Source organism: Mesorhizobium onobrychidis (assembly GCF_024707545.1).
In the GTDB taxonomy this organism is placed as follows: domain Bacteria; phylum Pseudomonadota; class Alphaproteobacteria; order Rhizobiales; family Rhizobiaceae; genus Mesorhizobium; species Mesorhizobium onobrychidis.
Genome location: NZ_CP062229.1, coordinates 3,993,928 through 4,050,853 on the forward strand (window position 1 = coordinate 3,993,928; position 56,926 = coordinate 4,050,853).

A 56,926-nucleotide genomic window follows, 5' to 3' on the forward strand; every position below is an offset into this window, starting at 1 on the left:
GCGGCGATTGCGCCGGCTCTGCCTTTCACTTCCACCGTCACCGTGTCGAAGCGGCTTGCGCCAAGCACCGAAATTCCTGACGCGGTGAGACCGGTTGCCAGCCGGTTGGCCAATGAATGGATTCGGCCGGCAATCGCCTGCAGCCCGACAGGGCCGTGCCAGATCGCATAGGCCGTCGCCATGTTTGCGAGCAGCGCCTGCGCGGTGCAGATGTTGGAGGTCGCCTTGTCGCGGCGGATATGCTGTTCGCGCGTCTGCAGCGCAAGACGATAGCCGGCGCGGCCCTTGCTGTCGGTCGACTGGCCGACAAGGCGGCCGGGCATCAGCCGCGTCAGCCTGTCGGAAACGGCGCAATAGGCGGCATGCGGCCCGCCAAAGCCCATCGGCACACCGAAGCGCTGCATCGGGCCGACGGCGATGTCGGCGCCAAGCCTTGCCGGCGCGTCGGTCAGCGTCAGCCCGAGCGGATCGGCAATGAAGACGACCAGCGCGCCGGTGGCGCGGGCTTTGTCGATTGCCGCCTTGTGGTCGCCATAGACGCCAAACGTGTCGGGCCAGGAGACCAGCAGTGCTGCAGTGTTGTCGTCGATGGTGTCGCCGTCGACCTCGATGCCGAGCGGTTCGGCGCGGGTGCGCACGACGTCGAGCGTCTGCGGATGCGGCGTGCCGGCCAGCGCTACCTTCGTCCGCTTGTCGCGATGATGGCGTAACGCAATACCGACCGCCTCGGCCACCGCCGTCGCTTCATCGAGAAGCGAGGCCGACGCAACCGGCAGGCCGGTCAGCTCAGTGACCAGCGTCTGGAAATTGAACAGCATTTCGAGCCGGCCCTGGCTGATCTCGGCCTGGTAGGGCGTGTAAGCCGTATACCAGGCCGGATTCTCGAACAGGTTGCGCTGGATGACCGGCGGCACCTGGACGCCGTGGTAGCCGGCGCCGATGAAGCTTTTCAGAACTGTATTTTTCGCCATTGTCGCTGAAAGCTCGGCCAGCGCCTCCGCTTCGCTCGCCGGGGCCGGCAAGGCCAGTGGCCGGTCGAGTCGGATCGATTTCGGCACAGCCTGGCTGATCAGCGTCTCGACCGAGGGAACGCCGATCGTCGCCAGCATGGCTCTGACGTCATTGAGGCCGGGGCCGATATGGCGGGCCGAGAAGGAGTAGGGTGCTGCAGTCATCTTTCCTGGTCCTTCTATCAACCAATATGGGCTTTGTAGGCGGCCTCATCCAGGAGACCTTCGAGTTGGCTTTCATCGGCCAGCCTCATCTTCCACAGCCAGCCGTCGCTGGTCGCTGCCGAATTGACCAAAGACGGGTCCGACGAGAGCGAGGTGTTGGCCTCGGTGACCTCGCCGTCGACCGGTGCATAGACGTCCGATGCCGCCTTGACGGATTCGACCACCACGGCCGTATCGCCCTTGACCAGCTTTTTCCCAAGCTCCGGCAATTCGACGAAGACGAGATCGCCGAGCTGCTCCTGTGCGTAGTCGGTGATGCCGACGGTGGCGACACCGCCTTCGACGCGGAGCCATTCGTGATCTTCGGTGAAATAGGTTTTTGCCATGAGAAGGTTCATCCTTTGCGGTAGCGATGCGGCGTGAAGGGCAGGGGATTGATATCGACCGGGATTTTGGTCCCGCGAACGTCGGCGAAGAGTTTTGCGCCAGGTTTGGCCAGCGACGTCTGGACATAACCCATGGCGACCGGATGGGCGGCCGAGGGGCCGAAGCCGCCGGAGGTGACGTGGCCGGCGGGATTGCCGTCGGCGTCGAAAAGGGCTGCACCCGCGCGCACCGGCTGGCGGCCTTCCGGCTTCAGGCCGACGCGTTTCTGCGCCGGGCCGCGCTCCAGGATTGAACGCAATGCGTCGGCGCCCATGAAAGCGCCCGAGGCGCGAACCTCCTTTGGGATCGCCCACATCAGCCCGGCGCTGGCCGGGTCGATCTCAGGCGTGATGTCCAGCCCGTGCAGGCACAGCCCTGCTTCGAGCCGCAGGCTGTCGCGGGCGGCCAACCCAACCCACATCACGCGCTCGTCCTCGACCAGTTTGGCGACGAGATTTCGCGCGTCCGTTTCCGGCAGGCCGATCTCGAATCCGTCTTCACCGGTATAGCCCGACCGGCTCATGAACCAGTTTTCGCGGGGCTCAAAGCCGTGCATGAACAGCAGCGATCCGGTTTCAATGCCGGCGCGGGACAAGGCGGCCCAGGCTTCCGGGCCCTGGATCGCCAGGAAGACGCGGTCGAGTGCGTCGACCTTTGCCTCAAAATCCATGGCAAGGGCGCGCAACTGCTTTTCGTCGGCTTCGGCATTGCCGGCATTGGCGACGACCATGAAGCGTTGCTGGCCAAGCCTGGTGACGATCAGATCGTCGATAATGCCGGCGGCTTCATTGAGAAAGAACGTGTATTTGGACTGGGAAATCTCAAGCGCGCCGGCGTCTAACGGGCAGGCTCGGTTCAGAAGCGCGACGCTGCCCGAGCCACTGATCTCGAACAGCTTCATGTGCGAGATGTCGAACAGCCCTGCATGTTCGCGGGTATGAAGGTGCTCCTTCATCACGCCGGCCGGATAGGTCAGCGGCATCGACCAGCCGGCGAAGGCGCCAAAGCGCGCACCGGCGGCCACGTGCAGGTCTTCGAGGGGAAGGTGTTTGGTGTCGTCGCCCGTCATGTCATCTCCAGAGTCGCACGCAATCGGCCGCGAATGGCGACCAGTCCGTGCCCCTCTGTCTGAAGCCTGAGAGACTCGCGCCCCGTAACTCTGTCGGCAGCGCTTACACCTTCGGCGCGGGGGCAAGCCCCGACTTTCCAGAGTGTCTTTCCCGTCTACGGTTCTTTTGCCTGAGAGATTTCGGGCGATTTCCCCTTCGGCGGCAGCTCTCGCTGCTCTCTCCCGCAAACAGGTAGGACTCAATTTGAGCCCTCGACTCTTCATCCATAGCCTGTGGGCGACACCTTGTCACCTGCCAGCGACACCTTACCGACAAGTCTTCGCTAACCACGCGGTTTGCCGGTTTCTCAAGACACTGCCGATATATCGGGTCCAAACGACGTTTGGACGGGGAACGAAAATGGGCGGATTGATCATGACCTCGAAGGACCGCATCACGGCCGAGGATGTCGTCATGCTGCGTCGCGAAGTGTTCTGCGATGGTGTGGTGACGCGCGGCGAGGCCGAGGCGCTGTTTGCGCTCGACGCAACGGCCAAGCACAAATGCGCGGAATGGCCGGACTTTTTCATCGAAGCCGTCACCGACTTCATCGTTCATCAGGAAAAGCCGGCGGGCTATATCTCGCAGGACAATGCCGACTGGCTGGTCCGAGCGATTTCGCGCGACGGCATGGTCGACAGCCGGACCGAACTCGAATTGCTGGTGCATGTGCTGGAAAAGGCGAAATCCTCGCCGGACGGGCTTTGCGCCTATGCGCTGGAGCAGGTCGCCCATGCCGTCATCGACGGCAAGGGGCCGCTGATGCACGGCAGCAAGCTGGTTCCCGGCCTGATCGCCAAAGCCGAGGTCGAGCTTCTGCGCCGCATTCTCTACGCCCATGGCGGCGACGGCAACATTGCTATCACCCGCGCCGAGGCCGAGATGCTGTTCAAGATCAACGAGCGGACCGCGGCAGCCAACAACGATCCGTCGTGGAATGATCTGCTCGTCAAGGCGATCGCCAATTTCGTCATGTGCTCGGCCGGCTATGAAGCGCCGATGCCTGCCGTGGCGCTGCGCCGGGGTTCTTTCCTGGATCAGGCCGATCCGGAGATCGGCGGCTTCTTCGGCCGCATGGTATCGGGCGGTCTCGCCGGCATCATGGAAGCCTATCGCGCGCCGGGCGATATCGAATCCGAATGGGAATCGAAGAACAAGGCAGCCGAGGCGCTGGCCCGCCGCGCCGAAACCATCGACGCCAGCGAGGCGAAGTGGCTGGCTGAGCGCATCGGCAGCGACCGGCCGCTGCATGAGAACGAGCGCGCGCTGCTGACACTGATCAAGCATGCCTCGCCGGAAATCCATCCGGTGCTCAAGCCGCTGATCGACAAGGTCGCTTGAGCAAAAAGCGCTAAAACACTGATCGGAAATGGCGGAGCTATGGCCTCAGATGCCGCCGTACCAGTCGTAGCCATTGTCCTCCCAGTAGCCGCCCTTGCCGCCGCCGATATTAGCGAAACCGTCGACCAGCTCGATCTTGCGGAGATATTTCGGCATTTTGTAGCCGATCTGGCGCTCGACGCGGACACGCAGCGGCGCGCCGTTCTCGACCGGCAGCGGCTTGCCGTTCAAGCCATAGGCAAGGATCGTCTGCGGGTGACGGGCATCGATCAGGTCGATCGACCCGTAGTATTTGATGTCGCCGGACAGGCTGCGGTCGATCGTGTCGAGGCAATGGAACATCACGTAGCGCGCCTGCGGCTTGACCACCGCCTGATCCAGCACCAGCGACAGCGGCGTGCCGGTCCATTTGGCGATGCAACTCCAGCCTTCGACGCAGTCGTGGCGGGTGATCTGGGTGCGGCTTGGCATGTTCATCAGCTGCTCGCGGGTCAGCGTCAGCGGCTTTTCGACAAGGCCGGAAACCTCGAGCCGCCAGTCGGCGAAATTGTTGGCGAGCAGGCCCTTGTAGACATCGTCGTCCGGCGCGGTGACACCGTTCGGCCGCTGCGGCTGGCGAATGTCGGCTTCGGTGAATTCCGGCGCCAGCGAATCGCCGGCAAGCAGGCGTTGCGCGCGCCAGGTCAGCCCGTTGGCGCCTTCAAGGAAACTGCGCAGGCCGTCGCCGACGCCAAGCTGGCTGTCGAAGACATCGCAACCCGACAGCATGATGCCGGAGACGCCGAGGCTGGCCGAGGTCAGGAATTTTCTGCGGCTGATCACAAACTTCGCCATCTCACGCGCTCCTCTCGGGCGTCTTGCTGCCAGGCGCCGGCGGGTCGGTTCGGTACCAGCCGGTGATGATGGAACGCAACTCGTTGATCGGGCCGGCGGCGAAGATCATCAGCATATGGATGATGAAGAAGGCGACGAGCAGCAGCATCACGATGAAATGAATTGTCCGCGCCGTCTGCCGGCCGCCAAGCAGATCGTTGAGGAACGGCAGCACCGCGTTCATGCTCGGTGACATGGCAAGGCCGGTGATTATCATCAGCGGCAGCAGCACGAACATGACGCCGCCATAGGCCATCTTCTGCAGCGTGTTGTACTCCCGCGCATGGTGGAACTTGAGCCTGGCATGATCGACGATGTCTCGCGGCAAGCGCCTGAGATCGTCGATGCGCGGGACAAGATCGCGGCGCAGATGACCGTTGATCAGGCTGGCGACCAGCCAGACGACCAGTGTCGTGGTCAGTATCCAGGCGAAGAAGAAATGGACGACGCGGGCGGTGCCGAGGTCATAATAGGAGGGGATCGTCGCCCAGGACGGGAAGGCGCGCGACGTCTCCCGACCCGCCGGCCCCGACCAGCCCAGCACACCGGTGGTGTCGAAGCGTTTGCCGAAGATTTCGGTGTAGCCGCGCGGGCCGTTTGCGGTGTTCTCGGCGCCAATGGCGAAGACGGTATTGTTGTACGCAAATCCCGACTCCTTGCCGATATAGAGCTGGGGGCGGGCGTTGAAGATCTGCAGGCCGGAAAGCAGCATGAAGAACAGCGAGATGGCCCAGAGCCAATGCGTCAGCCGCGTCCAGCGCGACTGCCGGTAGATCAGCGTCGCATCTTTCGGGAGGGCAGTATCTGGCCCGACGGTGGATTGGCTCCTGGCAACCGATTCCATTCTTTCGCGTCCTCCCGACCGTTCAGTAGGCCTTTTCGATCGTTCTCCTCCCTATACGTTGCCAGCCAAAGCGATGTTTCATCCGATCACGGAAATATTACGGGCCGCCCGATACTACTGGCTTCCGAAACTGACGGCGAGGTTGACCGCGGCGGCGACTATCACTGTATTGAAAAAGAACGACAGGATCGAATGCAAAAGCACGATATGGCGCATTTGCGTGGTCGAGACCGCGGTATCGGAGGTCTGCGAGGTCATGCCGACGGTGGTCGAGAAGTAGAGGAAATCCCAGCCCTCCGGCCGCTCCTTACCGGCAAATACGAGGCCGCCGACGGGCTTTTTCTGCTTCGCTTTGCTGCCGGGGTCGGTCTCTTCATCGTTGACCCAGTAAACATGCGCGTAGTGCAGCGCTGTCATGGCGTGGATGGTGAACCAGCCGAGCGGGATCGACAGCAGCGCGAAGGTGAGTTCGACAGGGTGCGCGCTGCCCTCCCGATTGATCAATTGGAACAGCGAGATGATGGCAACGGTGACGACAATCAGCGTCACCGCAAAGATGACCAGCACCGGCTGGTCGGTGGCCCGCGCGTTCTTGCTCAGATAGCGGCCGGTGAGCAGCGGCATCTGGGCGACGACAATGACGGTGTAGGCGGCGAAAAACGCATTGGCGCCGATCGAAAAGGCGAGCGGAGTGCGCAAGACCAGCGCGATCGCCAGTGCCACTACACCGATACAGGCCGACACCGCGAACTGCATGTGGCGGTGCAGTGGTTTCTTCAGGGGCATCTCGGTCGTCATGGCCCGGTTTGTCTTAGGACGCGCAAACGACATAGTAGCACTTTTGAAGTCTGCGCATGCCTGCGCCACTCTCCAACGGGGAAACAGAACCGTTTCAATCATGAAACGCTCTAGAAAACGCCGCCGATCCCAATGCCGCCGCTGATGTCAGGCGGAGGTGCAGCCGGGCGCGACGATTGCTGCTGCGACCTTGCGGCTTTTCGGTTGCCCGCCCCCTTGCGCGCCGGAGCCGCCTCTGTTGCCACCTTCGCCGGCTTGATCTTCCGCACGACCACCGGATCCTTGCAAACCCGCCCGGAGTGCAGGAACAGGTCACTCAGGAGTTCAACCGTAGGCTCGGTCGCGGATGCGGTTCTCGCGGTGTTTTTGTAGTAGTTGGTGAGCGCGCGCACGGAGCCCTTGCCCCAACTTCCGTCCACTGTCATCCGATAGCAGCCCAAACGTCGCAATTCGGTCTGGATACTGCGCGCGAGATCGGTCGCTTTTTGGGAATCCGTTTCAGTCGCTGAAGTACCGACGATCAGCGCTTCAAGTCCGGAGACGATGCTCTGCTTGGCCCCCTCAAGGCTGGCGACCTGCGTGCCGGCGGGCTTCGCCGCAGCGTCGGGTAAGGGCGAAACCTCGACCGAACGCAATGTCTGGCCAACGATCAGCACGGCCGTCTGCAGGTCGTTGGAAGCGAGCTCGACCTTCAACCTCTCCTTGGCGGCAGGATCGGCCAGGATGCGCGACAGGCTGGCGCTGAGCTGGGCCGGGTCGAGCACTTGCTGCTCGGTGAAGTAAAACTGCTCGCGAAGGTTCGACTGATCCCACGGAACCTGACGCCCGATGGTGATTGCCTCGGTCTCGTTGCGCACCCGGATCATCATATCCGAAATGCTGAGCCCGGGAATCTCGACGTTCTTCAACAATGCCGTGGTGAAGGGGCTGTTGTCGCCCGAGCCGTCGACAGCAACGTTGCCAGGCTGTGTTGCAAAGGCAATGAACGTGTTTTCACCGACTTCGATCTGCGCGAGGCCGTCCATGGCGCTGGGGCCTTTGCCCATCGGGTTGTTACGACAGGCATCAAGAAACACGAAGGTCTGCCTTTCACGGCTGGCAAATCTCGAAATCACATCGTTGAGCTTGACCGCGCCCGCGATCAACTCCTGCAGGTTCTCAGCGTTGGGCGTATCGACCGGCAGAAGATAGTTCTCGCCCCCGAGTTGCACGCCGTGGCCAGCGTAGAAGATGAGGACAGCGCTGGCGTCTGCCAACTTGCCCTCGGCTTGTTTGAAAAGCTCGGTGAACCCGTCGGACGACAGGTTGGTTGCCGTTAGCACATCGAATTTCAGCCTCTTCAGGCTTTCAGAAAATCTGGTCGCGTCGTTTGCAGCATTGGCCAGATGCGGGAGGCGGGGGCTCCGGTGGTCGGAGTTGCCGATGACGATCGCGAGCCGCTTGCCTGGCTGTGGCGACTGGCCTTCCTCGACCGCGGCTCGAACGCCGAGGGATCCGAAAAGGGAAACCAGCAGGACCACAGCAATGCGCAGGAGGAGACGGTAGCTCATGGCAAGGGCTCGTTTCGGCGCGTGAAATCTTCAGGTCGCCGAAGTGTCCGCCCGACTGACGCCGTTCCGCTCATGCGCCGGAAATCGTTTCTCCGAAGACCGCCGCAATTTTTACACCAGAACCCATATCAAAGAAAGCGTAAGGCGCGACCCGCCTTCGATCTGGCCGAGCTCGGTTTCCCTGGAGATGCCGTGGGGTCCAGCCGGACGATTGCCGCCGCAACCATTTCGGTCCGCCGGAAGCCAGCGGTTCCATACGAAATCATATCCACGCCAGAGATAATTTGTTACGCTCCAACCAACGCTGGCGTAGTGTGCACTCGCATCTACTCCAGTCAGTGATGTTTTTCATAGTTCAACTGCGCATTGCATGTCCTGATATTTAAGCCAGACGACACAAGTAGCAGGGGAAGGGGACAATGAAAGGCAAGAGTTGGCGTTTGCGCCTGTGCGCGAGCTCAATTTCGATTGGCGCTGCATTGGTTTTCCTGCCTTCGAAGGCAAACGCCTGTATTGACGACGATAGTGAAGAGCCTCTGCAGACGGACTGCTACGTCGGCGTGACCGTCAATAGCGCGATTGTCGACACGTCCCTGGATGCGCTTCTCAAATTGTCTGACGACATCATCCAGGCGGATGTCGGCCCCGCAGCCGCAGCTCCGCCGGCCCAGTCTTCACCGTTCGGCGTGTTCGCTTCCGGCCAGTTGGCCCACACGGAGCATGACGGCTTCACCGTTTCGGACGATTTCGACGTCTTTGACGGACCGAGCTTCGACGTCGATGAATTCTCCGCTGCCGCCAGTGTCGACTTCAACGCGGCAAAGCATTTCGGATTCGACAGCGAGCACGGATTGAACCTGGGGCTGTTCGGCGGCTATGCCTCGGCTGACGTCAATGTCGACGTTTTTGGTGTCGGTGACGCGACCAACAAAAGCGGCATGTTCGGCGGCTATGGGCTTTATCGTAAAGGCACCAGCTATGCTCTTGTGGCCGCCTCGGCGTTCCTGGGCAACACCGACGTCAAGGGAAATGACGGCAGCTACGACACGCAAGGCTACGCGATAACAGGGTCGATCGGCCGCATCTTCAACTTGACCGATCGCGTGCGTTTCGATCTTCGTGGCGGGCTGTTGGGCGTTACCTTTACCGGCGACGCATACACGGACGACACCGGCACTGAATTTGGAAAGAGCCGTTTATCGTTTGGCGCGATCAAGTTCGACCCTGGGGTTTACGCGGATTACCAGCTCGGAAACGGCATGGTCATCAGCCCCTATGCGCGCGCGGATCTGCAGCAGCGTTTCGGCTATTCGAACACGGCAAGCGTTTCTGGTCTGAAGAGCAATTTCGAGGATGCGGATTTCTCGGTGGCGCTGTCCTCCGGCTTCAATCTGAAGATGTCTTCATCGACAACCGTCAGCACTGAAATTCGCGGCAAATGGTCCGAGGACAGTTCAACCGTCAGCGGCAAGCTGGGCCTCAAGATCGCGTTCTAATCCGGTGCGGCGGATTTCAGCGCACGCCGCAGGATGCGGTCGAGCTCGCCGAGAAACCGCGAGCGGTCCTGCGGCGCGAAACTGGCATTGTAGCCCTTGCTTTCGCCGGTCTCGCGCAGATGCTGCTTGAGGTCGCGCATCGCCATCGCCATGCCGATCGTTTCCGGCGTGAACGGGCGCCCGGTCGGCCCAAGCACATGGACGCCGAGCGCCACCGTGCGGGCGGCAAGCGGGATGTCGGCCGTGACGACGATGTCGTTGGGTTTGGCATTGTCGACGATCCAGTCGTCCGCCGCGTCGGCGCCCTTGGACACGACGACGTTGCGGATCATCGGATCGCGCGACGGGCGCAGGCCGCCATTGGAGACGAAGGTGACGACGACGCCATGGCGCTCGGCGACTTTCTCGACCTCGGCCTTCACCGGACAGGCATCGGCATCGACGTAAATCTGTATTTGGTTGATGCTAGTCGTCATGCCGAGTCGATATCGATGACCGCTTCATTTTCCATGAGGTTCGCTTTTAACAAGCGATGCACTTCGGTCAGGCTCCTCTGCAAAAACGTATCACGTACGAGAAAGTTGATTTCATCTGTCGCACGATCGATCTCTCCCAAATCGATCTGAACGCGATTGTTTGCCCTATAGCTACACCATAAGTCCTCGCCAAAATTCTGTATTCGATGGATCGTCGACTTTTCGTAGTCGATGAAGCGAATACGAACACGAATTTGAACCTCCTTCACCTAGTAAACCACCACGCTCCTGATGCTCTTGCCCTCGTGCATCAGGTCAAAACCCTTGTTGATGTCCTTCAGCTTCAGTGTGTGGGTGATCATCGGGTCGATCTCGATATTGCCGTCCATGTACCAGTCGACGATCTTCGGCACGTCGGTGCGACCGCGCGCGCCGCCGAAGGCGGTGCCCATCCAGGTGCGGCCGGTGACCAGCTGGAACGGCCGCGTCGAGATCTCCTGGCCGGCGCCGGCAACGCCGATGACGACCGACTTGCCCCAGCCGCGGTGCGATGCTTCCAGGGCCTGCCGCATCACTTTGGTGCTGCCGGTGCAGTCGAACGTGTAGTCGGCGCCGCCGATCTGGTCGGCGCCGCGTTTGGTCATGTTGACGAGATAGGGCACAATATCGCCGTCGATCTCCTTCGGGTTGACGAAATGCGTCATGCCGAATTTCTCGCCCCATTCCTTCTTGTCGTTGTTCAGGTCGACGCCGATGATCATGTCGGCGCCGGCAAGGCGCAGCCCCTGGATGACGTTGAGGCCGATGCCGCCGAGGCCGAAGACGGCGGCCGTGGCGCCGATCTCGACCTTGGCGGTGTTGATCACCGCGCCGATGCCGGTGGTGACGCCGCAGCCGATGTAGCAGATCTTGTCGAAGGGCGCGTCGGGATTGACCTTGGCCACCGCGATCTCGGGCAGCACGGTGAAGTTGGAGAAGGTCGAGCAGCCCATATAGTGGAAGATCTTGTCATTGCCGATCGAGAAGCGCGACGAGCCGTCCGGCATCAGACCTTGCCCCTGCGTGGCGCGGATCGCGGTGCACAGATTGGTTTTTCTGGACAGGCAGGACGGGCATTGCCGGCATTCCGGCGTGTAGAGCGGGATGACGTGGTCGCCCTTCTTGACCGAGGTGACGCCCTTGCCGACATCGACGACGATGCCTGCACCCTCATGGCCGAGGATCGCCGGAAAGATGCCTTCGGGATCGGCGCCCGACAGCGTGAATTCGTCGGTGTGGCAGATGCCGGTCGCCTTGATCTCGACCAGCACCTCGCCGTCGCGCGGGCCGTCGAGGTCGACCTCCAGGATTTCCAGCGGCTTTCCGGCGGCGACTGCGACAGCGGCGCGGGTTTTCATCAGCATCTCCTCTCAGGGCAAATCTGCAATCGGGGCCGAGCCTTAGCGTATATGCAGGTTCTGGACTATGGGACGAATTGACAGTTCGTGGCCGGGTTTGGTCGGCGCCAGCCGACTTGCGCCCGGGGATATGCGCCAACTTGCCTTGACCGGCCGGGCGAAGCCCATAAAAGAAAGGCAGCCGAGGGAACGCAACCCGCATGTTCACAAAAATCCTGATCGCCAATCGTGGCGAGATCGCCTGCCGCGTCATCAAGACGGCGCGCAAGATGGGCATCGCCACCGTGGCGATCTATTCGGATGCCGATCGTGACGCCGTGCATGTCGAGATGGCCGACGAGGCTGTCCATATCGGGCCTTCGCCGGCCGCTGAGAGCTATCTGGTGCCGGAGAGGATCATCGCTGCCTGCAAGGCGACAGGTGCTGAAGCCGTGCATCCCGGCTACGGGTTTTTGTCCGAACGCGCATCCTTCTGTGAAGTGCTGGAGAAAGAAGGCATCGTCTTCATCGGCCCGAAACCCAGAGCGATCAGGGCGATGGGCGACAAGATCGAGTCGAAGAAATTCGCCAATGCAGCCAAGGTCAGCACGGTGCCAGGCTGGCTCGGCGTCATCGAGAATGCCGTCCATGCGGAAAAGATCGCCGGCGAGATCGGCTATCCCGTGATGATCAAGGCCTCGGCCGGCGGCGGCGGCAAGGGCATGCGCATCGCCTGGAGCAAGGCCGAGGTGCGCGACGGGTTCGACCGGGCGCGGTCGGAGGCCAAAAGCTCGTTCGGCGACGACCGCGTCTTCATCGAGAAGTTCGTGGTCAATCCGCGCCACATCGAGATCCAGGTGCTGGCCGACGCGCACGGCAACGCGCTTTATCTCGGCGAGCGCGAATGCTCGATCCAGCGCCGCAACCAGAAGATCGTCGAAGAGGCGCCTTCGCCCTTCCTCGACGCCAAGACCCGGAAAGCCATGGGCGAGCAGTCGGTGGCGCTGGCCAGGGCGGTCGACTATCAGAGCGCCGGCACGGTTGAGTTCATCGTCGACAGCGAAAAGAACTTCTATTTCCTTGAAATGAATACGCGATTGCAGGTCGAGCACCCGGTAACCGAGCTCGTCACCGGCATCGATCTGGTCGAGCAGATGATCCGCATAGCTGCCGGCGAAAAGCTCGCTATCAAGCAAAGCGATGTCAAGCTGAACGGCTGGGCGGTGGAAAGCCGGCTCTACGCCGAGGATCCGTATCGCAATTTCCTGCCGTCGATCGGCCGGCTGACGAGATACCGGCCACCGGAAGAGGGACAGGTCGGCGAAATTGTCATCCGAAACGATACCGGCGTCACCGAGGGTTCGGAAATCTCGATGTTCTATGATCCGATGGTCGCCAAGCTGTGCACCTGGGCGCCGACCCGGCTCGCGGCAATAGACGCCATGTCCGTGGCGCTCGACAGCTTCGTCGTCGACGGCATCGAGCACAACATGCCGTTCCTGGCAGCACTTATGCAGCATCCGCGCTGGCGGGAAGGGCTGATATCGACCGCCTTCATATCAGAGGAATATCCCGATGGCTTCGCGCCGATCGTGCCTGATAGCGAGGAGAAGGCGGTGCTCGCATCGATTGCCACCGCGGTCGAACTGCTGCGCCGCGACCGGCTCGACCGGCTGGGCGGGCGGCTGGCGCCGCATTCGGGTGTCCTGAAACGCGACTGGGTGGTCAAGATCGGCAAGGATTACCTTTCGGCCTCGGTGCTCGAAGGCATGATCTCCATTCCGATGGCGATCGATCTGTCGATCGACGGCGGCAAGGCGCTGACGGTCACGTCCGACTGGCGGCCGGGCGATCTCATCTGGCACGGCACGGTCGGCGACCGAAGAATCGCCGCGCAGATCAGGCCGGTACCGAACGGGCTTCGCATCGCCTGGAAAGGTATGTCGGTGACCGCACGCGCCATGCTGCCGCGCACCGCCGAACTCGAAAGGCTGATGCCGGAAAAATTGGCGCCCGACACCTCGAAGATGCTGCTCTGCCCGATGCCCGGCCTTGTCGTGTCGATCGCCGTTGCCGAAGGGCAGGAGGTCAAGGCCGGCGAGACGCTGGCCGTGGTCGAGGCGATGAAGATGGAAAACGTGCTGCGCGCCGAGCGCGACCTCACCGTGTCGAAACTCAAGGCAAAGCCGGGCGACAGTCTCGCCGTCGATGCGGTGATCATGGAGTTTGCGTAAGGCTGAAAACAAAAACCCGCCTAGCGGCGGGCCGTTGGCGCAAATCAGCACCATGCATATATTCCTAGCATAAATGCCGTCACAAAGCAACGGATCGCGAGCTTGCAAGGCTCGAGTCGCAATTGCTGGACTCGCATCGTCCGGTGCCGGACAATACATCTTCATCGACTGAGTCCTTTCAAACGGCGCTAAAAACCATGGCGAATGAGACACTTCCACGCGACCCCTTGCGGCGCGAGGCCCTTGTGAGGGCATCGCGGCCGGAAGTGCCTGCGCGCCCGTTCATTCATCTGCGCGTCCATTCGGCCTATTCGTTGCTCGAAGGCGCATTGCAGCTCGGCACGGTTGTCGGCCATGCGGTCAAGGATGAGGCTCCAGCCATCGCCGTCACCGACACCAACAATCTGTTCGGCGCGCTCGAATTTGCGCAAAAAGCGGTGAAGGAGGGCATCCAGCCGATCATCGGCTGCCAGACCACTCTCGCCTTTTCCGGCGAAGCCAGCGACAGCCAGCGCGACCGCAGGCGGCAAGGCCCGGATATGCGGCCCGTGGTTTTGATCGCGGCGACCGAGGCCGGCTACAGCAATCTGGTCAGGCTGGTCAGCCGGGTCTATCTCGAAACGCCGCCCGGCGAGGCCGTGCATCTGACGACCGAGATGCTGCAAGGCCATTGCGACGGCCTGATCTGTCTCAGCGGCGGGCCGCGCGGCCCAATCGGCAACGCCTTGAAGGAGGATCGCCGCGATCTCGCCGAGACGCGGCTTTTGGCGCTCAAGGCGCTGTTCGGCGACCGGCTCTATGTCGAGCTGGAACGGGTTTCCGGTTATGACCGGGCGATCGAGCAATCGTCCGTCGACCTCGCCTATACCAATGACTTGCCGCTGGTCGCCACCAACGAGGCGTTTTTCTCCTCCCGCGACGACTATGAGGCGCATGACGCGCTGATTGCCATCGCCGAAGGTTCGGTCGTCGCCGTCGACAACCGCCGCCGCCTGTCGCCCGACAATTTTCTGAGAAACCAGGCTGACATGGCGAGGCTGTTCGCCGATCTGCCGGAAGCGATCGACAACACCGTCGAGATCGCGCTGCGCTGCTCCTACTACCCCAAGACCCGCAACCCGATCCTGCCGCGCTTTGCCGGCGGCGATGTCGCCGATGCCGATGCGGCGGTGAAGGCGGAGGCGCAGGAGCTTGCCAGACAGGCGCATGAAGGGCTGGAGGCGCGGCTCGCCGCGCACGGACTGGCTCCCGGCTACACGGTCGAACAATATCGCGAACGGTTGGAATTTGAGCTCGGCGTCATCGAGAAGATGAAGTTCCCCGGCTACTTCCTGATCGTCGCCGACTTCATCAAATGGGCGAAGGCGCAAGGCATTCCGGTCGGGCCGGGCCGCGGTTCGGGCGCCGGCTCGCTGGTCGCGTATTCGACGACCATCACCGATATCGATCCGCTGCGCTTCTCGCTGCTGTTCGAGCGCTTCCTCAATCCCGACCGCGTGTCGATGCCCGACTTCGACATCGATTTCTGCCAGGACCGGCGCGAGGAGGTCATCCGCTACGTCCAGCAGAAATACGGCCGCGACCAGGTCGGCCAGATCATCACCTTCGGCACGCTGCAGGCTCGCGCGGTGCTGCGCGACGTTGGCCGCGTGCTGCAGATGCCCTATGGCCAGGTCGACAAGCTCTCCAAGATGGTGCCGTCGAACCCGGCCAATCCGGTCAAGCTCGCCGACGCCATCGCCAACGAACCGCGCTTTGCCGAAGAGGCCGAGCGCGAGCCGATCGTGCAGACGCTGCTCGACATGGCGCAGAAGCTGGAAGGGCTCTACCGCCACGCCTCGACGCATGCCGCCGGCATCGTCATCGGCGACCGGCCGCTGTGGGAGCTGGTGCCGATGTACCGCGACCCGCGTTCCGACATGCCGGTCACCCAGTTCAACATGAAGTATGTCGAGCAGGCCGGGCTGGTGAAGTTCGACTTCCTCGGCCTGAAGACGCTGACGGTGCTGGAGACTGCGGTCAAGCTGATCCGCCGCCGCGGCATCGAGATCGATCTCGCCCACATTCCGCTCGACGACCCTGATACCTACGCCATGCTATCGCGCGGCGAAGTGGTCGGCGTGTTCCAGGTGGAAAGTGCCGGCATGCGCAAGGCGCTGATCGGCATGCGGCCCGACTGCATCGAAGACATCATCGCGCTGGTCGCTCTCTATCGGCCGGGACCGATGGAGAACATACCGACGTATAACGCCAGAAAGCATGGCGAGGAGGAGATGGCGTCGATCCACCCGAAGATCGACCATCTGGTGAAGGAGACGCAAGGCGTCATCGTCTACCAGGAACAGGTGATGCAGATCGCGCAGGAGCTCTCCGGCTATTCGCTGGGCGAAGCCGATTTGCTGCGCCGCGCCATGGGCAAGAAGATCCGCGCCGAGATGGACAAGCAGCGCGAACGCTTCGTTTCGGGCGCGGTCGAGCGCGGCGTCGGCAAGCCGCAAGCCGACTTCATTTTCGACCTGCTGGCAAAGTTCGCCGACTACGGTTTCAACAAGTCGCATGCCGCCGCCTATGCAGTCGTCTCCTACCAGACGGCCTATCTGAAGGCGCACTACCCGGTCGAGTTCCTGGCCGCGTCGATGACGCTCGACATGGGCAACACCGACAAGCTCGCCGATTTCCGCCAGGATGCGCTGCGCCTCGGCATCGATGTCGTGGCGCCGTCGGTGATATCAAGCTTCCGCGCCTTCGAGGTCGGCGAGAACCGAATCTTCTATTCGCTGGCCGCGCTCAAGGGCGTCGGCGACGCCGCGGTCGAGCACATCGTCGCCATGCGCGGCGAAAAACCGTTCAAGAGCCTCGCCGATTTCTGCGAAAGGGTCGATCCGAAGATCGTCGGCAAGCGGGTCTTCGAAAGCCTGATCATGGCCGGCGCGCTCGACTGCTTCGGCCACGACCGCGCCGCGATGATGGCCGGCGTCGAGCGGATGATGGGGCTGGCGTCGCTGGCGCAGCAGAATGCAATATCGGGCCAGCACGACATTTTTGGCGCCTCGCTCGGCGCGCAGTCGCAGGCGCTCAATCTGCCGGCGACCGACCCGTGGCTTGCCGCCGACCGCCTGCACCGTGAATTCCAGGTGGTCGGCTTCTATCTCTCGGCTCATCCGCTGGACGAATACAAGGCGGCGCTGCAGAAGATGCGGGTGCAGAACTGGGCCGAGTTCTCGGCGGCCGTCAAACGGGGTGCTGCCGCCGGGCGGCTTGCCGGCACCGTCACCACCAAGCAGGAGCGCAAGACGCGCACCGGCAACAAGATGGGCGTCGTGCAGTTCTCCGACACGTCGGGCCAGTATGAAGCAGTGCTGTTTTCCGAGGGGCTGGCGCAGTATCGCGACCTGCTCGAGCCCGGCCGTTCGGTGGTGATCACCGTTTCGGCCGAGGACAGGCCAGAAGGCGTCAATCTGCGCATCCAGACCGTGCAGTCTCTGGAGGACGAGGCAAGTCGCATCCAAAAAGCCTTGCGCATCTTTGTCAGAGATGACCGACCCGCGTCGGCGATTCAATCGCAGCTGACCCAGCGCGGCGACAGTCAGGTGAGCATTATCGTTATCAAGGATGAGGCGCAAGGCGAGGTCGAGATCGAACTGCCCAACCGTTACCGCGTCTCGCCGCAGATTGCGTCGGCCATGCGCGCGGTGCCGGGCGTGGTGGAAGTCGAGTTGGTGTGAGCTAACGACCGTATTCCGCCAGCCCGGTCGCATTGCCCGGTGACGATGCCGCTGGTGTTGTGAGCTCTGCGGCCTGGGTCTTTTCGGCGGCCGGGGGAGCGGGTCATGGATGAGCGGGATGCCGCTGCCGAACTCCAGAAAATGGTCAATGGCTTCCAGGTATCTCAGGCGATTTGCGTCGCCGCCACGCTGGGCATTGCAGACCATCTCAAGGACGGAAAACGCACCAGCGGCGAACTGGCCGCGTTGACCAATACTCATCCGCAGGCGCTCTACCGGCTGCTGCGCGCCCTTGCGTCGGTCGGCGTGTTCCATGAAGCGGAAGACCGGTCGTTCTCGCTGACCCCGCTCAGCGGCGCGTTGCGATCCGATGTTCAGCAGTCGGTCGAGCCGTGGGCGATTCTGGCCGGACGGCCGTATTTCCGTCAGGCATCCGGAAGAGTCCGTCATCTTCCACCGCGCGATGACGGCCATGTCGCGTGGCGTCGCCGCCGCGGTGATCGCGGCCTATGACTTCCGGCCGTTCTCTGTCGTCATGGATGTCGGGGGCGGGCAGGGCGCGCTGCTTGCCGAAATCCTCTGCCGCAATCCCGGCCAGCGCGGCATTCTTTTCGATCAGCCGCAGGTCTGGCGAAGGCCGGCCCGGTCTTTGACGCCGCGGGCGTATCCGATCGATGCGACATCGTCGCCGGCGATTTCTTCGTCTCGGTGCCCGAGGGCGCCGATGCGATTGTGCTTAAATGGATCCTGCATGACTGGGACGACGACACAAACATCCGGATCCTGAAAACCTGCCGCCGGGCGATGCGCCCCGAAGGCAAGCTGCTGGTGCTCGAGAGCATTCTGGCGCCGCCCAACGAAGGCGCCGGCGCAAAATTCGGCGATCTGAACATGCTGGTCATGCCGGGCGGGCAGGAGCGCACGGCGGAAGAATTCAGGTCGCTGCTTGCGGCGTCGGATTTTCGGGTCGCGAATATTGTTGAAGCCGGACCTCGCATCAGCATCATCGAGGCGGAACCGGTCTGACTGCTTTGCGGGTCTGAAACGCTCCGGATGTTCTCAAGCCACAGCGGCTTCCCTCTGCTCTGCCCACTGGACGGCTGTCGCAGCGAACGTTATCGCAGTTGTCATGAAGGCGCCGGAAAGGGAAGGAGTGGAGGATTTTTCAGCCTTGGCGCGGCTGCGCGGCACGCTGCGCAAACTTTATCACGGGCGCACGCCCGCGGCTTTCCGGTTTCAACTGGTCGCCATTGTCATCGACCTTGCCATCATCGCCTTCTTCATCGCCACACCGGTGATCCAGGAGTCGTCCTCTTTCCTCTGGCTTGATTATTCTGTGGCAGCACTTGTCGCCGCTGACATGATTGCCCGGCTGCTTGCCTCCAACGACATGCTGCGCCTGATGAAACAGCCGGCGTCGTGGGTCGATGCCTTTATCCTGCTGACGCTGCTGATGCCTTCGGCGCTGGCCAACCTAGGTTTTCTGCGCATATTGCGGCTGTGGTCGCTGTCACGCAGCGGCGCGCTGTGGCGGTTTTTCGAGATGCGCGGGCTCAAAAAATGGCGCGAGGCGAGCCATGCAGTCATCAATCTCCTGACATTCCTCCTTGTCATCACCGGCTTCGTCTACACCTTCTTTTTCAGCACCGGGGCCGGTCTCGAAGGCTATGTCGACGCGCTTTATTTCACCGTCGCCACGGTGACAACGACCGGCTTCGGCGACATCGTCCTGCCGGGTATCGCCGGCAAGCTCACCGCGATCGTCACTATGATCATCGGCATATCGCTGTTCGTCAGGCTGGCGCAGGCGCTCTTCCGCCCCGCCAAGGTGTTTTTTTCCTTGCCCCAATGCGGACTTCAGCGGCACGAACCCGACGCCGTCCACTGCAAGGCCTGCGGGCATCTCCTCAACATCCCCGACGAAGGCGACTGAAATGCGAGGCTAGAGCGCGGTTTTGGTGGAATCAAAACCGCGCTCTAACTCTTTGCTTTAACGCATTTTGTCGGACGCCAAACGAAGACGTTTGGCTGCAAAATGCTAAGACGCTGCCACTTCCGCAGGTTTGGTCGCTTTTTTCTGCAGATTGAGCAGATTGCCCAGCAGGATCAGCAAGGCTCCGCCGGCGGTGAAAGCGTCGATCTGCTCCTGATACAGCAGCCAGCCGATCAGCGCCGACAGCGGCACGCGCAAAAAGTCCATCGGCGAGATGACGGTCGCGTCGGCATAGGCGAGCGCGCGGGCCATGCAGAAATGCGACGACATGCCGGTGAAGGCGATCAGCAGGAGCCACGGCCACAGTTCGAGCGGCGGGTTGCGCCATTCGTAGAGCGCCGGGACAAGGCCGAGCACGGACTGGATGACCAGCATCCAGAAGATGATGGACACGACGCTGTCCGTCCGCGTCAGCGATTTGACCAGGACCACAGATATACCGAAGCAGACCGCAGCACCCAGCACGACAACATGTCCCGGATCGACGGAGCCGACGCCCGGACGGACGATGATCAGCACGCCGATCAGCCCGAGCACGATGGCCGCAAGTCTGGGCCGGCTTAGTCTTTCACCAAGAAAGCCGACCGCCAGAATGGCCGTCCAGATCGGCGTCGTGAATTCGATGGAGATCAGCACGGCCAGCGGAATCAGCGTCAAGGCGTAGAGCCATGCTGCCTGGCCGACAAAATGGACGACATTGCGGGCGATATGGGCCAAGGGGCGTTTGGTGCGCATCGCCGCGAAACCGCCTGATATCATCACCAGCGGCAGGAGGATGAAAAGGCCGATCACCGAGCGCAGTTCCAGCACCTGGAAGACGTTGAGCTCGGCTGTCGTGGCGCGGCCGGCGACCGACATCGTCAGAAACGACGCGATCGACAGCGCCATCCAGAACGCGGCCTTGGGGATCGACGGTGAGGGTGCCATGCACGCTATGTCGCAAGCCGAGACTTTCATCGCAACCGCTAATCGACGCATTCGGCTGGGCCAGAGGCGGCACGTTGAAAAGCGGTCATGCTGAGGGCGGAACCTGCCGTCACGGCGGGCGTTGGTCCAACAGCCAATTCGTTGGAAACATCGTCGTTCCGATATCAACGAGGAGAGATCCCATGAAATCATTCGCACGATTTGCACTTGCCGCCTGCCTGGCGGCTGCGGCCGGCGCGGCTCATGCCGACGAGGCCGATTTTCTCCGTTCGTTCCGGGGGAATTTCGCCGGCAAGGGCACCGTCAAGGTAACCACCGAGGCGCCGACGGTGAATGTCTCCTGCCGCTTCAATTCTGACGCGACGTCGACCTCCTTGTCGCTGGATGGCAAATGCCGCGGCCTTGTCGTGGTGACACGCGCCATCAGTGCCGATCTGAAGTCCAGCTGGGCGAAGTACAGTGGCACCTATGTCGGATCCCGCACCGGGCCGGCACAGCTCAGCGGCAGCCGTTCGGGCAATGCCATCAATCTCGGCATCCGTTGGGCCAAGGAGGTCAACGGCGATCGCAAGGCGCAAATGACGGTCGAGAAGAACGGCGAGGACGGCATGCGGCTGACCGTTACCGACGTCGACCCGAAAACCGGCGAGAGCGTGGTGACCAGCCGGATCGATCTGCAACGCATCTGACGGTACGGTCTATCTTTTTTGTTCGAGCATGATCTTTTCCGAAAAACGGATTCCACTTTTCGGGGTCATGCTCAGTCCTCGATCGGCTCGGGCGGGTGGGCGTTGCGGCCCTTGCCGAAGGTGTAGCCGGTCTCCACCGCCCTGCGGCCGAACTTGTCGCGCAGCGTGTCGATGGCGCCTTCGGCCATGGCGCGCTTGCGCGACTGGATATCGACGAGGTCGGGCGGATCGGCCTTTTCGTCATTCGAGAGATCGCTGACACCGATGCCGAGCAGGCGGTATCTTGTGCCATCCGCTTCCTTGCGCAGCAGCTCGAGCCCGGTCGAAAAAATGCGGTCGGCCAGCCGTGTCGGGTCGCCGAGTTGGAGATTGCGCGTGCGGGTCTTGAAATCCTGGGTCTTCAGCTTCAGCACGACGGTGCGCCCGGCGATGCCGGATTTCTTCAGCCGTCCCGAGACTTTTTCCGACAGCGCCCTCAGCACTGAAACCAATTCATCCAGGGAATCAATGTCGATGTCGAAGGTGGTCTCTGCCGATACGCTCTTTGCGTCCTGGTCGGGATGGACGCGGCGCTCGTCCTCGCCGCGTGAAAGATGGTAGAGGCGGTCGCCCATCACGCCGTAGCGGCGCATCAGGTCGCCGCGCTCCATGCGCTGCAACTGGCCGATCGTGCGGATGCCGTCCCGTTCAAGCGTGGCGGTGAAGGCTTTTCCCACGCCCCAGATCAGCGTCACCGGCTGCTCGGCCAGAAAGCCAGTCGCCTCGGCCTCGCCGATCACCGAAAAGCCGCGTGGCTTGCGAAAGTCCGACGCCACCTTGGCCAGGAACTTGCAGTAGGACAGGCCTGATGAAACGGTGATGCCGATCTCTTTCTCCACGCCCAGCGCGAAGCGTGCGAGCACCACCGCCGGCGGCAAGCCATGCAGGCGCTCAGTGCCGGCAAGGTCCAGAAACGCTTCGTCGATCGAGATCGGCTCGACCAGCGGCGTCAGCGCCTGCATCATGGCGCGCACCTCGCGGCCGACGCGTGCGTATTTTTCCATGTCCGGCGGGATGACGACCGCTTCCGGACAGGCTTCGAGCGCCTTGAACATCGGCATCGCCGAGCGCACCCCGTGGATGCGCGCGATGTAGCAAGCGGTGGAGACGACGCCGCGCTTGCCGCCGCCGATGATCAACGGCCGGTCCTTCAGCGCCGGGTTGTCGCGCTTTTCGACCGCCGCATAAAACGCGTCGCAATCGATATGGGCGAGATGCAGCCGATAGAGCTCCGGATGGTGGGCAAGTCGTGGACTGCCGCAGCGTTCGCAGCGCCGTGCCTCGCCGCGCTGAAAGGTCAGACAGTCGCGGCAAAAACCGTGATCGGGATTGTTGACAGGAGCCGCCATCGCTGCGAACATAAAGAGAACAAAGGCAATGGTACGTCAGGACGGACGCCACGACAAGGCGGTGGGCCGGGAGAGAGCTCATGAATACGACCATAGCGCCGCTGGTGCCTGAGCTTTGGGCTGATTTCGAAGATCTTTTCGGTAAGCAAGGCGCCTGCTACGGCTGCTGGTGCACACATTTCCGGCTGTCGCCGGCAGCGCGCCGCGCCAGCGACCGGGAGCGCAACAAGGACCACATCAAGGCGCGGATCGAGGCCGGGCCACCACCGGGCCTGCTGGCGTTCGAGGATGGCAAGGCGGTCGGCTGGATGCAGATCGGCCCGCGCGCCGACGTGCCCGAATGGAACAATAAGGGCAGGGGGTCGGCGCCGGTCGATCCTGCCGACGCCACGGATCCGGGCGTCTGGGCGATCTCTTGCTTCTTCATCCGCGTCAAGGCGCGCGGCAGGGGCGTGACGCACCGGCTGGTCGAAGGCGGCATCGAGTTTGCTCGCCAGAATGGCGCGCGGCTGGTCGAGGCGTGTCCGATCGACCTGTCGAAAGATTCGCGTTCGATCGGGCTGTTCGTCGGCTCGTCGCGGGTCTTCGAGAAAGCCGGCTTCGAGAGGCTGGTCGAGCGCAAGGCGGGCCGACCGCTGATGCGATTGGTGCTTTAACCAGTGCTGCTGTGCGCGCCGCTGCCGCGGCGGTCGCTCGGCGGCGGCCAAATCTCGTAGCCGGCCTGCATAATCAGACGGTTGACATCCAGCAGGAATAAATCCGCCTGCGGCCCGTTCCTCCTCGGATTTTTCCATGGAGGCTATCGATGTTTCATTTTTCCCAGACCACTCGCTCGATCCGGTTTGTCTGTCCGCCGGAAGACCATGGCGTCATCGCGCCGCCGGTGGCGGCCAAGACGGTCCTGCCGGACTGGTTCCGCAAATTGCCGCCAGTCGATTCGCAGCCCGCCGTCCCTTTGCCGTTGCAGGCGCCGGACCAGATCGTAGCGACTGGGCTGAGTTCGCCTGACGGCCGAAGACCAGCACCTCCTTCGCGGCGCCGTTTGTTGCCGCCGCAGCGGCGTTGATAAAATCGGCAAACAGCAACGCCACCGCAGCCGACATTCACGACGCGCTCGGCAAGTCGGCGGAAGATCTCGGCGCGCCGGGCAAGGATGCCGTCTTCGGCTGGCGCCTGCTCAATGCCCGGGCCGCTTGCGTCGTCACGGCGAAGAAGGCGACGTGATGCTCCACTGTTGATGCCGGCGCGAAGGATCACTACGGATCGGCTTCTGGCGCCCAAGGAGGGATTGCACCTCGCCCGTTTCTGCTTACGGTGACCTCTGGAGTTTTCTACCACAAGAATAGCAACGGAGATTCTGCGTGAACCGCGTTCTGCCAGCCGTCTTTGTTCTCGCGCTCAGCGCGCCCGCCTTCGGCCAGACCGTTGACAGCGAGGGTGCGAAGCAGCTCTCCGAAAATCTGTCCCGCTATATCGGCAAGCAGGCGAGCGGTCTCCTGAAGGTTTCGGTGGAAGGCGACGCCTACAAACTCGCCGTCGACGTCAAACCTGTCGTGGACCTGCTGGCGGCGCAGCATTCCTTCAAGTTCGACTTCAGCCCCTACGCATTGCTCGTCAAGCCAAGCAGCAACGGGACATGGAGCGTCTCGGCGGATGTGTCGCCAAGCGGGTCCTTCGAGTTCAAGGGGCCGGAAGGCCCGCAGAGCATGCAGTTCTCGATCAAAGACAGCAAGTTCACCGGCGTCTACGATCCCGAACTGGCAGCTTTCACCAGTGCAACACAGTCGATGGCCGGCATGACGATCAATTCCCAGGACGCCATGCAGCGCGCCAAGGTGAGCGCCGGCGCCGGTACTGCCACCATGAACGCAACCAAAGCTGCGAATGGCGGCGTGGATTTCACCGCGATGCAGACGGTCGCCGATTTTGCCGAAGCGCTTGATTTTGACGACCCCAAAAGCGGGCTGAAATTCCCGCTCACGATCAAATCGCCAGAACTGTCGGTGAATGCGACCGGCAAGGGCGTGCGGACAAAGCCGTTTCTCGATCTGCTGGCATTTGCCGTCGCCAATGAAGACGAAGCCAAGCTGAAGGCCAACCAGACGCAGCTCAAATCGCTTTTGCTCGCCGCGCTGCCGCTGTGGGAGCGGATCGACGGAAGCTACGGGCTCAAGGATATCAGTGTCGAAAGCCCGGTCGGACATTTCGGTGCGGCGGAGCTCGGCACCAGCTTCGGGACCGACGGCATCGCCCAGAACGGAGCAGTCAACTATACGATCAAGGCCGCAGGATTGACGATCCCTCCGAATCTTGTGCCCGCCTGGGGTACGGCGTTGCTGCCCACCGACATCAATCTGAATTTCGGCGGCGCCAACATCGATCTCGACAGCATGGCGAAAAAGGCGATCGAAGCCTTTGATCTAAACAAGAATCCGCCGCTGCCGGCGGACTTTGGCGATCAGATCAAAGCTGATTTCATGGCCAAGACGCCGAAATTTGTCATCGGCCACAGCACCGTGAAGAACGGCGACATGGAAATCGCGATGGAAGGCGAGATGACGTTCCCCGGCATGAAGCCGGAGGCAAATGTGACGATCGATATCGCAGGCTACGACAGAATTGTGGAAAGCCTGCAGGCGGCGGCGAAGTCGGAGGCGGAAGCCGCGCAATATGTGCCGGTGGCGCTTGCGATCAAGGGATTCGGCAAGACGCTGCCGGACGGCCGCATCGAATGGGTCGTCAACGGCAAGCCGGACGGTTCGGTCACGGTCAATGGTGTCATGGTGAAGCCGGCCGATCCGGTTGCGAATGATGAAGGCGACGACAGCGAAGAAGAAACGACGCCGTAGGCGTTTTCGCGATCCGATCGTCGCTCATATCGAATGTTCATGGTCGTCGTCGCCAAGCGGCAGCGCCCGCAGCGCCTTGCCGACGGAAGCCGGCGGCGTGCCGGTTTCCTCCGCGAAACGCATGAGCGTCGGCTCGTGGGCGAGGATGAACTGCAGCACGCCGGCCAGGAATCCCGGCTCGCCGGCGGCCTGGCGGATGGAATGCGCCTCAATGCCGGTGATCGCCAGGAAACGGGGCAGAAGTTCCGGATCGGCGGCGACGAAGCCCAATGCCTTCACGGCAATGGTTTCCGCTTCCTCGCGCATTGACGCTGCGTTTGCCATCACTACCTTCTTGCGCGGTGGAATGAGTCTCTTTTTGGCAGTAATCGCAAGCGTCGCCTGCGGCAAGCCATCTAGCTCTGCAATGCGGTGTTCGAGGTGAAATCCGAAGCTTTTCCGGCAACCGGTTTCCGTTTCGTCAATTATATTGCCGTAGAGTCGAGCAGGGTTTGGTGCGTACCGGCGAGGGCGCATGACGGCAACAACCTTCGCGCGGAAGGCAGGCCGGGACGGGAATTTGATGCCTAAGAAGGTCATGATCGTCGAGGATAATGAGCTCAACATGAAGCTCTTTCGCGACCTCATCGAAGCGAGCGGTTACGAGACGGTACGCACACGCAACGGCCTGGAAGCGCTGGATCTGGCGCGACTGCACAAGCCGGACCTCATTTTGATGGACATCCAACTGCCCGAAGTGTCGGGGCTGGAAGTGACCAAATGGCTGAAGGAGGACGACGACCTCCATGTCATACCGGTCATTGCCGTCACCGCATTCGCGATGAAGGGCGATGAGGAGCGTATCCGCCAGGGTGGCTGCGAAGCCTATATTTCCAAGCCGATCTCGGTGCCGCGTTTCATCGAAACCATCAAATCCTACCTGGGCGACGCCTGATGCGCCCTTCCAGCCGAGCCGGAGCTTTATAAGATGACCGCACGGATCCTCGTCGTCGACGACATCCCTGCCAATGTAAGGCTGCTCGAGGTCCGGCTGCTTGCCGAATATTTCGAGGTGCTGACCGCCACCAACGGGCTGGACGCGATCGAGACCTGCGAAAACGGCAAGGTCGACGTCGTGCTGCTCGACGTGATGATGCCTGATATGGACGGGTTCGAGGTGTGCCGGCGGCTGAAGAGCGATCCGGCGACGTCGCACATCCCGGTCGTCATGATCACCGCGCTCGACCAAGTTTCGGACCGGGTGCGCGGACTCGAGGCCGGTGCCGACGATTTTCTGACCAAGCCGGTCAACGATCTGCAATTGATGACGCGCGTCAAAAGCCTGGTCAGGCTGAAGACGTTGACGGACGAGCTGCGCCTGCGCGCCTCGACCACGCGCAATATCGGCATCGAGGAGCTGTTGAGCCGCAACTTCGCATCCGCAGATACCACGCCGAAGGTTCTGCTGATCGACGAGCGCAAATCCTCCTTCGAGCGGGTCCAGAAGATGCTGCGCGGCAGCGCCGACCTCGACATTGCCACCGATCCGCATGCCGGCTTCTTCCAGGCCGCCGAGACGCCCTATGAATGCGTGATGATCTCGACGGCCTTTGCCGATTTCGATCCGCTCAGGCTCTGTTCGCAACTGCGTTCGCTCGATCGCACCCGTTTCGTGCCGATCATCCTTTTGGCGCAGCAGGGTGAGGAGGGGCGCATCGTCCGCGGCCTCGAACTCGGCATCAACGACTATCTGATGCGGCCGATCGACCAGCAGGAGCTGATCGCTCGGCTGCGCACGCAGGTGCGCCGCAAGCGCTACAACGACCAGCTTCGCGCCAGCGTCACCCAGACCATCGAGATGGCGGTGACCGACGCCCTGACGGGATTGCACAACCGCCGTTACCTCGACAGTCACCTGCAGACGCTGTTCGACCGTGCCGTGGCGCGGCGACGGCCGCTGTCGATGATGATCACCGATCTCGACCGCTTCAAGACCATCAACGACGCACATGGCCATGACGGCGGCGACGAGGTGCTGCGCGAATTCGCGCGGCGGCTGCGCAAGAATGTGCGCGGCATCGATCTCGCCTGCCGCTTCGGTGGCGAGGAATTCGTCGTGGTGATGCCGGACACGGACGGCGCGGTCGCCGAAAAGGTCGCAGAGCGCATTCGCGCCGAAATCGCCCATATGCCGTTTGCCGTTGGTCATGACGGCAAGACGATCGAGGTTACCGTCAGCGTCGGCGTGTCGTCGGTGCTGAAGGGCGTGGATACGGTTGCCGGGCTGATGAAACGCGCCGACCTCGCGCTCTACGCAGCCAAGAGCGCCGGCCGCAACCGCGTCGTCGCCAACGCGGCGTAAGGTCCGTTGATATTCAGCTGGCCTGCAAATGGCAGTGTCCTGCGCTTCCGGTACTGGCGTACCCGAACGTGCGCTCCGTTCCGGTTTTCGGAAACCACCTGTTGGTCGCTTACGCGCCTGTCTTCGACTCCGCTCAGCCCGACTTGAATCTCAACAGACCTCAGTTCAGAGGCAGGCGCCGACGCCTGATTATCCAGTCAGTGCGAAAGGGTTACGAATTTACCTTAACGCAAGCGATTCGCCGGCTTGGTTAAGAAATTGTTGATTTTCACGGGCTGTTGCGCAAATGTGCAGACCAATGACGGAACCGGCGCGAGGGTAGATCGCCGGGTCGATCCGAAGAATACCCCATGATTCAGGTCCGCCGCATCTCCTGGGTCCGTGGGGTCGGCCGGCCGGCGCTGGCACATAGTGGCCTCCTCGTACCGCTGCCAAACGCCGACCGGCCCCCATTCTCAAAATGACATCAAGACTCTGCGCCAAGCATTGGAAATTTTGGACTTTTCGAGGCCTTGAAAACGAAAACGCCGCCCACAGGGGCGGCGTTTCGGCTTTAAAGCAGGAAACCAGATTACTTGATCTTGGTTTCCTTGAACTCGACGTGCTTCTTGGCGACCGGATCGTATTTGCGGAACGACAGCTTGTCCGTCTTGGTGCGGCTGTTCTTGCTGGTCACGTAGAAGAAACCGGTGTCGGCGGTCGACAGAAGCTTGATCTTGATGTTTGCGGCTTTGGCCATTGTATCAGTCCGTTATGTTCGTGGAGTTTTGGCCGCTGGAGCACGGGGAAACACCCGGACGCGGGAAACTTGCCGCGACACATAAAGAACACGCCCGGAAAGTCAACCCCGTGAGGCTGCCTCTTCCTTCTCCCCGTGTGGGAGAAGGTGGATCGGCGCGTAGCGCCCAGACGGTTGAGGGGTGCTGGACGGAGTGCCGGCAGTGTCAAGCTGGAACACCCCTGATCCGACCGAGCTTCGCTCGGCCACCTTCTCCCACAAGGGGAGAAGGAAAGGCCCGCTGCTGTCGCAAGCACCGGAGCCAGTCGGCAGCGGAACTGTCCGATTCTATGCCTCTTCCTTAACTGGAGCCGCCTTCTTCCAGTCTCCCGTGGTGTTCCACCAGCGGTTCAAGTTGGAGCGGTCGTCCAACCCCTTGGAGCGGCTGGCAAGGATCGGCTGGATGCGGATCACCGGCTCCTGATAGCTGTGGGCCTGGAATATCGCTTCGACAATGCGGGCGGCCAGCGCTTGATCGTCGGGCAGCTCAAACGACACTTCCACCGTACCCTGCCGTCGTCGCAATTCCGTCTCGGCGCCGGCGGCCGCGCCTTCGAGCGGCCGGTAGCGCTCGATGCCATGCGCCGACTGGTAGGCATTGCTGTCGTATTTGCCCATGGTCAGCGGGGCGATCGCAACCACCGATTCCATGATGCGGTCGACATCGCCGACCGGTGCTTGAAAGGTCACAAGCAGCAGCAATTCCATCCGCACCGATTTCGTTTCGAACCCGGAGTCGATCATGATGGCATCCTCAAATTCGTGGCGTGTTGCTGACAATCTATCCAAGTACTGCTGACACGGTTATGTCAGCAGCCTCGCGCCACATGAGGCATCGATCGGTCTTTCTACAGGATTTTTCGGACGAGCCTCGCGCCGACCAGCGCGATATAGAAGGCGAAGAACATGCCGAGCGCCCAGCCGAAGCCCGAGGGTCCGAAAAGGTCCATGCCGATGCCGATCGCCTGCGGGCCGAGCACCATGCCGACACCGTAGCAGAGCACGAAGGCAGCGTTGGCCGAGGCCAGGTCGTGGCCGGAAAGCTGCGAGCCGAGATGGGCCAGCCCGATCGTGTACATGGCCGCGACCACGCCGCCCCAGACGAACAGAAGCGCCGCCATCAGGTGCCAATTCTGCGCGAAGTGCGGCATGAAGATGGTGCCGGCAAGGCCGATGGTTGCACAAGCCAGAAGCAGATAGCGGCGGTCGCTGACACGGTCGCTGATCATGCCGAGCGGGATCTGCAACAGCACGTTGCCGAGGCCGATCATGGTGAGCAGGAGGGCGGCGTTGGCCTCGGAGTAGCCGATGCGATTGCCATAAACCGGGAACAGCGCAAAGCCGCCGGTCTCGACCGCACCGAACACCAACACCGCGGCGGTCGCCGTCGGCACCAACCAGATGTAGCGCAGGAAGTTACTGGTTTCGCCATTGGAGACGATCGTCGGGCTCTCGTTGCGTGCCGCCAGAACTGGAATGGCGGCCAGCGTCACCAGCGCCATGATGACGCCGAAGGGCAGGAAGCCGGTGCTGCCGAGATGGGCGAACAGCCACGGACCGGCGGCAAAGCCGAGCGACAGCACGGTGGCGTAGATGCCGAGGACAAGGCCGCGCCGGTGAGGCGGCGCCGATGTGCTGATCCAGAATTCCGACAGGATGAACAGCACCGTCAGGGCGATGTGCAGCAGGACGCGCAGCGGAAACCACATCCAGAAGTCCGGCGCGAAGTGGAAGCCGACAAAGGCCAGCACTCCCGTGGCGATCATGGCGAGCATCGTCCGGGCGACGCCGAACCGCATGGCGAGCGGGGTGGCGAGCGGTGCGCCGACGATCGAGGCGAGGCCGGCGACAGCGGTGTTGAAGCCGATCATCGACGCCGAATGGCCGCGGGTTTCGAGGATGACGCTGAGCAGCGGCATGCCGAGGCCGATGGCGATGCCGACGACGCTGATCGACGAGATCGCCGCGATCATCGGCAGCCAATGTACGCGTTCCTCGACGTCTTGCTGGGTATCGACTGTCATGGGATGTGAATGCTCTATGCTCTACAGAATTTCGCGAACGAAGCGATTGCCGACAAGCCGGTAGAACGGCACGGAACCACCGGGGCGCAGCAGCGGATCATCGACGAGCCGCTTTTCCAGCTCCTCGAGGATAGCCCTGGTGATGTCGGGAATATCGGCCTGCCCGGCCTTGGCGAGCGGCAGCCAGACAAGTTCTTCCAACTCGTTGGTCGGACCGCCGTCCGGCAGCTCCACGGCGACATCTTCGCGCCAGGCGCTGAAGAAGCGCGTATCGAAGCGCCGCACCCGGTTTGGCGGCGTGATGGCGCGCGCGATAAAGCGCAGCGCTTCCAGAGAGGGCCTTACGCCGTGCTCGGCAAAACCCTGCCAATCGCGTTTGGTCGTCGCGAAGGCACCTTTCCGGCCGATCAGCAGGCCGGCCTCCTCATAGGTCTCGCGGATCGCCGACAGGGCAATGGCGCGGGCGCGCGTCCGGCTGGTGCGGCCGACGCCGGCGGTCAGCCTAGCTTCTTCCTCAGGGTGCAGCGCGGTGGCGACGGGAATTCGGCTGTCGGCCGGATCGGTGCGGCCGCCGGGAAAGACGAATTTCCCCGGCATGAAGGCGTGACGAGCGTGACGCCGGCCCATCAGCACCAGGAACTCGTCGCCCTTGCGGTCGAGCAGGATCAGCGTCGCGGCGTCGCGCGGGCGTATAGGCTTGGCGTCGAGCGCGATCCGCTCAGCCTTGTCGACTTCCGCCTTGGTCATAACGTCCATGCGCACGACCTAGCGGAATCTTCTCCGATGCGAAAGTGGCGTCCAGCCATGCCGATTTGCGCCAGCCTCGGTTTCAAGCCTCGGGATGCGACTCGATCAGATCTTCTTCCCCGCCGAAGCCATGCATATAGAACGCCCATTGCAGGCCGATGACGGCGCCCTTGACCGGCTGCAGCAAGACGACCGCCAGGAGGATGGTCAGCGGCACCCAGATCGCGATGTGCTGCCAGGTGGACAGGCTGGAGGTCGCTTCGACGCCCATGAAGGCGCCGAGCACGATGTGACCGACGATGACCACCACCAGATAGGCCGGCAGATCGTCGGCGCGGTGGTGGTGAAGCTCCTCGCCGCAATGATCGCATTTATCGACGGTCTTGACGAAGGCGCGAAACAGCTTTCCCTCGCCGCAATGCGGGCAGCGGCCAAGCGCGCCACGCTTGATCGCCGTCCACAGCGGGCGGGCGATCCGGCCCGAGTGATGTTCGCCGCCGAAAACCTGTTGATTCATTTTCAAATCGCTTGGCATTACCGTCTCCTGCCGCGCGAGCCTGGACGCGATTGCGACGCACGGGCGCGGTCTTTGGCCTTGTGAAACGACCGTTTGGAGCCGGGCAGCGGCTTCGGGTCGGTCAGCATCTCGAAACGCATCGCGCCGGCCATAGGCGCCACCTCGATCAGGCGAACCTCGACGCGGTCGGCAAGCTGGTAGCCCTTGCCAGTGCGTTCTCCGAAAAGCGATCGGGCAGTTTCGTCGTATATGTAGTAATCGCCCTCCAGGCTTGACACCGGGATGAAACCATCTGCGCCATACTGCGGCAATTGGACAAATAGTCCCGATTTGGTGACGCCCGAAATGCGCGCATCGAAACGATCGTCGACACGCTCGGCGAGATAGGCGGCGATCAGCCGGTCGACCGTATCGCGCTCGGCAGCCATGGCGCGGCGCTCGGTGGCTGAGATCAGCGCAGAAACTTCTTCCAGCCGCTCCGCCTCATCCTGCGTCAGTCCGCCCGCACCGAAGCCGAGCGCGGCAATCAGCCCGCGATGCACGATCAGGTCGGCATATCTGCGGATCGGCGAGGTAAAATGCGCGTAGCGTTTCAGATTGAGGCCGAAATGGCCGATGTTGCTGGGCGAATATTCGGCCTGCATCTGCGTGCGCAGCACCACCTCGTTGACCAGTCCCTCATGGTCGGCGCCGCGGACGCGATCCAGAATCCCGTTGAACTGGTTCGGTCGCATCTGCGCCCCGCGTGCCAGCGACAGGCCAAGCGTCTGCAGGAATTCGCGCAGCGATTCCTGCTTGGCGAGCGAAGGCGCGTCATGGATGCGGTAGACCAGCGCCTGCCGTTTCGCCTCCAGCGTCTCGGCGGCCGCGACATTGGCCTGGATCATGAATTCTTCGATCAGCTTGTGCGCATCGAGCCGCTCCGGCACGACGACGCGGTCGACAGTGCCGTCCTCCTTGAGCAGGATTTTACGCTCAGGCAGTTCAAGCTCGAGCGGCTGGCGCGTCTCACGGCCGCGCTTCACGACGGCGTAGGCGTCCCACAGCGGCTTCAGCACCGTGCCGAGGATCGGGCCGGTCTTGTCGTCCGGCGCGCCGTCGATCGCGGCCTGCGCCTGCGGATAGGCGAGTTTCGCCGCCGACTTCATCATGATGCGGTGGAACGAATGCCTGAGCTTGCGGCCATCGGCCGAGAAAGTCATGCGGACGGCCAGCGCCGGGCGGTCCTGGCCTTCGCGCAGCGAACAAAGGTCGTTGGAGATGCGCTCCGGCAGCATCGGCACGACGCGATCCGGGAAATAGACCGAATTGCCGCGCTTCAGCGCCTCGCGGTCGAGCGCGGTGCCATAGTGCACATAAGCGGCGACATCGGCAATCGCCACGGTGACGACCACGCCGCCGGGGTTCTTTTCGTCCGGATCCGATATGGCGAACACCGCATCGTCATGGTCCTTGGCGTCGGCCGGATCGATGGTGACCAGCGGCAGCTCGCGCCAGTCCTCGCGGCCGGCCAGCGTCGCCGGTTTGACCGCCGCCGCCTCGGCAATGACGTCTGCCGGGAAAATATGCGGAATGTCATGCGCGTGGATGGCGATCATCGAGACCGCCTTTTCGCTGGTCAGCGAACCGAGCACCGCCAGCACCTTGGCTCTGGGCAGTCCATAGCGGGAGGCCCGTGCCGGCTCGACCTCGACCAGATCGCCATTCTTGGCGCCGTTCTGGAATTCCTTGTCGACGATCAGCTCCGGCTGGCGTCTTTCGACAGGCTCGATGCGGAAGGTACCGTCCTGCAGCACGCGGAAGACGCCGAGAACGGCATCGGTGCGCTTCTCGAATATCTTCATCACCCGCCCGGTATAGGCAGGGCCAGTCACATCGTCGGTCGGAAAGGTCTTGGCCAGCACGCGGTCGCCGATGCCCGGTGTCGGGCCGCCGCCGCCGCGCGACACGCGGATCGCTATGACAGGCGGCTCGCCGTTGCCCACGGCCTCGGTTGGGTGCGCCAGCAGCACGCCGTCGGCGTCGCGGCCAAAGATGTCGAGCACGGCGACATGGGCCAGGGCGCCGACACGAGCGAGCCGCTTGCGCTCCTTGGTCAGCAGCCCTTCTTCCTGCAGGTCGCGCAAAATGTCCTTCAGCCAGATACGGTCCTCGCCGCGCAGCGCAAACGCCTTGGCGATGTCGCGTTTGCCGGAGCGATCCGGGTTTTCGGCGATGTAGCGCAGAATTTCGTCGCGGGACGGGCGGTAGTTGTCTTTGACCTTGGCCCTGGTGTCGGCGGTGCGCAGATCGCCATGACTTCTTCCGGATACCCTGCGCGCCACGATGCACTATCCCTTTTTGTTGGCCACTTTCTTGGCCGCCGGTTTTTGGGCCGCCGGTTTTTTTTTGGCCGCCGCAGGCTTTTTGGCAGGTGCGGCCGCTTTGCGGAAGGGCTTTCTGCCGCCGTTGCCACCCTTGGCTTCCTTCTCGGCAATCAGCGCCACCGCGTCCTCGATTGTCACCGACTGCGGGTCCTTGCCCTTCGGCAGCGTCGCATTGACCTTGCCGAAATTAACATAAGGCCCGTATTTGCCGTCACGCACGACGATCTTGCCGCCGCCCGCCGGATGCTCGCCAAGCTCCTTCAAGGCGGCGGGCGTGCCGCCATTGCGGCCGCCCGGGCCCCTCAACTGCTTCTCGGCGATGACCGACACGGCGCGGTTGAGACCGATCGAGAACACGTCCTCGATGTTGTCGAGATTGGCGTAGGTGCCGTCGTGCAGCACGAACGGACCGTAGCGCCCCAGCCCGGCCGAGATCATCTTGCCGGATTCCGGATGCTTGCCGACGTCGCGCGGCAGCGACAGCAAGGCGAGAGCCTTTTCGTGGTCGATCGAATCGACTGTCCAGCCCTTGGGCAGGCTGGAGCGCTTGGCTTCCTTGCCGTCGCCGCGCTGGATATAAGGGCCGAAACGACCGCTGCGCAGCGTGATTTCCTCCGCCGTGTAGGGGTCCTTGCCAAGCACCTTGGTGCCGTCTTCGCCATTGGCGTTTTCGCCATTGGGGTTGGCGGCGTCGCCGAGCTGGCGGGTGAAGGAGCATTCGGGATAGTTCGAGCAGCCGACGAAGGCGCCGAACTTGCCGAGCTTCAGCGACAGGTTGCCGGTGCCGCATTTCGGGCAGATGCGGGGGTTCGAACCGTCTTCTCGTGCGGGGAACACCAGCGGCGCCAGTTCCTCGTTGAGTGCGTCGAGCACGTCGGTGACACGCAATTCCTTGATGTCGGCGACGGCGCCGGAAAAATCCTTCCAGAAATCGCGCAGCACATCCTTCCAGGCGAGCTTGCCGTCGGAAATTTCGTCGAGCTTTTCCTCGAGCGAGGCGGTGAAATCATACTCGACATAGCGCTCGAAGAAGCTTTCGAGGAAGGCCGACAACAGCCGGCCCTTGGCCTGCGGCAACAGCTTGCGCTTGTCCAGGGTGACGTAGTCGCGATCCTCCAGCGTCTTCAGGATCGCCGTGTAGGTCGACGGCCGGCCGATGCCGAGCTCTTCCAGCTTCTTGATCAGCGAGGCTTCCGAATAGCGCGGCGGCGGTTCGGTGGTGTGCTGGGTGGCGTTGATCGCCTCGCGGTCGAGTTGTTCGCCGGCACGGATCTCGGGCAGACGGCGGTCTTCCTCGACTTCCGAATCCTCGTCCTTCTGGTCGGTATAGGCGGCAATGAAGCCGTCGAAGCGAACGACCGAACCGACGGCGCGAAGCTCCGCTGTGCGGGCGCCGTTGACCGCCTCGATCTCGACCGTGGTGCGCTCGATCTCGGCTGGCTGCATCTGGCTGGCAATGGCGCGTTTCCACACAATCTCGTAAAGCCGCGCCTGGTCGGCATCGAGATATTGCCTGACCGAAGCGGGCGTGCGCATGAAATCGGTCGGGCGAATCGCTTCGTGCGCTTCCTGGGCGTTCTTGGCCTTGGTCGTGTAGTAGCGCGGCTTTTCAGGCAGGTATTTGGGGCCGAACTCTTTTGCGATCGCGTCGCGCGCGGCTGATATCGCCTCGGGCGCCATCTGCACGCCGTCGGTTCGCATATAGGTGATCAGGCCGGTGGTCTCGCCGCCGATGTCCATGCCTTCATAGAGCCGCTGCGCCACCTGCATGGTGCGGCTTGCCGAAAAACCGAGACGCGAGGAGGCGGCCTGCTGCAGCGTCGAGGTGGTGAAGGGCGGACCTGGATTGCGCTTGGTCGGCTTGGCTTCGACCGACAGCGCCTTGAAGGTCGCGCCTTCCAGCATCGCCTTGATGTCGTCGGCCTGCGCCTTGTTCGAAATGTCGAGCTTTTGCAGCTTTTTGCGGTCGAAGGCGGTCAGCCGCGCTTCGAAATTTTCCTTGCGCGGCGTGCCGAGAATGGCGGCGACCTGCCAGTATTCCTCGCGGATGAAGCGCTCGATCTCCAATTCGCGGTCGCAGACGAGGCGCAGTGCCACCGACTGGACGCGGCCGGCGGAGCGGGCGCCGGGCAGCTTGCGCCACAGGACGGGCGACAGCGTGAAGCCGACGAGATAGTCGAGCGCGCGGCGAGCGAGATAGGCGTCGACCAGCGGCGCATCGATCTGACGCGGATTGGCCATCGCTTCCAGCACCGACGATTTGGTGATGGCGTTGAAGACGACGCGGCTGACCGGCTTGTCCTTCAGCGCTCGCTTCTGCTTCAGCACTTCCAGGACATGCCAGGAAATGGCTTCGCCTTCGCGATCCGGATCGGTGGCGAGGATCAGGCCGTCGGCGTCCTTGACCGCCTTGGCGATGTCGGCAAGACGTTTGCTCGAGGCGGTGTCGACAGCCCAGGACATGGCAAAATCCTCGTCCGGACGGACCGAGCCATCCTTGGCCGGCAGATCGCGGACGTGACCGAACGAGGCCAGGACCTTGTAGTTCTTTCCGAGGTACTTGTTGATTGTCTTCGCTTTGGCCGGCGATTCGACGACGACGACGTCCATGAGGTCTCATATCAGCTGTGGTGCGGCAGAAGAATTCCGCTGCGCGCGACGAAATCTCGTACAATTGTCGCTCACATGGCCGCGCTTTTGCATCCGGTCAAGGGGAAGCGCCCAAAATGCAGTCCTGCATTGAGCGCGCAACCCAAGGGTGCGTCACGTGATATCCGCAATCCCAGATAGAGGGAGCGACTGCCCTATCGTTGGACAAGCCGGCAATGAATCCGGGAGAACGGGACAAAATCCTCCGCGGATATAAGAGAAACATCGATCATGCGCCAGCCCTGGCTGAAGAGACGTCCGGCATGATGCGACGCTGGCGCGGCAAGTGGGCTCATGCCCGGCAGGACGGTGCAAGTATGTGACGCGCAAGAAAACTGGCCGTCGGGGTCCCTGGAGGAATGCCCAGCGACCAGCCGATTTCCCGCCGGTCAAGGCGAGGATCCAGGTTCGGGGCTAGTCGGCCTTGGCGATATGCCAGACCTCGCCGACGCCGTCGCCGGTCACATCGCCGGCCTTCTTGTCCTTGATGAATGTGTAGAGCGGCTTGCCCTCATAAGCCCACATCTTGGTGCCGTCGGTGCGGTCGACGATTGTCCATTCGCCCTCGGCCTTGGCGTCGGCCTCAGCCTTCAGCGGCGGCCAATTGGTGGCGCATTTGTCGTAGCAGTTCGATTTGCCCTTCTCGTCCTTGTCGTAGGTGTAAAGGGTCATGCCGTCGGCATCGGTGTAGATCTTGGTGCCGCCAACATCGGCTTCCTTCCACGCCTCGGCGGCATAGGAGGCGGTGGTGCCGAGCAAAAGCACCGCCAACCCAACTGTGATCGATTTCATGAGGTTTCTCCCTGATATGATCGAGAAGCGCGCGGAAAGTCACGGCCTCGTTGCATCAACGCGCCTGGTGTGTCGTTTCTTCCGCGATGCGAGGCGGCAACTTGCCACGCAATGGTGATTGGCGGACAAGCCCGCGCGCCGCTATATCGGCGCCGATACAGTTGGAGTTCGGGAATTGGCATTGGATATCGGCTATGTCAGCGCGATCGGGGCGGGAGCGATCTCGTTCCTTTCGCCTTGCGTGCTGCCGCTGGTGCCGCCCTACCTCTGCTACATGGCCGGCGTGTCGGTCGATGATTTCCGCGGCAATGCCGGCGTCACGGCCAAGGCCGAGGCACGCGGCGCGCTGCTCTATGCTTCGATTGCCTTCGTTCTCGGCTTCTCCACCGTCTTCGTGGCTTTAGGCGCCGGCGCCTCCACCATCGGCCGGCTGCTGCGCGTCTGGCAGGAGCCGCTGGCGATGGCCGCCGGCGTGCTCATCATCCTGATGGGGCTGAACTTTCTCGGCATATTGCGCATCCCGCTGCTGTCGCGCGAGGCGCGCTTCCAGTCGCAGGGCAAGCCGGCCAGTATCGTTGCCGCCTATGTCATGGGACTGGCCTTCGCCTTCGGCTGGACGCCTTGCATCGGACCGGTGCTGGGACCGATCCTGACGCTGGCCGGCGGCCGCGAGACGGTGGGCGAGGGCGCGCTGCTGCTCGCCGCCTATTCGCTCGGCCTCGGCATACCGTTCCTGATCGCGGCGCTGTTTTCCGGCGCCTTCATGCGCTTTCTCTCGAAATTCCGCGTCCATCTCGGCCGGGTCGAAAAGGCCATGGGCGCGCTGCTGGTCGTCGCCGGCGTGTTTTTCCTGACGGGGGGCGTGCAGGCCGCGTCCTACTGGCTGCTGGAGAATTTCCCGGTGCTGGGGCAGTTGGGATAGGTGTTTGCTGCCCATAAAGCCGGAACGTGCGCCCAAGACTGACTGCGGACCCGCTGACCTGGACTGCTCCGCCACCTCACCGGAATTTAACCGCATTGGTGCAGCAAGGCGCCAATGCTAGACATGCCTTGATTCCCAACCCTTATCATATGGTTTCCATTTCATGAGCCAGAGAACCTGCCTGTCCGTCATCCTCGCCGCCGGCGAAGGCACGCGCATGAAAAGCGCTGTGCCAAAAGTGCTGCACCCGATCGCCGGCCTGCCGATGGTCGCCCATGTCGTCAAGGCTGCCGAAGCCGCAGGCAGCGGCGATCTGGCGCTGGTCATCGGCCATGGCGCTGACGAGATGCGCAAGGCAACGCAAAAGTTCGCGCCGAAGGCGGAGACCTTCGTCCAGGACAAGCAGCTCGGCACGGCGCATGCCGTTCTGGCGGCTCGCGATGCGATATCAAAGGGTTACGATGACGTCCTGGTGATGTTCGGCGATACGCCGCTGATCGATCCGGAGGTGCTGACCGCTGCGCGCCGGAAGCTGGCCGAAGGCGCTGCCGTCGTCGTGGTCGGCTTCCGCACGTCAAATCCTTCCGGCTATGGCCGCTTGATCGAAAAGGGCGGCAAGCTCATCGCCATCCGCGAGGAAAAGGACTGCACCGACGAGGAGAAGAAAATCACCTTCTGCAACGGCGGTCTGATGGCGGTTGCCGGCAAGCATGCGCTGCAACTGCTCGACCAAGTCGGCAACAACAACGCCAAGGGCGAATATTATCTCACCGACATCGTTGAGATCGCGGGCGGGCAGGGCCTTGACGTCATCGCCGCAGAAGCCGGCTTCGAGAATGTGCTCGGCATCAACAACCGTGCCGAACTTGCCGCGGCGGAAGGCATCTGGCAGACACGCCGGCGGCGTGAGGCCATGCTCTCCGGCGTCACGCTGATCGCGCCGGAAACCGTGTTCTTTTCTTACGACACCGAGATCGGCGCCGACACGATCGTCGAACCCAATGTCTGGTTCGGACCGGGCGTGAAGATCGCCACGGCCGCCAAGATCCATGCCTTCAGCCATATTGAAGGCGCCACCATCGCCTCGGGCTGCGATGTCGGCCCGTACGCGCGGCTGCGGCCCGGAGCCGATTTGAGACAGAAGGCCAAGGTCGGTAATTTCTGCGAGGTCAAGCAGGCGACGGTCGAGGAAGGTGCCAAGGTCAACCACCTGACCTATATCGGCGATGCCCGCGTCGGCGCCGGCGCCAACATCGGCGCTGGAACCATCACCTGCAATTATGACGGCTATTCGAAGTTCTTCACCGACATCGGCGAAGGCGCCTTCGTCGGCTCGAATTCCTCGCTGGTGGCGCCTGTTACAATCGGTAAGGGCGGCTACATCGCTTCGGGCAGCGTGATCACCGAAAGCGTGCCCGACGATGCGCTGGCCTTCGGCCGCGCCCGCCAGAGGACGCTGGCCGGCAAGGGCAGGGAATTGCGCGAACGTTTTGCTTCGGCCGCGGCGGCGAAGAAGGCCGGTGGATGATCATTCGGCGTTAGCCGGCAAGGTTCGCATCTCTGCCGAAAGCAGCCGTCACCTCGATCCTGCCGACAATTGCCCTGTTGAATTCGGGAAGGTCTTCGGCAGGGATCCAGTACTCCAGATGTGCCTTGCTACCGGCATGTTCGACCTGGTACCGGTCGAGAAAGCTCTTCAAAACGTCAAACCGGGTAACGAAGCCCGAGCCGCTGGCCGGTACGTTCCAGTCACGCGCGATCTGCACGGCATAGGCTTCAGACAGAACGGGGTAGAAAATGGGTTGCTCGGGAAGGCGCGGCGGAAACGCCCGCATGCCCGACTTCTCGATCAGTTTCAGCTCTTTAGGCCCAACCGGACGCCAAAGCGTCACGGTGTCGAGTCGTTTGTTCATGACCGCATCATATCTTTGATGGATTTCAGGAACCACCGAGGCGAGGTAGGATGCGTGCTCGGAGAAACTGAGCGATTGCGGTAACCGGATTGCAAGCGCGTCCTGTCTTGGTGCATCTGTGCAAGATCGTTCCGGCTGATACGGAACGAAACGCAATGTGATTTTCGCGGCAGCCCGGCCAACCCTAAATGGCGCTGGGATTTCATGCCGGAATCGGGGCAAACGTCTATGTGCGGTATCGTCGGAATTGTCAGCCACTCGCCGGTCGCGCCGCTCATCGTGGATGCGCTGAAAAGGCTCGAATATCGCGGCTATGATTCAGCCGGCGTCGCCACCGTCGAGCACGGCAAGCTTGCGCGCCGGCGCGCCGAGGGCAAGCTGATCAATCTCGAACGCCGGCTGAAGGACGAACCGCTCGACGGCATGATCGGCATCGGCCACACGCGCTGGGCGACGCATGGTGTGCCCAACGAGACCAATGCGCATCCGCATTTTTCCGACGGCGTCGCCATCGTCCATAACGGCATCATCGAGAATTTCGCCGAATTGCGCGACGAGCTGATGCGCGACGGCTACACATTTTCATCGCAGACCGACACGGAGGTCGTCGCACATCTGGTGGGGCGCGAACTGGCCAGGGGCCTGAAGCCGGTCGAGGCCGCGCACCAGGCGCTGAAGCGGCTGGAAGGCGCCTTTGCGCTGGCCATCATGTTCAAAGGCGACGAGGATCTCATCGTCGGTGCACGCAACGGCCCGCCGCTGGCGGTCGGCCATGGCGATGGCGAGATGTTTCTGGGCTCCGACGCCATCGCGCTTGCCCCCTTCACCAATTCGATCACCTATCTGGAGGATGGCGACTGGGCGGTGGTGCGCCGCAACGACGTCGGCATCTTCGACATGGACGGCAACAAGGTCGACCGCAAGCGCCAGCAGTCGCTCAGCACCAGCTTCATGGTCGACAAGGGCAACCGGCGCCATTTCATGGAGAAGGAAATCCATGAACAGCCCGAGGTGATCTCGCACACGCTGGCGCATTATGTGGATTTTGTTGGCGGCGTCTCGAAGCCGCTCGACCTGCCGTTCAATTTCGCTGAGATCAATCGGTTGGCGATTTCGGCCTGCGGCACCGCCTATCTGGCTGGCCTGATCAGCAAATACTGGTTCGAGCGCTATGCGCGGCTGCCGGTCGACATCGATGTTGCTTCGGAATTCCGCTACCGCGAGATGCCGCTGTCGAAGACAGACGCCGCCTTCTTCATCTCGCAATCGGGCGAGACCGCCGACACGCTGGCCTCGCTGCGCTATTGCCGCAAGGCGGGGATGAAGATCGGCGCGGTCGTCAATGTCCGCGAATCGACGATGGCGCGCGAGTCCGACGTCATCCTGCCGACGCTGGCCGGGCCGGAGATCGGCGTCGCCTCGACCAAGGCCTTCACCTGTCAATTGTCGGTGCTGGCGTCGCTTGCCGTGCGGGCCGGCGTGGCGCGCGGAACGATTTCGCGCGAGCAGGAAACGACGCTGGTCCGCCAACTGTCGGAAGCGCCCCGCTACGCCAACCAGGTCCTGAAGCTCGACGGCCAGATCGAAAAGGTTGCGCGCGACCTCTCGCACTACAAGAACGTGCTCTATCTCGGCCGCGACACCAATTTCCCGCTGGCCATGGAAGGCGCGCTGAAGCTCAAGGAAATCTCCTATATCCATGCCGAGGGCTATGCCGCCGGCGAACTGAAGCACGGGCCGATCGCGCTGATCGACGAGAATATGCCGGTCATCGTTATTGCCCCGCATGACCGCATCTTTGAAAAGACCGTGTCGAACATGCAGGAAGTGGCGGCGCGCGGCGGCAAGATCATCCTGATCACCGACAGCAAGGGTGCCGCGCACGCCACGGTGAAGACGATGGAGACGATCGTGCTGCCGGACGTGCCGGAAATCATCTCGCCGATCATCTACGCGCTGCCGATCCAGATGCTGGCCTATTTCACCGCGGTGTTCATGGGCACCGACGTCGACCAGCCGCGCAACCTGGCGAAATCGGTGACTGTGGAATAGGGCATCGTTTAAAAATTTCGCAGTTCCAAAGCCGAATGCGGTTCACTAATGTTGCGCCGCAATCAGCGCAGCGGTGAACCATGTCCGATGCTCCCAAGACCTCAGGCATGACCCGGCTGCGGAATTATTTCCTGACGGGCTTCGTCGTCTGCGCGCCGCTGGCGATCACCGCCTACATCGCCTGGTCGTTCATCGGCTGGGTCGATTCCTGGGTGAAACCCTATATTCCGGCGCGCTACAACCCCGATAGCTATTTGCCGGCGCCGGTTCCGGGTTTTGGCCTGATCGTCGCCTTGATCCTGATCACCCTGATCGGTTTCCTGACCGCCAATATCGTCGGCCGCGCCATCGTCTTGTTTGGTGAGCGCCTGCTCGGCCGCATGCCGCTGGTGCGCGGCATCTACGGCTCGCTGAAGCAGATCTTCGAGACCGTGCTGTCGAACAAGGGAGACATGTTTCGCCAGGTCGGGCTGGTCGAATACCCGCGCAAGGGCGTCTGGTCGCTGGTCTTCGTCGCCAGCGAGAAGGAAACCGAGATCAACCAGAAGCTCGACCAGGAAGGCAACCCGCTGATCGCGGTGTTCATGCCGTGCACGCCCAACCCGACCACCGGCTTCCTGATGTATGTGCCGAAATCCGATGTCGTGCTGCTCGACATGACGATCGAGGACGGGGCCAAGCTGATCGTCTCGGCCGGGCTGGTGGCACCGGAGGTCAAGACGAAAATGGTGACGTTGAACGGCAAGCCGATCGGCGTGCAGATCGCCAATCCGCCGGTGGGTGCCGGGCCTCAGCCGGCGCGCAAGAGCCGCACCGCCTCGTCGCGGCCGAACAAATAAAGCAGCATGCGAAGGGCGGCGCCGCGTTCGGATTGCAGCTCCGGATCGCGCGACAGGATCAGCCGTGCGTCGTCGCGGGCGGCTTCGAGCAGGTCGGCATGCGCCTCGATGCGCGCCACCTGGAAGCCCGGCGTGCCGGACTGGCGGGTGCCCAGCAGCTCGCCTTCGCCGCGCAGCTTCAGATCCTCCTCGGCGATGCGGAAGCCGTCCTCGGTCTCGCGCATCACCGACAGCCGGCGCGTTGCCGTCTCGCCGAGCGGATCCTTGTAGAGCAGCACGCAGGAGGACGGTTTTTCGCCGCGCCCGACCCGGCCGCGCAACTGGTGCAGCTGGGCGAGGCCGAAGCGCTCGGCATGCTCGATGACCATGATCGTCGCATCCGGCACATCGACACCGACCTCGATGACCGTGGTGGCGATCAGGATGCGTGTCTCGCCGGCCTTGAAGGCGCGCATCGCCTCGTCCTTTTCGGCGCCCTTCATGCGTCCGTGCACCAGGCCGATTTGGTCGCCGAACAGCTGATACAGTGAGGCAAAACGGTCCTCCGCCGACATCAGCTTGATCTCTTCGGACTCCTCGACCAGTGGACAGATCCAGTAGATCTTCTGGCCATCGGCGACGGCGTCGCGCATGCGGCCGACCAGTTCGTCAAGCCGCTCGAGCGGCAGGGTGACGGTGCGGATCGGCTGGCGACCAGCTGGCTTTTCGGTCAGCTTAGACACGTCCATGTCGCCGAAGGCGGTCAACACCAGCGTGCGCGGGATCGGCGTCGCCGTCATCACCAGGATGTCGGGCGCATCGCCCTTGGCGGTGATGGCAAGCCGCTGGTGGACGCCGAAACGGTGCTGTTCGTCGATGACGGCGAGGACGAGGTCGTGGAACGTCACCGTTTCCTGGAACAGGGCGTGGGTGCCGACGACGATGTCGATCTCGCCATTGGCCAGACCGGCCAGCGTGTCGGTGCGCTCGCGGCCCTTTTCGCGGCCGGTGAGGATAGCAACGCGCAGGCCCGCCTGTTCCGCCAAAGGTGCAATCGTCGCAAGATGCTGGCGCGCCAGGATTTCGGTCGGCGCCATCAACGCCGCCTGGCCGCCGGCCTCGACGGCGCGTGCCATGGCGAGCAGCGCGACAACCGTCTTGCCGGAGCCGACATCTCCCTGCAGCAGGCGCAGCATGCGTTCGGGGTCACCGAGATCGGTGTTGACCTCGGCTAGGGCGAATTCCTGGCTGGCAGTCAGTGAATAGGGCAGGGCTTTGCGCAGTTTGTCGACGATGCGGCCGTCGCCAATGAGCGGCCTGCCGGACAAGCGGCGGACTTTTGCCCGCACCAGCGCCAGCGACACCTGGCCTGCCAGAAACTCGTCATAGGCAAGACGCCGCCAGGCCGCGCCGTCGACGGACACGTCGATCGGGTCGGCGGGATTGTGGATGCGGGCGAGCGCATCGCCGAAGGCAGGAAAGGTCTGGCGGCGCAGAAACTCGCCATCCTGCCATTCCGGCAGCACCGGCAAGCGAGCGAGCGCCTGGCCGATTGCCCGGCGCAGCACTTTTCCCGAGAGCCCGGCGGTGAGCGGATAGACCGGCTCGACCAGCGGCAGGTTTTCCGCCTCACTGGCCAACGCGATGTGGTCGGGATGAACCATAGTCGGGCGGCCATTGAACCATTCCATGCGCCCGGAGACCACGACATGCTCGCCCTCGGGCATCGCCTTTTCAAGATAGGCGGCGTGCGCATGGAAAAAGGTCAGCGCAATCTCGCCGGTGTCGTCATGAGCGTAAACCCGGTACGGCACCGATCTGTTGCCGCGCGGGGGCGGCTGGTGGCGGTCGATGCGCACTTCGAGGGTGACGATCGCGCCTTCGGCCGAACCGGCGATACCCGGCCGGTTGCGGCGGTCGATCACCGTGTGGGGCAGCACGAACAGAAGATCGCCGGCGCGCGCCGCGCGATCGCCGAGATCGGCCGGCACGACCTTTTCGATCAGCGCGCCAACCTTCGGCCCGACGCCGGCAAGCGAAATGATCGGGACAAACAGCGGATCGAGGAGGGAAGGGCGCATGATGTCAGCTTATGTCGCGACAGCCGCAGCGCAAGGCTGACACCGCCCTCTATCCACGCTATATGCGCCGCTTCAGGCAAGGATGCGGCACGATGACCGGAACGAGACGATCAAGCGAGGGGCTCGACGCCCGCCGCCGCAAGCTTCTGTTTCGGTCCTGGCATCGCGGCATGCGCGAAATGGACCTCATTCTCGGCAGTTTCGCAGACGCCGAGATCGGCGCCTTGACCGGCGACGAACTCGACCAATATGAGAGGCTCCTCGACATTCCCGATACCGAATTCCTGCCCGTGGTCACCGGCGAGCGCCCGGTTCCCGCAAATATCGATTGTGCCGTCCTGCAAAAGATCCTGGCATCGCGCCAGGCGATGACATTCTGAATACGTGATTCCATGAGCCTGATCCCCACCATCGGCCTGCCGAAAGGCCGCGCCGGCCAGTTCATCGTCGACGGTGTCGCCGACGGTTACGAAGCCTTTGCGCTGGTGCAGGCGGCACACGAGATCGCGCCTGACAAGCCGGTGCTGTTCGTGGCACGCGACGGCCAGCGCCTGCCTTCGATCGTCGAGGCGCTTTCATTCGCCGCGCCTGGCCTGCCGGTGCTCGAACTGCCGGCCTGGGATTGTCTGCCCTATGACCGCGTTTCGCCCGGCTCGGATGCAGCCGCGCGGCGGCTCGATGCGCTCACGGCAATGATCGCGTTGGCGAAGAAACCGCACCGCGCCGTCATCCTGACCACCGCCAACGCGCTGCTGCAGCGCATTCCGCCGGCAGGCCTTGTCGAGGCGCAGACATTTCACGCCAAACCCGGCAACCAGATCGACATGAACGCACTGGCGTCGCGGCTGGAGATATCAGGATTCGAACGGGTGCCAACCGTGCGCGGGGTCGGCGAGTTTGCCGTGCGCGGCGGCATTCTGGACCTGTTCGCGCCGGGCTGGACCGAAGCGCTGCGGCTCGATTTCTTCGGCGACACGCTGGAATCGATCCGCGTCTTCGACGCCGCCACGCAGCGCACCACCGGCCAGCGCAAGTCGATGGCGCTGCAGGCGATGAGCGAAGTGGCGCTGACGCCGGAGACCATCAGCCGTTTCCGCCGCAGCTACATCGAAGCTTTTGGCGCGCCCTCGCGTGACGACGGGTTGTATGCGGCGGTCAGCGAGGGACGGCGTTTCGCCGGGATGGAGCACTGGCTGCCGTTCTTCTACGAGCGACTGGAGACGGTGTTCGACTATCTGCCGGACACGCCTGTCGTGTTCGACCATCTGGCGCATGAGGCGCTGACTGAGCGCCATGCGCTGATCCTCGACCACTACGAGGCGCGCAGGAAGCAGGCCGACGGCGCACTGAAGGACGCCGTTCCGTACAAGCCGGTGCCGCCGGACCTGCTTTATTTGTCGCCGGAAAACCTGATCGCCGCGCTTGGGCCGCGCGAAGCGATCGACTTCACGCCCTTCGACGCGCCCGATGCCGGCGCGAAGAAAATCTTCCATGCCGGCTCGCGGCGTGGCCGCAGCTTCGTCGAGGAACGCGCGGACCCCAACGTCAACGTCTTCGACGTCGTCGTAAAACACGTTGCCGATGAGCGCGCCGCCCGCCGCCGCGTCGTTATCGCCGGCTGGACCGAAGGTTCGCTCGACCGCCTCGGCCAGATCCTGGCCGAGCATCATCTCGGCAATCTCAAGCCGGTCGCCACGCTGGCCGAGGCCGAAAGGCTCGAACTGGGGCAGGCGGGACTTGCCGTGCTGCCGCTCGAATCCGGCTTCGAGACCGAGAAACTGATCGTCGTCGCCGAGCAGGATATTCTGGGCGACCGGCTGATCCGTCGCTCGAAGCGCAAGAAGCGCCCTTCCGACTTCATCGCCGAGGCCTCGGCGTTGTCCTCCGGCGACATCGTCGTCCACACCGATCATGGCATTGGCCGCTTCATCGGGCTGCGCACCATCGAGGCGGTCGGGGCGCCGCATGATTGTCTCGAAATCCACTATGCCGGCGACGACCGGCTGTTCCTGCCGGTGGAGAACATCGAACTTCTGTCGCGCTATGGCTCGGATTCGGCCGAAGCGACATTGGACAAGCTTGGCGGCGGCGCCTGGCAGTCGCGCAAGGCGCGGCTGAAGCGGCGGCTGCTCGACATGGCCGGGCAGTTGATCCGCATCGCCGCCGAGCGGCATATGCGCGCCGCTCCTTCGCTGGTGCCGGCGGACGGTCTCTATGGCGAATTCTCCGCGCGGTTTCCCTATGAGGAGACCGACGACCAGCAGACGGCGATCGATTCGGTCATGGGCGATCTGGGCGCCGGAAAGCCGATGGACCGGCTGATCTGCGGCGATGTCGGCTTCGGCAAGACGGAGGTTGCACTTCGCGCCGCCTTCATCGCGGCGATGGAAGGCTTTCAGGTCGCGGTGGTGGTGCCGACGACGCTTCTCTCGCGCCAGCATTTCAAGACCTTCTCGCAGCGCTTCTCCGGCTTGCCGATCCGCGTCGCCCAGGCTTCGCGGCTGGTCGGCGCCAAGGAACTGGCAGAGACGAAAAAAGGTATCGCCGAAGGCACGGTCGACATCGTCGTCGGCACTCATGCGCTGCTCGGCTCGTCGATCTCGTTCAAGAATCTCGGCCTGTTGATCATCGACGAGGAACAGCACTTTGGCGTCAAGCACAAGGAACGGCTGAAGGACTTGAAGAGCGACGTGCATGTGCTGACGCTGTCGGCGACGCCGATCCCGCGCACGCTGCAGCTGGCGTTGACCGGCGTGCGCGAACTGTCGCTGATCGCCACGCCGCCGGTCGACCGCCTGGCGGTGCGCACCTTCATCTCGCCCTTCGACCCGCTGGTCATCCGCGAGACCCTGCTCAGGGAGCGCTACCGCGGCGGTCATTCCTTCTATGTCGTGCCACGCATCAGCGATCTGGCGGAAATACATGATTTCCTTCGTGAATCCGTGCCCGAGCTGAAGGTGGCTGTCGCTCACGGCCAGATGCCGCCCGGCGAGCTCGACGACATCATGAATGCCTTCTACGACGGCCAGTACGACGTGCTGCTGTCGACCACCATCGTCGAATCCGGCCTCGATATCCCGACCGCCAACACGCTGATCGTGCATCGCGCCGATATGTTCGGCCTGTCGCAGCTCTACCAGCTGCGCGGCCGCGTCGGCCGCTCGAAGGTGCGCGCCTATGCGCTGTTCACGCTGCCGGCCAACCGCAAGCTGACCGATACAGCTGAGCGCCGGCTGAAGGTGCTGCAGTCGCTCGACACGCTGGGCGCCGGTTTCCAGCTCGCCAGCCACGATCTCGACATCCGCGGCGCGGGCAATCTTCTCGGCGAAGAGCAGTCCGGCCATATCAAGGAGGTCGGCTTCGAGCTTTACCAGCAGATGCTGGAGGAAGCGGTGGCCGAGGTGAAGGATTCCGGCGAGGTGCAGGATGGCGGCTGGTCGCCGCAGATCGCCGTCGGCACGGCGGTGATGATCCCGGAAAGCTATGTTCCGGATCTGCAGCTGCGGCTGGCGCTGTATCGTCGCCTCGGCGATCTCGAAAACACCGAGGAGATCGACGCCTTCGGCGCCGAACTGATCGACCGCTTCGGATCGCTGCCTGAGGAAGTGAAGCATCTGCTGAAGATCGTCTTCATCAAGGCGCTCTGCCGCAAGGCCAATGTCGAAAGGCTCGACGCGGGGCCAAAGGGCGTCGTCATCCATTTCCGCAAGCGCGAGTTTTCGAACCCCGTCGGACTGGTCACGTTCATCGGTGAGCAGGGCTCGCTGGCCAAGATCCGGCCGGACCACAGCGTCGTCTTCAGCCGCGACTGGTCGACGCCCGAAAAGCGGCTCGCAGGTTCCGCTGTCGTCATGACGCAGTTGGCAAGGCTGGCGGAGAAGGCGACCTAGCACGCCGTCGGCCTGAGCCTTTCGCCACAAACATTTCGACGCTTTTCGCCGCGTCACGCCATTCGCCACACATCCAAATCCGGTCTAGAATAGGAAATCGGCTTCGTGTATGGAGCCGCGATCCCCATATTGGGGGCGAAATGGCGGGCGATAGCACCCGCTGGAAAGAGCGTTGGGTGCAACGATGACGAAATGGTCGCCGAATTCGTGGAGAGCAAAGCCGATCCAGCAGGTTCCTGCCTATCCGGACCTGATCGCGCTGAAGAACACGGAAGCCCAGCTCGCCACCTTTCCGCCGCTGGTTTTTGCAGGTGAGGCACGCAAGCTGAAGAAGCAGCTTGCGACCGTCGCTGCCGGTGACGCATTCCTTCTCCAGGGCGGTGATTGCGCCGAGAGCTTCGCCGAGCATGGCGCGGATAACATCCGCGACTTCTTCCGCGTCTTCCTGCAGATGTCTGTGGTGCTGACCTTTGCCGGCGCGCAGCCGGTGGTGAAGGTCGGCCGTGTTGCCGGCCAATTCGCCAAGCCGCGCTCGTCCGACAACGAGACCAAGGGCGACGTGACGCTGCCCAGCTATCGCGGCGACATCATCAACGGCATCGAGTTCGACGCAAAATCGCGTATTCCCGATCCCGCACGCCAGGAGATGGCGTACCGCCAGTCGGCGGCAACGCTCAACCTGTTGCGCGCCTTCGCCCAGGGCGGCTACGCCAGCCTGGAGAACGTGCATCAATGGATGCTCGGCTTCGTGTCCGACAGCCCGCAGGGTGAGAAATACGAGTCGCTCGCCAACCGCATCACCGAGACGATGGACTTCATGAAGGCTGTCGGCATCACCTCGGAGACCAATTACGCGCTGCGCGAGACCGACTTCTACACCAGCCACGAGGCGCTGCTGCTCGGTTACGAGGAGGCGCTGACCCGCGTCGATTCGACCTCAGGCGACTGGTACGCAACCTCCGGCCATATGATCTGGATCGGCGACCGCACGCGCCAGCCCGACCATGCTCATGTCGAATACTGCCGTGGCATCAAGAACCCGCTGGGCCTGAAATGCGGCCCGTCGCTGACGCCGGACGGCTTGCTGCAGCTCATCGACCTGCTCAATCCGGAGAACGAGCCCGGCCGGCTGACGCTGATCGCCCGCTTCGGCTCCGACAAGGTCGCCGAGCATCTGCCGAAGCTGGTCCGCGCGGTGAAGAAAGAAGGCCGCAGCGTGGTGTGGTCGTCGGATCCGATGCATGGCAACACCATCGAGGCCGCCGGCTACAAGACACGGCCATTCGACCGCATCCTGAAGGAAGTGCAGACCTTCTTCGAGGTGCATCGCGCCGAAGGCACGCATCCGGGCGGCATCCATATCGAGATGACCGGCAAGAACGTCACCGAATGCACCGGTGGCGCCCGCGCCATCACCGCCGAGGAGCTGCAGGATCGCTACCACACCCATTGCGATCCGCGCCTCAACGCCGACCAGGCGATCGAACTGGCGTTCCTGGTGTCGGACCTGCTCAAGAAGAGCCACCCGGTCCAGCACAAGCAGGCCGTCAACGGCTGATTTCAGTCGCCATCGGTCAAGAAGCGCCTGAGACACCCGCGCTTGTTGGCAACTGGTGCGTCTGGCTGATCACTCTATGCCGTGGTTCCATGCGCTCATGAAGCACTCGAACGACAATGACGCCGATCGTATCGTCCGAAAGGCGACGCTTCATATAATAAAGGCAATGCGCAGCACCTCCGCGCCTTCTCGCAGCGATCTCCAGGTGCAGCAGTCGAACACCCGCAGCGAGTTCGGCGCGCTCGATGGAAGCTGGTCGATCTGGATCTTCCGAGACTAGCTGGATACCAAGTTCGATGATGCGGGCGTAGGCCCGGACTTGCTGCGGACCGAACATCTGCATCGTATTTCGCAAGATGTCCCGGATATCGCGTTCCGCGGGTTCGGTGAGCTCGTGTCTCATCTCCTGGGCGATTCGAGCATCACCTCATCGAGAATGTCACTGACACTTTTCTTCGAGAAGCGTCCTGCGTTGGCCGCTTCCACCCCTATGCTGATTTCGCGCCGAAGGATGGCGAGTTTCTCCGCCTGTTGGGCCTTTTCGTGTCGCAGCAAGCGCAGCGCTTCTCTGACGACTTCACTCGAGGAACCGTACCCGCCTTGGGAGACTTCATGCTCCACGAATTCGACCATATCGCTTGGAAGGCTTACGTTCATCGTTGCCATGTCGCTTCCTCTGCCTCCGAGCTTCGCCCAATAAATGACGCGTTGGCAATCTTTGTCAATGGCAATTAGCTCTCTGAATTGGGACGACGATGCCTCAAACTTGCAGCTTCTTCAGATCTCGTAAGCAAGTAGAGGTGAGAGATCCGGCGCTTCTTGATCAGCCAGCGCGCCTCATTGCGCCGGTCCCACGAAGTTCCGCATTGAATTCCACGCACCTTGCGATAGACTGATTGCAAAATGCAATTGGTTATGTACCTTTGTGCGAGGACAGACCGGAGGCACCAATGGCCAGGATCGTCTATGCCATGCTGATGTCCCTGGACGGCTACATTGCCGGGCCGGACGGAGACATTGCGCTGCCGGTACCCGAAGAGGAGCTGCACCGGCATTTCAACGACATGATGAGACAGACCTCGGTCGCGCTCTGTGGACGCCGGATGTACGAGGCGATGCGCTTCTGGGACAGTCCGGATCGAGAGACCGGCGCCGCGGAAGTCGAGCTGGGTTTTGCCCGCGCCTGGCGCGAGACCCCGAAGATCGTGTTTTCGACGACGCTTCGGGAAGTTGGACCTAATGCCCGGCTGGTGAACGGCGATGTCGAGAACGTCGTAAGGTCTCTCAAGTCGGAAGCGGATGGCCAGATCACTGTCGCCGGCGCCGATCTTGCCGCGCATCTCGCACGATCCGGTCTCATCGACGAGTACCGGCTCTACATGCACCCGGTAGTGCTGGGCGGCGGCAAGCCGTACTTCCAGTCCGGCCTGTCGCTGACGTTGAAGCCGCTGGGCACGGAAAACCTTACCCAGGGCGTGACGCTGCTGCCTACGCACCCGCCGGTTGAGGCGTGGCTCGACGTTGTTTTGGCGAGAGCGGAAGTTCGTCAGCCAAGGACGAATCGCACAGATGACCCGAAGGCGACGCCCACACGTCAGATTCTGAATGGCAGCTCTGCGCCGATGTCGGACATTGAGATCAGAATTGCCGCTTCCTAAGAGCCGACATCCCAAGCGACCACGCTGAGGGTCGTGGTTGCCGGGAGCAGTCATTCGGTGGAAGCTGGATAAATGTCCGCTTTGCGCCGCCAATTACGGACTTCCGCTGACGCCGGCCCGCTGTCAGGACGACCTGCTCGTGGGCGGTGGCGTAGAAGGAACCAACACCTTCCGGTTTTCCGCCACGGCCGGAGAGGGCGATTTCCCTACGCTCGCGGATTTGGTGGCGCGCTTCGATGGCGCCGCGCTCGACACGAATAATGATTTCGGGTCCGGGGCGACGCGGCGTGACCGGGAGCGTGGAGATCACGCTGGCGGGATCGCGTTGCTCGGCGCCGATGACCTTTTCTTCATCACGTGACCGACGCCCGCGCTCATCTGTTGCACGTTGCGGCTGGCAGGCGCAAAATGGCGGCGACATGGCGAGCCAAGGGCGCGCAGCCGCCACTCGAGCTTCGGAGACAGACCATGGACTGGACCAAGGGACGCGGCCGGCAGATCCTGATTGCGGGTGCGGTGGGGGCCTTCGCCCTCCTGCTCGGCATGGAGGCGGTGAGGGAGGATGAGGTGGTGACCCTCACCGAGCTGTTGACGGAAGCGGCGGGCATTGCACTTCTCGTAGGCTGCTCGGCCTGCGTTGCGCTCCTGTCCTCGCGCCTGCGGGAGCAGGAAGCGGAAAGCTTCGACATGCGCGATGAGATTGCGCGAATCCGTGAGCGCGACACGCAGTGGCGGGCCGGCCTGGATGACCATTTCCAGGAACTCGGCGCCGCCATCCAGCGCCAGTTTGCGGCTTGGGGTTGCACCCAGACGGAGCAGGAGGTCGGGCTCCTGCTGCTCAAGGGCTTCAGCCACAAGGAGATCGCGCGAATCCGGGGAGCAAGCGAAGCGACCATTCGCCAGCAAGCGACTGCGCTCTACCACAAGGCTGAGCTCTCGGGCCGCGCGGCGCTCTCTGCCTATTTCCTCGAGGAGTTGCTTCTGCCGCCGGTGCCGTCGAACTCCTTGGGGGCTCGCAACGGCCTTGCTCGTCCCGAGATGTCGAGCCGGCCGGCCGCATCGCGCCGGGCGTAGCGCGGAGCTAGCTCCAGGGTCACGGGTCGTGCGCTTTCTTGCCTCAGTTCTCACCGGCCTGGGGTTGCTTGTATTCTCAACTCCAGTACTGGCCGAAGATCCAGTAGCGGAGCTGGTCGAGGGCTGCGCGGCGCCCTGTGTCAGTTACGAACTATCTACGGAACTTCAAAACGACTGGATTTTTGCGGCCGATCCGTCATTCCTGACGTCCGACGTGCTTCAACCGACACTCACAGCCGATTTGCTTTTCGCGCCGACGGACTATCTGCAACTGGAGACTTCCATCATCACCGAGCCGGTGGTGGACTCGGCGCCCGGCGAGAATACGGTTCTTGAAGGAATTGGCACCTACGTAGCCGAACTGTATACCGTGATCGAGGCAGGTCCCGCTACCACGCGGGCCGGAAAATTCGATACGATCTTCAGTCTCGCCAGCGAAGTCGCGCCAGGGATCAATGCCACGGAACTGGTGTCGGATTTCGACGCGGACGAACGTCTAGGCGGGGAAATTGTCCTCCGCTTCGAAAACCTCGGGTTGAACCATGCTTTGGCAGCGACTGCATTCACAACCGATCGCACGATCCTAAGCGAGTCGCTCTTTACCAACCGGGGCCGGGCCAGCCTGTCGGATGGCGGCGCGGGCAACACAAAGGGCGTGTCGTCGTTCTCGGTAACTCTTGATGGCTGCGAAGGTTCGGAAACAGCCGATTGCTATTTGGACGGCGAATTTGGCTACAGGTTCGGCTTTCGGTATCAGAGGGCCGGGCATCCTACCGAGGAGGACATCGAAGACGACGTTAAGCTTGGTGACGAACTTGCCTACCTCGCCGCCGCGACCAAGAGTTTCGAACTGGACGAAATGACGCTCAGGCTGCTGGGCGAAATGTCCTATCTTCGGCATTTTGACGGCCGCCAGGACGATGCCCTGGTCGTCACGGGCTCCGCCGCGCTCGACGTAGACTCCTTAACCTATATCGCGACCTACACGGAGCAGACGAACCTGGTCGCCGGAGGTCCGGATACCCGCGATTACCTAGCTGATTTCGAGGTCATATATTCGTCCGACGACAATACGCCGTTCGTTGGATCAAAATGGCAACTCGCCGCCGCCTATACGTTCGCGCGGAATGCGGATCACGAAAACGCTCACATTCTCAGCGTGCGTGCGGTGTTCGATTTCAGCGGAGGTGTGGAGTTCGGCAGGTAGACTGCCGCACGTCGGCACGGAGATAAGTGCCCCAATTGCGTTCACGCATGATGGCCAAGGCGTCCCTTGAAGAAGCCCGTGAACGCCAAAATTGCCCTCCCTCGTTTTGGTCCGCCGCTGGCCAGCTTCAAGGCTTCACGCCCTCAGATACTCGACTGCAGTCCGTGACCGGGAAAGCTGTCATGCTAACTGCCGCCGGCAGGGCACTCACATCCGTAGGATGTGCCGTCTAGGGCTTTGAAAGGCTGAGTCTTTTTACCCGTCACGCCTGCCGGATTCCCGTGAGGCGGGAGCCAAGCCATGCTGGGGACTGCGGCGAGCGTCCGGCCGCGGACGCGCCCGCGACGCGATCCACCTCGGAGGACATTCCCATGGCCATTTTACCCGACTTCGCCGCCGCCACGTTCGGCAATTCCACGAATATCGACAACACGTTCTTCCCGCTGCCCGGAGGCACCATCAACAGCTACGGCGCCGCGCTTATCGATCCCGAGACCGGCGAGGAGGAGACGGAGCGCAACGATCACTTCGCCACGTTCGAGACGAAGATCATCGAGGGCGTCGAGACGGTCGTCGTCCGCGATACGGCCTATGCTGACGGCGTTCTCGTCGAGGACACGCTCGACTGGTACGCGCAGGCCGATGACGGCAACGTCTGGTATCTGGGCGAGATCGCGACGAACTACAACTACAACGACGAGGGCGAGTTCATCGGGACCGACTTCGGCGGATCATGGGAGGCAGGCGTCGACGGCGCTGCGCCGGGATGGATCATGCGCGCAGCACCGATGCCGGGCGACGAATATTTTCAGGAATTCTACGCCGGAGTGGCGGAGGATGAAGGCAAGGTGATCGCGACCGGCCTCACCGTCGAGACCGACTTCGGCTCTTTTGACGACGTCGTGAAGATCCTCGACACTTCGGGTCTGGAACCCGGCGTGGGCGCCTACAAATACTTCGCGCCCGGCATCGGCCTGGTGTTGGAGGAGGAGGTGGTGCTCTCGGAGGATGAGCCCGAGCTCGTCATCGAGATCAGGAACAGGCGCGAGGTCGACGTTTCCGCCCCCGTCGATCCGACGGAACTTGCCTTCGCGGGGGACGGCACTGCCAAGACCATCACCTTCATCAGCGAGGACGCGAGCACCAACGGCGCGATCGGCGCCTATACTTTCGACACGGCGACGGGCGAGATCGGCGAGGCGCGCATCCTCTTCGCCGACACCGAGGACGTTGAGGCGGGCACCAAGGCGACGATGGCAGTCGCGGCCGGGCAGTCGCTCGGCCTGTTCCTCATCCCGGATGTCGAGGAACTCGGCCTCGAGCTCGAGGACTACGAGAACGGCGGCCTCTTCTTCCGCAACTTCACCTCGGGCGATGTCGCCGACGTTTACGACGGCGACGACGCGACGACCTACACGCCAGGCCCGGCCACCATCTACGACCGGGTTGCGCCGGTCGTCACCGATGCCGACGGCAACCTGCTGCCGATCCGGGCATTCCATTCGGTCGGCAACCGCGACGGCTTCAACTTCCTGAACCCGGTGGCCGGCGAGAACGCCCTTGCAAGCGATATCGACGACGGCCTCGCCGGGGTCGAGGTGGTGAGCTTCGAGGATGGCCTGGCCAGCACCGAGGACTTCGACGGCGATTTCGACGATGCTTTCGTTGCCGTTAGCGATGCGCCGCTCAGCGGCGAGACAGTCAATGCCCTGGTTGAAGCAACCGGCATCAGCCGGCGGGTCGGCACGGACGGCCCGGATCGGCTCGTCGGAACCGATGAGGACGATCAGCTCATCGCGCTCGACGGCAACGACGTGATCCGTGGTAGCGGCGGCGACGACCAGATCGAGGCCGGCGACGGCAACGATCGTGCATATGGCGGCGCCGGCGATGACGAGATCTCCGGCGAGGAGGGGCACGACCGGCTGTTCGGCGACGAGGGCGACGACGAGATCGATGGCGACGAGGGTCGCGACAGAATCCAGGGCGGTGCGGGCGATGACGAACTCGCGGGTGGCGAGGGTAACGACCGGCTCTGCGGCGGCGATGGCTTCGACGAGATCAAGGGCGGTGAAGGCGACGACCGGCTCCGGGCCGGCGGCGACGGCGCGCGGATGTCCGGCGGCGCGGACGACGATACCCTCTTTGGCGAGGCCGGCGCCGAGGACGTCTTTGTCTTCGACCTGATACCTTTCGGCAGTGACCTGATCCGGGGCTTCGAGAACGGCGCCGATCGCATCGAGATCGCGACCTATACGGGCGTCGAGAGC

General features: G+C 62.7%; 49 protein-coding genes, 2 pseudogenes and 1 riboswitch (2 of these 52 running past the window's edge). Of the genes and pseudogenes, 26 read left to right on the forward strand and 25 right to left on the reverse strand.

Annotated elements, in window-relative coordinates; genetic code table 11:
- The 3 genes in view from gcvP to gcvT are tightly spaced (at most 17 nt apart) and all read right to left on the reverse strand, a layout consistent with a single transcriptional unit that may run on beyond the window.
- Positions 1-1,175 carry the 5' end (the start) of an aminomethyl-transferring glycine dehydrogenase gene (gene gcvP, locus IHQ72_RS19855; RefSeq protein WP_258116695.1) on the reverse strand. 1,636 nt of this gene lie to the left of the window's left edge, so the window shows 1,175 of its 2,811 coding nt (coding positions 1-1,175); it begins with the start codon at positions 1,173-1,175; its stop codon lies off the left edge, out of view.
- Between the two features lie 17 nt (positions 1,176-1,192).
- Positions 1,193-1,561 carry a glycine cleavage system protein GcvH gene (gene gcvH / locus IHQ72_RS19860; RefSeq protein WP_095492592.1) on the reverse strand — a complete coding sequence of 123 codons (369 nt, stop codon included), beginning with the start codon at positions 1,559-1,561 and terminating at the stop codon, positions 1,193-1,195.
- A gap of 8 nt (positions 1,562-1,569) precedes the next feature.
- Entirely contained in the window at positions 1,570-2,670 is a 1,101-nt protein-coding gene (gene gcvT, locus IHQ72_RS19865; RefSeq protein WP_258116696.1) for a glycine cleavage system aminomethyltransferase GcvT, read from the reverse strand.
- A gap of 148 nt (positions 2,671-2,818) precedes the next feature.
- Positions 2,819-2,905, reverse strand: a riboswitch (glycine riboswitch).
- Positions 2,906-3,070: 165 nt separating this feature from the next.
- Here gcvT and IHQ72_RS19870 point away from each other — a divergent pair.
- Positions 3,071-4,051, forward strand: a complete 981-nt coding sequence (locus IHQ72_RS19870) for a hypothetical protein (RefSeq protein WP_258116697.1) — start codon at positions 3,071-3,073, stop codon at positions 4,049-4,051.
- Positions 4,052-4,096: 45 nt separating this feature from the next.
- Here the strand turns inward: IHQ72_RS19870 and IHQ72_RS19875 are convergent, their stop codons facing one another.
- The 4 genes from IHQ72_RS19875 to IHQ72_RS19890 form a co-directional block, all read right to left on the reverse strand.
- The gene (locus IHQ72_RS19875) at positions 4,097-4,885 is read right to left on the reverse strand and encodes a molybdopterin-binding protein (protein WP_258116698.1); all 789 of its coding nucleotides are present in this window, start codon (positions 4,883-4,885) and stop codon (positions 4,097-4,099) included.
- A 1-nt stretch (position 4,886) separates the two neighbouring features.
- Positions 4,887-5,768, reverse strand: a complete 882-nt coding sequence (locus IHQ72_RS19880; protein ID WP_258116699.1) for a cytochrome b/b6 domain-containing protein — start codon at positions 5,766-5,768, stop codon at positions 4,887-4,889.
- A 114-nt stretch (positions 5,769-5,882) separates the two neighbouring features.
- Positions 5,883-6,566: a DUF1345 domain-containing protein gene (locus IHQ72_RS19885; RefSeq protein ID WP_258116700.1), complete on the reverse strand. Its 684-nt coding sequence runs from the start codon at positions 6,564-6,566 to the stop codon at positions 5,883-5,885.
- 110 nt (positions 6,567-6,676) lie between these two features.
- The gene (locus IHQ72_RS19890; RefSeq protein WP_258116701.1) at positions 6,677-8,086 is read right to left on the reverse strand and encodes a caspase family protein; all 1,410 of its coding nucleotides are present in this window, start codon (positions 8,084-8,086) and stop codon (positions 6,677-6,679) included.
- Positions 8,087-8,535: 449 nt separating this feature from the next.
- On the opposite strand from IHQ72_RS19890, the gene IHQ72_RS19895 reads away from it, so the two are divergent.
- Positions 8,536-9,612: an autotransporter outer membrane beta-barrel domain-containing protein gene (locus tag IHQ72_RS19895; RefSeq protein WP_258116702.1), complete on the forward strand. Its 1,077-nt coding sequence runs from the start codon at positions 8,536-8,538 to the stop codon at positions 9,610-9,612.
- On the opposite strand, the gene IHQ72_RS19900 is transcribed toward IHQ72_RS19895, so the two are convergent.
- The 3 genes from IHQ72_RS19900 to IHQ72_RS19910 are packed head-to-tail and all read right to left on the reverse strand — an operon-like array spanning position 9,609 to position 11,485.
- Complete coding sequence (locus IHQ72_RS19900) at positions 9,609-10,088, reverse strand: YaiI/YqxD family protein (RefSeq protein WP_258116703.1); 480 nt, start codon at positions 10,086-10,088, stop codon at positions 9,609-9,611. The genes IHQ72_RS19895 and IHQ72_RS19900 overlap by 4 nt on opposite strands.
- Positions 10,085-10,357, reverse strand: coding sequence for a hypothetical protein (locus tag IHQ72_RS19905; protein WP_258116704.1), 273 nt, complete (start codon positions 10,355-10,357; stop codon positions 10,085-10,087). Before IHQ72_RS19905 ends, IHQ72_RS19900 begins: the two co-directional genes overlap by 4 nt.
- Positions 10,358-11,485, reverse strand: coding sequence for an S-(hydroxymethyl)glutathione dehydrogenase/class III alcohol dehydrogenase (locus IHQ72_RS19910; protein WP_258116705.1), 1,128 nt, complete (start codon positions 11,483-11,485; stop codon positions 10,358-10,360). It lies immediately after the preceding gene.
- A gap of 200 nt (positions 11,486-11,685) precedes the next feature.
- On the opposite strand from IHQ72_RS19910, the gene IHQ72_RS19915 reads away from it, so the two are divergent.
- The 5 genes and pseudogenes from IHQ72_RS19915 (at position 11,686) to IHQ72_RS19935 (ending at position 19,356) form a co-directional block, all read left to right on the forward strand.
- Positions 11,686-13,698, forward strand: coding sequence for an acetyl-CoA carboxylase biotin carboxylase subunit (locus tag IHQ72_RS19915; RefSeq protein ID WP_258116706.1), 2,013 nt, complete (start codon positions 11,686-11,688; stop codon positions 13,696-13,698).
- 197 nt (positions 13,699-13,895) lie between these two features.
- The gene (gene dnaE, locus IHQ72_RS19920) at positions 13,896-17,423 is read left to right on the forward strand and encodes a DNA polymerase III subunit alpha (protein WP_258116707.1); all 3,528 of its coding nucleotides are present in this window, start codon (positions 13,896-13,898) and stop codon (positions 17,421-17,423) included.
- 105 nt (positions 17,424-17,528) lie between these two features.
- Positions 17,529-17,936 (forward strand): methyltransferase family protein, encoded by a 408-nt coding sequence (locus tag IHQ72_RS19925; RefSeq protein WP_258116708.1) that lies wholly within the window; start codon positions 17,529-17,531, stop codon positions 17,934-17,936.
- A pseudogene (locus IHQ72_RS19930) lies at positions 17,896-18,449 on the forward strand (methyltransferase). Before IHQ72_RS19925 ends, IHQ72_RS19930 begins: the two are co-directional and overlap by 41 nt.
- 103 nt (positions 18,450-18,552) lie before the next feature.
- Complete coding sequence (locus IHQ72_RS19935; protein ID WP_258116709.1) at positions 18,553-19,356, forward strand: potassium channel family protein; 804 nt, start codon at positions 18,553-18,555, stop codon at positions 19,354-19,356.
- A 105-nt stretch (positions 19,357-19,461) separates the two neighbouring features.
- Here the strand turns inward: IHQ72_RS19935 and IHQ72_RS19940 are convergent, their stop codons facing one another.
- Entirely contained in the window at positions 19,462-20,343 is an 882-nt protein-coding gene (locus IHQ72_RS19940) for a DMT family transporter (protein WP_258116710.1), read from the reverse strand.
- 182 nt (positions 20,344-20,525) lie between these two features.
- Here IHQ72_RS19940 and IHQ72_RS19945 point away from each other — a divergent pair, with 182 nt between their 5' ends.
- Positions 20,526-21,032: a hypothetical protein gene (locus IHQ72_RS19945; RefSeq protein ID WP_258116711.1), complete on the forward strand. Its 507-nt coding sequence runs from the start codon at positions 20,526-20,528 to the stop codon at positions 21,030-21,032.
- A gap of 71 nt (positions 21,033-21,103) precedes the next feature.
- Here IHQ72_RS19945 and IHQ72_RS19950 read toward each other — a convergent pair whose 3' ends face one another.
- On the reverse strand, positions 21,104-22,432 hold the full coding sequence (locus IHQ72_RS19950; protein ID WP_258116712.1) for a DNA polymerase IV: 1,329 nt from the start codon (positions 22,430-22,432) through the stop codon (positions 21,104-21,106).
- Between the two features lie 68 nt (positions 22,433-22,500).
- Between IHQ72_RS19950 and IHQ72_RS19955 the strand changes: the two genes are divergently transcribed.
- The 4 genes and pseudogenes from IHQ72_RS19955 to IHQ72_RS19970 all read left to right on the forward strand — a co-directional run bounded on the left by IHQ72_RS19955 (position 22,501) and on the right by IHQ72_RS19970 (position 25,269).
- On the forward strand, positions 22,501-23,076 hold the full coding sequence (locus IHQ72_RS19955; RefSeq protein ID WP_258116713.1) for a GNAT family N-acetyltransferase: 576 nt from the start codon (positions 22,501-22,503) through the stop codon (positions 23,074-23,076).
- Positions 23,077-23,225: 149 nt separating this feature from the next.
- A pseudogene (locus IHQ72_RS37410) lies at positions 23,226-23,357 on the forward strand (DUF6065 family protein); the annotation flags it as partial.
- Positions 23,358-23,482: 125 nt separating this feature from the next.
- Positions 23,483-23,644, forward strand: a complete 162-nt coding sequence (locus tag IHQ72_RS19965) for a hypothetical protein (protein ID WP_258116714.1) — start codon at positions 23,483-23,485, stop codon at positions 23,642-23,644.
- Positions 23,645-23,781: 137 nt separating this feature from the next.
- On the forward strand, positions 23,782-25,269 hold the full coding sequence (locus tag IHQ72_RS19970) for a hypothetical protein (RefSeq protein WP_258116715.1): 1,488 nt from the start codon (positions 23,782-23,784) through the stop codon (positions 25,267-25,269).
- A 24-nt stretch (positions 25,270-25,293) separates the two neighbouring features.
- Here IHQ72_RS19970 and IHQ72_RS19975 read toward each other — a convergent pair whose 3' ends face one another.
- Positions 25,294-25,593: a DUF3572 domain-containing protein gene (locus tag IHQ72_RS19975; protein ID WP_192365257.1), complete on the reverse strand. Its 300-nt coding sequence runs from the start codon at positions 25,591-25,593 to the stop codon at positions 25,294-25,296.
- A 253-nt stretch (positions 25,594-25,846) separates the two neighbouring features.
- On the opposite strand from IHQ72_RS19975, the gene IHQ72_RS19980 reads away from it, so the two are divergent.
- On the forward strand, positions 25,847-26,203 hold the full coding sequence (locus tag IHQ72_RS19980; protein WP_287247952.1) for a response regulator: 357 nt from the start codon (positions 25,847-25,849) through the stop codon (positions 26,201-26,203).
- A 33-nt stretch (positions 26,204-26,236) separates the two neighbouring features.
- A complete protein-coding gene (locus IHQ72_RS19985) occupies positions 26,237-27,610 on the forward strand; it encodes a PleD family two-component system response regulator (protein ID WP_258116721.1) in 1,374 nt (457 codons plus the stop codon).
- A gap of 571 nt (positions 27,611-28,181) precedes the next feature.
- Here IHQ72_RS19985 and rpmG read toward each other — a convergent pair.
- The 8 genes from rpmG to IHQ72_RS20025 form a co-directional block, all read right to left on the reverse strand.
- The gene (rpmG, locus tag IHQ72_RS19990) at positions 28,182-28,349 is read right to left on the reverse strand and encodes a 50S ribosomal protein L33 (protein WP_006201775.1); all 168 of its coding nucleotides are present in this window, start codon (positions 28,347-28,349) and stop codon (positions 28,182-28,184) included.
- Positions 28,350-28,676: 327 nt separating this feature from the next.
- Entirely contained in the window at positions 28,677-29,132 is a 456-nt protein-coding gene (locus tag IHQ72_RS19995) for a YqfO family protein (protein WP_258116724.1), read from the reverse strand.
- A gap of 104 nt (positions 29,133-29,236) precedes the next feature.
- On the reverse strand, positions 29,237-30,412 hold the full coding sequence (locus tag IHQ72_RS20000) for an MFS transporter (protein WP_258116725.1): 1,176 nt from the start codon (positions 30,410-30,412) through the stop codon (positions 29,237-29,239).
- Between the two features lie 21 nt (positions 30,413-30,433).
- Entirely contained in the window at positions 30,434-31,168 is a 735-nt protein-coding gene (locus IHQ72_RS20005) for an NUDIX hydrolase (RefSeq protein WP_258116727.1), read from the reverse strand.
- Positions 31,169-31,241: 73 nt separating this feature from the next.
- The gene (locus tag IHQ72_RS20010) at positions 31,242-31,676 is read right to left on the reverse strand and encodes a DUF983 domain-containing protein (RefSeq protein ID WP_258116729.1); all 435 of its coding nucleotides are present in this window, start codon (positions 31,674-31,676) and stop codon (positions 31,242-31,244) included.
- A gap of 17 nt (positions 31,677-31,693) precedes the next feature.
- Positions 31,694-34,000: a ribonuclease R gene (gene rnr / locus IHQ72_RS20015; protein ID WP_374120260.1), complete on the reverse strand. Its 2,307-nt coding sequence runs from the start codon at positions 33,998-34,000 to the stop codon at positions 31,694-31,696.
- A gap of 6 nt (positions 34,001-34,006) precedes the next feature.
- Positions 34,007-36,652, reverse strand: coding sequence for a type I DNA topoisomerase (gene topA / locus IHQ72_RS20020; protein ID WP_258116731.1), 2,646 nt, complete (start codon positions 36,650-36,652; stop codon positions 34,007-34,009).
- 453 nt (positions 36,653-37,105) lie between these two features.
- Entirely contained in the window at positions 37,106-37,483 is a 378-nt protein-coding gene (locus IHQ72_RS20025; protein WP_258116733.1) for a COG4315 family predicted lipoprotein, read from the reverse strand.
- Between the two features lie 175 nt (positions 37,484-37,658).
- On the opposite strand from IHQ72_RS20025, the gene IHQ72_RS20030 reads away from it, so the two are divergent.
- Both IHQ72_RS20030 and glmU read left to right on the forward strand, forming a co-directional pair.
- A complete protein-coding gene (locus IHQ72_RS20030; protein WP_258123887.1) occupies positions 37,659-38,405 on the forward strand; it encodes a cytochrome c biogenesis CcdA family protein in 747 nt (248 codons plus the stop codon).
- Between the two features lie 163 nt (positions 38,406-38,568).
- The gene (glmU, locus tag IHQ72_RS20035; protein WP_258116735.1) at positions 38,569-39,933 is read left to right on the forward strand and encodes a bifunctional UDP-N-acetylglucosamine diphosphorylase/glucosamine-1-phosphate N-acetyltransferase GlmU; all 1,365 of its coding nucleotides are present in this window, start codon (positions 38,569-38,571) and stop codon (positions 39,931-39,933) included.
- A 10-nt stretch (positions 39,934-39,943) separates the two neighbouring features.
- On the opposite strand, the gene IHQ72_RS20040 is transcribed toward glmU, so the two are convergent.
- Positions 39,944-40,318 (reverse strand): ADP-ribosylation/crystallin J1, encoded by a 375-nt coding sequence (locus IHQ72_RS20040; protein ID WP_258116737.1) that lies wholly within the window; start codon positions 40,316-40,318, stop codon positions 39,944-39,946.
- 228 nt (positions 40,319-40,546) lie between these two features.
- On the opposite strand from IHQ72_RS20040, the gene glmS reads away from it, so the two are divergent.
- Together glmS and IHQ72_RS20050 are read left to right on the forward strand one after the other, a co-directional pair.
- Positions 40,547-42,370 carry a glutamine--fructose-6-phosphate transaminase (isomerizing) gene (gene glmS / locus IHQ72_RS20045; protein ID WP_258116739.1) on the forward strand — a complete coding sequence of 608 codons (1,824 nt, stop codon included), beginning with the start codon at positions 40,547-40,549 and terminating at the stop codon, positions 42,368-42,370.
- 80 nt (positions 42,371-42,450) lie between these two features.
- The gene (locus tag IHQ72_RS20050; protein WP_258116740.1) at positions 42,451-43,209 is read left to right on the forward strand and encodes a DUF502 domain-containing protein; all 759 of its coding nucleotides are present in this window, start codon (positions 42,451-42,453) and stop codon (positions 43,207-43,209) included.
- Here the strand turns inward: IHQ72_RS20050 and recG are convergent.
- A complete protein-coding gene (gene recG / locus IHQ72_RS20055; protein WP_258116741.1) occupies positions 43,161-45,269 on the reverse strand; it encodes an ATP-dependent DNA helicase RecG in 2,109 nt (702 codons plus the stop codon). The two genes, IHQ72_RS20050 and recG, sit on opposite strands and share 49 nt — an antisense overlap.
- Positions 45,270-45,361: 92 nt before the next feature.
- Here recG and IHQ72_RS20060 point away from each other — a divergent pair, with 92 nt between their 5' ends.
- The 3 genes from IHQ72_RS20060 to IHQ72_RS20070 all read left to right on the forward strand — a co-directional run bounded on the left by IHQ72_RS20060 (position 45,362) and on the right by IHQ72_RS20070 (position 50,717).
- Positions 45,362-45,649 carry an FAD assembly factor SdhE gene (locus IHQ72_RS20060; protein ID WP_258123888.1) on the forward strand — a complete coding sequence of 96 codons (288 nt, stop codon included), beginning with the start codon at positions 45,362-45,364 and terminating at the stop codon, positions 45,647-45,649.
- Positions 45,650-45,661: 12 nt separating this feature from the next.
- On the forward strand, positions 45,662-49,159 hold the full coding sequence (gene mfd / locus IHQ72_RS20065; protein WP_258116742.1) for a transcription-repair coupling factor: 3,498 nt from the start codon (positions 45,662-45,664) through the stop codon (positions 49,157-49,159).
- A gap of 184 nt (positions 49,160-49,343) precedes the next feature.
- A complete protein-coding gene (locus tag IHQ72_RS20070) occupies positions 49,344-50,717 on the forward strand; it encodes a class II 3-deoxy-7-phosphoheptulonate synthase (RefSeq protein WP_258116743.1) in 1,374 nt (457 codons plus the stop codon).
- Between the two features lie 16 nt (positions 50,718-50,733).
- On the opposite strand, the gene IHQ72_RS20075 is transcribed toward IHQ72_RS20070, so the two are convergent.
- Together IHQ72_RS20075 and IHQ72_RS20080 are read right to left on the reverse strand one after the other, a co-directional pair.
- On the reverse strand, positions 50,734-51,120 hold the full coding sequence (locus IHQ72_RS20075; protein ID WP_258116744.1) for a type II toxin-antitoxin system RelE/ParE family toxin: 387 nt from the start codon (positions 51,118-51,120) through the stop codon (positions 50,734-50,736).
- Complete coding sequence (locus IHQ72_RS20080; protein ID WP_258116745.1) at positions 51,117-51,383, reverse strand: type II toxin-antitoxin system ParD family antitoxin; 267 nt, start codon at positions 51,381-51,383, stop codon at positions 51,117-51,119. Before IHQ72_RS20080 ends, IHQ72_RS20075 begins: the two co-directional genes overlap by 4 nt.
- 284 nt (positions 51,384-51,667) lie before the next feature.
- On the opposite strand from IHQ72_RS20080, the gene IHQ72_RS20085 reads away from it, so the two are divergent.
- The 5 genes from IHQ72_RS20085 to IHQ72_RS20105 all read left to right on the forward strand — a co-directional run.
- Entirely contained in the window at positions 51,668-52,375 is a 708-nt protein-coding gene (locus IHQ72_RS20085; protein WP_258116746.1) for a dihydrofolate reductase family protein, read from the forward strand.
- A gap of 37 nt (positions 52,376-52,412) precedes the next feature.
- A complete protein-coding gene (locus IHQ72_RS20090; protein WP_258116748.1) occupies positions 52,413-52,736 on the forward strand; it encodes a hypothetical protein in 324 nt (107 codons plus the stop codon).
- 107 nt (positions 52,737-52,843) lie between these two features.
- Positions 52,844-53,449, forward strand: a complete 606-nt coding sequence (locus IHQ72_RS20095) for a helix-turn-helix transcriptional regulator (RefSeq protein ID WP_165848609.1) — start codon at positions 52,844-52,846, stop codon at positions 53,447-53,449.
- A gap of 28 nt (positions 53,450-53,477) precedes the next feature.
- Complete coding sequence (locus tag IHQ72_RS20100) at positions 53,478-54,656, forward strand: hypothetical protein (RefSeq protein ID WP_258116750.1); 1,179 nt, start codon at positions 53,478-53,480, stop codon at positions 54,654-54,656.
- 371 nt (positions 54,657-55,027) lie between these two features.
- Positions 55,028-56,926, forward strand: the 5' portion of a protein-coding gene (locus IHQ72_RS20105; protein ID WP_258116751.1) for a hypothetical protein. 123 nt of this gene lie beyond the right edge of the window; the window shows 1,899 of its 2,022 coding nt (coding positions 1-1,899); its start codon is at positions 55,028-55,030; its stop codon lies beyond the right edge, outside the window.

Coding starts and splice junctions, on each gene's coding strand:
- gcvH (WP_095492592.1), bottom strand. CDS start 1,561: ATGGCAAAAACCTATTTCACCGAAGATCACGAATGGCTCCGCGTCGAA.
- gcvT (WP_258116696.1), bottom strand. CDS start 2,670: ATGACGGGCGACGACACCAAACACCTTCCCCTCGAAGACCTGCACGTG.
- IHQ72_RS19870 (WP_258116697.1), top strand. CDS start 3,071: ATGGGCGGATTGATCATGACCTCGAAGGACCGCATCACGGCCGAGGAT.
- IHQ72_RS19875 (WP_258116698.1), bottom strand. CDS start 4,885: ATGGCGAAGTTTGTGATCAGCCGCAGAAAATTCCTGACCTCGGCCAGC.
- IHQ72_RS19880 (WP_258116699.1), bottom strand. CDS start 5,768: ATGGAATCGGTTGCCAGGAGCCAATCCACCGTCGGGCCAGATACTGCC.
- IHQ72_RS19885 (WP_258116700.1), bottom strand. CDS start 6,566: ATGACGACCGAGATGCCCCTGAAGAAACCACTGCACCGCCACATGCAG.
- IHQ72_RS19895 (WP_258116702.1), top strand. CDS start 8,536: ATGAAAGGCAAGAGTTGGCGTTTGCGCCTGTGCGCGAGCTCAATTTCG.
- IHQ72_RS19900 (WP_258116703.1), bottom strand. CDS start 10,088: ATGACGACTAGCATCAACCAAATACAGATTTACGTCGATGCCGATGCC.
- IHQ72_RS19910 (WP_258116705.1), bottom strand. CDS start 11,485: ATGAAAACCCGCGCCGCTGTCGCAGTCGCCGCCGGAAAGCCGCTGGAA.
- IHQ72_RS19915 (WP_258116706.1), top strand. CDS start 11,686: ATGTTCACAAAAATCCTGATCGCCAATCGTGGCGAGATCGCCTGCCGC.
- dnaE (WP_258116707.1), top strand. CDS start 13,896: ATGGCGAATGAGACACTTCCACGCGACCCCTTGCGGCGCGAGGCCCTT.
- IHQ72_RS19925 (WP_258116708.1), top strand. CDS start 17,529: ATGGATGAGCGGGATGCCGCTGCCGAACTCCAGAAAATGGTCAATGGC.
- IHQ72_RS19935 (WP_258116709.1), top strand. CDS start 18,553: ATGAAGGCGCCGGAAAGGGAAGGAGTGGAGGATTTTTCAGCCTTGGCG.
- IHQ72_RS19940 (WP_258116710.1), bottom strand. CDS start 20,343: ATGGCACCCTCACCGTCGATCCCCAAGGCCGCGTTCTGGATGGCGCTG.
- IHQ72_RS19945 (WP_258116711.1), top strand. CDS start 20,526: ATGAAATCATTCGCACGATTTGCACTTGCCGCCTGCCTGGCGGCTGCG.
- IHQ72_RS19950 (WP_258116712.1), bottom strand. CDS start 22,432: ATGTTCGCAGCGATGGCGGCTCCTGTCAACAATCCCGATCACGGTTTT.
- IHQ72_RS19955 (WP_258116713.1), top strand. CDS start 22,501: ATGAATACGACCATAGCGCCGCTGGTGCCTGAGCTTTGGGCTGATTTC.
- IHQ72_RS19975 (WP_192365257.1), bottom strand. CDS start 25,593: ATGGCAAACGCAGCGTCAATGCGCGAGGAAGCGGAAACCATTGCCGTG.
- IHQ72_RS19980 (WP_287247952.1), top strand. CDS start 25,847: ATGATCGTCGAGGATAATGAGCTCAACATGAAGCTCTTTCGCGACCTC.
- IHQ72_RS19985 (WP_258116721.1), top strand. CDS start 26,237: ATGACCGCACGGATCCTCGTCGTCGACGACATCCCTGCCAATGTAAGG.
- rpmG (WP_006201775.1), bottom strand. CDS start 28,349: ATGGCCAAAGCCGCAAACATCAAGATCAAGCTTCTGTCGACCGCCGAC.
- IHQ72_RS19995 (WP_258116724.1), bottom strand. CDS start 29,132: ATGATCGACTCCGGGTTCGAAACGAAATCGGTGCGGATGGAATTGCTG.
- IHQ72_RS20000 (WP_258116725.1), bottom strand. CDS start 30,412: ATGACAGTCGATACCCAGCAAGACGTCGAGGAACGCGTACATTGGCTG.
- IHQ72_RS20005 (WP_258116727.1), bottom strand. CDS start 31,168: ATGGACGTTATGACCAAGGCGGAAGTCGACAAGGCTGAGCGGATCGCG.
- IHQ72_RS20010 (WP_258116729.1), bottom strand. CDS start 31,676: ATGAATCAACAGGTTTTCGGCGGCGAACATCACTCGGGCCGGATCGCC.
- topA (WP_258116731.1), bottom strand. CDS start 36,652: ATGGACGTCGTCGTCGTCGAATCGCCGGCCAAAGCGAAGACAATCAAC.
- IHQ72_RS20025 (WP_258116733.1), bottom strand. CDS start 37,483: ATGAAATCGATCACAGTTGGGTTGGCGGTGCTTTTGCTCGGCACCACC.
- glmU (WP_258116735.1), top strand. CDS start 38,569: ATGAGCCAGAGAACCTGCCTGTCCGTCATCCTCGCCGCCGGCGAAGGC.
- IHQ72_RS20040 (WP_258116737.1), bottom strand. CDS start 40,318: ATGAACAAACGACTCGACACCGTGACGCTTTGGCGTCCGGTTGGGCCT.
- glmS (WP_258116739.1), top strand. CDS start 40,547: ATGTGCGGTATCGTCGGAATTGTCAGCCACTCGCCGGTCGCGCCGCTC.
- IHQ72_RS20050 (WP_258116740.1), top strand. CDS start 42,451: ATGTCCGATGCTCCCAAGACCTCAGGCATGACCCGGCTGCGGAATTAT.
- recG (WP_258116741.1), bottom strand. CDS start 45,269: ATGCGCCCTTCCCTCCTCGATCCGCTGTTTGTCCCGATCATTTCGCTT.
- IHQ72_RS20060 (WP_258123888.1), top strand. CDS start 45,362: ATGACCGGAACGAGACGATCAAGCGAGGGGCTCGACGCCCGCCGCCGC.
- mfd (WP_258116742.1), top strand. CDS start 45,662: ATGAGCCTGATCCCCACCATCGGCCTGCCGAAAGGCCGCGCCGGCCAG.
- IHQ72_RS20070 (WP_258116743.1), top strand. CDS start 49,344: ATGACGAAATGGTCGCCGAATTCGTGGAGAGCAAAGCCGATCCAGCAG.
- IHQ72_RS20075 (WP_258116744.1), bottom strand. CDS start 51,120: ATGAGACACGAGCTCACCGAACCCGCGGAACGCGATATCCGGGACATC.
- IHQ72_RS20080 (WP_258116745.1), bottom strand. CDS start 51,383: ATGGCAACGATGAACGTAAGCCTTCCAAGCGATATGGTCGAATTCGTG.
- IHQ72_RS20085 (WP_258116746.1), top strand. CDS start 51,668: ATGGCCAGGATCGTCTATGCCATGCTGATGTCCCTGGACGGCTACATT.
- IHQ72_RS20095 (WP_165848609.1), top strand. CDS start 52,844: ATGGACTGGACCAAGGGACGCGGCCGGCAGATCCTGATTGCGGGTGCG.